General features: G+C 36.1%; 44 protein-coding genes and 1 riboswitch (1 of these 45 cut by a window edge). Of the genes, 19 read left to right on the top strand and 25 right to left on the bottom strand.

Features of this window, described 5'->3' with window-relative positions; genetic code table 11:
• The 5 genes from Q0972_RS01200 to Q0972_RS01180 all read left to right on the top strand — a co-directional run.
• Positions 1–305: the 3' end of an ABC transporter permease gene (locus Q0972_RS01200; RefSeq protein WP_299361544.1), read on the top strand. It extends 805 nt beyond the left edge of the window; the window shows 305 of its 1,110 coding nt (coding positions 806–1,110); its start codon lies beyond the left edge, outside the window; it ends in the stop codon at positions 303–305.
• Between the two features lie 52 nt (positions 306–357).
• A complete protein-coding gene (locus Q0972_RS01195) occupies positions 358–888 on the top strand; it encodes a hypothetical protein (RefSeq protein WP_299361541.1) in 531 nt (176 codons plus the stop codon).
• A gap of 26 nt (positions 889–914) precedes the next feature.
• Positions 915–1,748 carry a phospholipase A gene (locus Q0972_RS01190; protein WP_299361538.1) on the top strand — a complete coding sequence of 278 codons (834 nt, stop codon included), beginning with the start codon at positions 915–917 and terminating at the stop codon, positions 1,746–1,748.
• A 185-nt stretch (positions 1,749–1,933) separates the two neighbouring features.
• Entirely contained in the window at positions 1,934–4,285 is a 2,352-nt protein-coding gene (locus Q0972_RS01185) for a TonB-dependent receptor (RefSeq protein ID WP_299361659.1), read from the top strand.
• A 4-nt stretch (positions 4,286–4,289) separates the two neighbouring features.
• The gene (locus Q0972_RS01180; RefSeq protein WP_299361536.1) at positions 4,290–5,123 is read left to right on the top strand and encodes a DUF4249 family protein; all 834 of its coding nucleotides are present in this window, start codon (positions 4,290–4,292) and stop codon (positions 5,121–5,123) included.
• Positions 5,124–5,208: 85 nt separating this feature from the next.
• Here the strand turns inward: Q0972_RS01180 and Q0972_RS01175 are convergent, their stop codons facing one another.
• From Q0972_RS01175 to Q0972_RS01165, 3 genes are all read right to left on the bottom strand, one after another.
• The gene (locus Q0972_RS01175; RefSeq protein WP_299361533.1) at positions 5,209–6,216 is read right to left on the bottom strand and encodes an alpha/beta fold hydrolase; all 1,008 of its coding nucleotides are present in this window, start codon (positions 6,214–6,216) and stop codon (positions 5,209–5,211) included.
• A gap of 81 nt (positions 6,217–6,297) precedes the next feature.
• Complete coding sequence (locus tag Q0972_RS01170) at positions 6,298–7,596, bottom strand: O-acetylhomoserine aminocarboxypropyltransferase/cysteine synthase family protein (RefSeq protein WP_299361531.1); 1,299 nt, start codon at positions 7,594–7,596, stop codon at positions 6,298–6,300.
• 134 nt (positions 7,597–7,730) lie between these two features.
• A riboswitch (SAM riboswitch) is annotated at positions 7,731–7,855 on the bottom strand.
• Positions 7,856–8,005: 150 nt separating this feature from the next.
• Positions 8,006–9,556, bottom strand: coding sequence for a hypothetical protein (locus Q0972_RS01165; RefSeq protein ID WP_299361528.1), 1,551 nt, complete (start codon positions 9,554–9,556; stop codon positions 8,006–8,008).
• 143 nt (positions 9,557–9,699) lie between these two features.
• Here Q0972_RS01165 and Q0972_RS01160 point away from each other — a divergent pair, with 143 nt between their 5' ends.
• The 5 genes from Q0972_RS01160 to Q0972_RS01140 are packed head-to-tail and all read left to right on the top strand — an operon-like array spanning position 9,700 to position 16,572.
• Positions 9,700–10,875: a 2-isopropylmalate synthase gene (locus Q0972_RS01160; RefSeq protein ID WP_299361525.1), complete on the top strand. Its 1,176-nt coding sequence runs from the start codon at positions 9,700–9,702 to the stop codon at positions 10,873–10,875.
• Positions 10,876–12,261, top strand: coding sequence for a 3-isopropylmalate dehydratase large subunit (leuC, locus tag Q0972_RS01155; RefSeq protein ID WP_299361523.1), 1,386 nt, complete (start codon positions 10,876–10,878; stop codon positions 12,259–12,261). It begins immediately after the preceding gene.
• Positions 12,261–12,851: a 3-isopropylmalate dehydratase small subunit gene (leuD, locus tag Q0972_RS01150; RefSeq protein ID WP_299361521.1), complete on the top strand. Its 591-nt coding sequence runs from the start codon at positions 12,261–12,263 to the stop codon at positions 12,849–12,851. The genes leuC and leuD overlap by 1 nt, the downstream gene beginning before the upstream one ends.
• A 12-nt stretch (positions 12,852–12,863) precedes the next feature.
• Entirely contained in the window at positions 12,864–13,982 is a 1,119-nt protein-coding gene (gene leuB / locus Q0972_RS01145; protein ID WP_299361518.1) for a 3-isopropylmalate dehydrogenase, read from the top strand.
• 4 nt (positions 13,983–13,986) lie between these two features.
• Positions 13,987–16,572, top strand: coding sequence for a phosphoenolpyruvate carboxylase (locus Q0972_RS01140; protein WP_299361516.1), 2,586 nt, complete (start codon positions 13,987–13,989; stop codon positions 16,570–16,572).
• A 221-nt stretch (positions 16,573–16,793) separates the two neighbouring features.
• Here the strand turns inward: Q0972_RS01140 and Q0972_RS01135 are convergent, their stop codons facing one another.
• The 3 genes from Q0972_RS01135 to Q0972_RS01125 all read right to left on the bottom strand — a co-directional run bounded on the left by Q0972_RS01135 (position 16,794) and on the right by Q0972_RS01125 (position 19,198).
• The gene (locus Q0972_RS01135; RefSeq protein ID WP_299361514.1) at positions 16,794–18,038 is read right to left on the bottom strand and encodes an ammonium transporter; all 1,245 of its coding nucleotides are present in this window, start codon (positions 18,036–18,038) and stop codon (positions 16,794–16,796) included.
• Positions 18,039–18,043: 5 nt separating this feature from the next.
• The gene (locus Q0972_RS01130; protein WP_299361512.1) at positions 18,044–18,382 is read right to left on the bottom strand and encodes a P-II family nitrogen regulator; all 339 of its coding nucleotides are present in this window, start codon (positions 18,380–18,382) and stop codon (positions 18,044–18,046) included.
• A 72-nt stretch (positions 18,383–18,454) separates the two neighbouring features.
• On the bottom strand, positions 18,455–19,198 hold the full coding sequence (locus Q0972_RS01125) for a DUF6733 family protein (protein ID WP_299361510.1): 744 nt from the start codon (positions 19,196–19,198) through the stop codon (positions 18,455–18,457).
• 445 nt (positions 19,199–19,643) lie between these two features.
• On the opposite strand from Q0972_RS01125, the gene gltB reads away from it, so the two are divergent.
• Both gltB and Q0972_RS01115 read left to right on the top strand, forming a co-directional pair.
• Complete coding sequence (gltB, locus tag Q0972_RS01120; protein ID WP_299361507.1) at positions 19,644–24,143, top strand: glutamate synthase large subunit; 4,500 nt, start codon at positions 19,644–19,646, stop codon at positions 24,141–24,143.
• Between the two features lie 3 nt (positions 24,144–24,146).
• Positions 24,147–25,613 (top strand): glutamate synthase subunit beta, encoded by a 1,467-nt coding sequence (locus Q0972_RS01115; RefSeq protein ID WP_299361505.1) that lies wholly within the window; start codon positions 24,147–24,149, stop codon positions 25,611–25,613.
• A gap of 187 nt (positions 25,614–25,800) precedes the next feature.
• Here the strand turns inward: Q0972_RS01115 and proC are convergent, their stop codons facing one another.
• The 11 genes from proC to Q0972_RS01060 form a co-directional block, all read right to left on the bottom strand.
• The gene (proC, locus tag Q0972_RS01110; protein ID WP_299361503.1) at positions 25,801–26,598 is read right to left on the bottom strand and encodes a pyrroline-5-carboxylate reductase; all 798 of its coding nucleotides are present in this window, start codon (positions 26,596–26,598) and stop codon (positions 25,801–25,803) included.
• Between the two features lie 114 nt (positions 26,599–26,712).
• Positions 26,713–28,299 carry an NADP-dependent glyceraldehyde-3-phosphate dehydrogenase gene (locus Q0972_RS01105; RefSeq protein ID WP_299361500.1) on the bottom strand — a complete coding sequence of 529 codons (1,587 nt, stop codon included), beginning with the start codon at positions 28,297–28,299 and terminating at the stop codon, positions 26,713–26,715.
• A 12-nt stretch (positions 28,300–28,311) separates the two neighbouring features.
• Positions 28,312–29,610 carry a threonine synthase gene (thrC, locus tag Q0972_RS01100; RefSeq protein WP_299361497.1) on the bottom strand — a complete coding sequence of 433 codons (1,299 nt, stop codon included), beginning with the start codon at positions 29,608–29,610 and terminating at the stop codon, positions 28,312–28,314.
• On the bottom strand, positions 29,607–30,527 hold the full coding sequence (locus Q0972_RS01095) for a homoserine kinase (RefSeq protein ID WP_299361495.1): 921 nt from the start codon (positions 30,525–30,527) through the stop codon (positions 29,607–29,609). Before Q0972_RS01095 ends, thrC begins: the two co-directional genes overlap by 4 nt.
• A gap of 3 nt (positions 30,528–30,530) precedes the next feature.
• Complete coding sequence (thrA, locus tag Q0972_RS01090; protein WP_299361492.1) at positions 30,531–32,978, bottom strand: bifunctional aspartate kinase/homoserine dehydrogenase I; 2,448 nt, start codon at positions 32,976–32,978, stop codon at positions 30,531–30,533.
• 20 nt (positions 32,979–32,998) lie between these two features.
• Positions 32,999–34,267: a threonine ammonia-lyase gene (gene ilvA / locus Q0972_RS01085; protein ID WP_299361490.1), complete on the bottom strand. Its 1,269-nt coding sequence runs from the start codon at positions 34,265–34,267 to the stop codon at positions 32,999–33,001.
• A gap of 41 nt (positions 34,268–34,308) precedes the next feature.
• The gene (ilvC, locus tag Q0972_RS01080; RefSeq protein ID WP_299361487.1) at positions 34,309–35,808 is read right to left on the bottom strand and encodes a ketol-acid reductoisomerase; all 1,500 of its coding nucleotides are present in this window, start codon (positions 35,806–35,808) and stop codon (positions 34,309–34,311) included.
• A 13-nt stretch (positions 35,809–35,821) separates the two neighbouring features.
• Positions 35,822–36,352, bottom strand: a complete 531-nt coding sequence (gene ilvN, locus Q0972_RS01075; RefSeq protein WP_299361484.1) for an acetolactate synthase small subunit — start codon at positions 36,350–36,352, stop codon at positions 35,822–35,824.
• A 2-nt stretch (positions 36,353–36,354) separates the two neighbouring features.
• Entirely contained in the window at positions 36,355–38,091 is a 1,737-nt protein-coding gene (gene ilvB, locus Q0972_RS01070; RefSeq protein ID WP_299361482.1) for a biosynthetic-type acetolactate synthase large subunit, read from the bottom strand.
• A gap of 65 nt (positions 38,092–38,156) precedes the next feature.
• Positions 38,157–39,836 (bottom strand): dihydroxy-acid dehydratase, encoded by a 1,680-nt coding sequence (ilvD, locus tag Q0972_RS01065; RefSeq protein ID WP_299361480.1) that lies wholly within the window; start codon positions 39,834–39,836, stop codon positions 38,157–38,159.
• Positions 39,833–40,726: a branched-chain amino acid transaminase gene (locus Q0972_RS01060; RefSeq protein WP_299361478.1), complete on the bottom strand. Its 894-nt coding sequence runs from the start codon at positions 40,724–40,726 to the stop codon at positions 39,833–39,835. Before Q0972_RS01060 ends, ilvD begins: the two co-directional genes overlap by 4 nt.
• Positions 40,727–41,149: 423 nt before the next feature.
• Here Q0972_RS01060 and Q0972_RS01055 point away from each other — a divergent pair, with 423 nt between their 5' ends.
• Positions 41,150–42,670, top strand: coding sequence for a serine hydrolase (locus Q0972_RS01055; protein WP_299361475.1), 1,521 nt, complete (start codon positions 41,150–41,152; stop codon positions 42,668–42,670).
• A gap of 58 nt (positions 42,671–42,728) precedes the next feature.
• Here Q0972_RS01055 and Q0972_RS01050 read toward each other — a convergent pair whose 3' ends face one another.
• Positions 42,729–43,169 carry a hypothetical protein gene (locus Q0972_RS01050; protein WP_299361472.1) on the bottom strand — a complete coding sequence of 147 codons (441 nt, stop codon included), beginning with the start codon at positions 43,167–43,169 and terminating at the stop codon, positions 42,729–42,731.
• 282 nt (positions 43,170–43,451) lie between these two features.
• Here Q0972_RS01050 and Q0972_RS01045 point away from each other — a divergent pair, with 282 nt between their 5' ends.
• The 3 genes from Q0972_RS01045 (at position 43,452) to Q0972_RS01035 (ending at position 47,717) form a co-directional block, all read left to right on the top strand.
• Positions 43,452–44,561 (top strand): AraC family transcriptional regulator, encoded by a 1,110-nt coding sequence (locus tag Q0972_RS01045; protein ID WP_299361470.1) that lies wholly within the window; start codon positions 43,452–43,454, stop codon positions 44,559–44,561.
• Positions 44,562–44,635: 74 nt separating this feature from the next.
• Positions 44,636–46,327: a tetratricopeptide repeat protein gene (locus Q0972_RS01040; protein WP_299361468.1), complete on the top strand. Its 1,692-nt coding sequence runs from the start codon at positions 44,636–44,638 to the stop codon at positions 46,325–46,327.
• Between the two features lie 241 nt (positions 46,328–46,568).
• A complete protein-coding gene (locus tag Q0972_RS01035) occupies positions 46,569–47,717 on the top strand; it encodes a TlpA disulfide reductase family protein (RefSeq protein ID WP_299361465.1) in 1,149 nt (382 codons plus the stop codon).
• A gap of 148 nt (positions 47,718–47,865) precedes the next feature.
• Here the strand turns inward: Q0972_RS01035 and Q0972_RS01030 are convergent, their stop codons facing one another.
• Positions 47,866–49,755: a serine hydrolase gene (locus Q0972_RS01030; protein ID WP_299361462.1), complete on the bottom strand. Its 1,890-nt coding sequence runs from the start codon at positions 49,753–49,755 to the stop codon at positions 47,866–47,868.
• A 187-nt stretch (positions 49,756–49,942) separates the two neighbouring features.
• Here Q0972_RS01030 and Q0972_RS01025 point away from each other — a divergent pair, with 187 nt between their 5' ends.
• From Q0972_RS01025 to Q0972_RS01015, 3 genes are all read left to right on the top strand, one after another.
• On the top strand, positions 49,943–50,815 hold the full coding sequence (locus tag Q0972_RS01025; protein ID WP_299361459.1) for an AraC family transcriptional regulator: 873 nt from the start codon (positions 49,943–49,945) through the stop codon (positions 50,813–50,815).
• Between the two features lie 102 nt (positions 50,816–50,917).
• Positions 50,918–52,294, top strand: a complete 1,377-nt coding sequence (locus Q0972_RS01020) for a hypothetical protein (protein ID WP_299361456.1) — start codon at positions 50,918–50,920, stop codon at positions 52,292–52,294.
• Between the two features lie 21 nt (positions 52,295–52,315).
• On the top strand, positions 52,316–53,560 hold the full coding sequence (locus Q0972_RS01015; protein WP_299361453.1) for a DUF885 family protein: 1,245 nt from the start codon (positions 52,316–52,318) through the stop codon (positions 53,558–53,560).
• Between the two features lie 73 nt (positions 53,561–53,633).
• Here the strand turns inward: Q0972_RS01015 and Q0972_RS01010 are convergent, their stop codons facing one another.
• The 6 genes from Q0972_RS01010 to Q0972_RS00985 all read right to left on the bottom strand — a co-directional run bounded on the left by Q0972_RS01010 (position 53,634) and on the right by Q0972_RS00985 (position 57,293).
• The gene (locus tag Q0972_RS01010; protein ID WP_299361450.1) at positions 53,634–54,053 is read right to left on the bottom strand and encodes a contact-dependent growth inhibition system immunity protein; all 420 of its coding nucleotides are present in this window, start codon (positions 54,051–54,053) and stop codon (positions 53,634–53,636) included.
• Positions 54,050–55,018, bottom strand: a complete 969-nt coding sequence (locus Q0972_RS01005; RefSeq protein WP_299361447.1) for a HipA domain-containing protein — start codon at positions 55,016–55,018, stop codon at positions 54,050–54,052. Before Q0972_RS01005 ends, Q0972_RS01010 begins: the two co-directional genes overlap by 4 nt.
• Positions 55,011–55,343: a HipA N-terminal domain-containing protein gene (locus Q0972_RS01000; protein ID WP_299361444.1), complete on the bottom strand. Its 333-nt coding sequence runs from the start codon at positions 55,341–55,343 to the stop codon at positions 55,011–55,013. The genes Q0972_RS01005 and Q0972_RS01000 overlap by 8 nt, the downstream gene beginning before the upstream one ends.
• Complete coding sequence (locus Q0972_RS00995; RefSeq protein ID WP_299361443.1) at positions 55,330–55,551, bottom strand: helix-turn-helix transcriptional regulator; 222 nt, start codon at positions 55,549–55,551, stop codon at positions 55,330–55,332. The genes Q0972_RS01000 and Q0972_RS00995 overlap by 14 nt, the downstream gene beginning before the upstream one ends.
• A 312-nt stretch (positions 55,552–55,863) precedes the next feature.
• The gene (locus Q0972_RS00990) at positions 55,864–56,409 is read right to left on the bottom strand and encodes a GNAT family N-acetyltransferase (RefSeq protein WP_299361440.1); all 546 of its coding nucleotides are present in this window, start codon (positions 56,407–56,409) and stop codon (positions 55,864–55,866) included.
• A 56-nt stretch (positions 56,410–56,465) separates the two neighbouring features.
• Complete coding sequence (locus Q0972_RS00985) at positions 56,466–57,293, bottom strand: hypothetical protein (protein ID WP_299361438.1); 828 nt, start codon at positions 57,291–57,293, stop codon at positions 56,466–56,468.
• Between the last annotated feature and the right edge of the window lie 378 nt (positions 57,294–57,671).

The raw sequence follows: 57,671 nt of genomic DNA, 5'->3' as shown, positions 1-57,671 counted from the left end.
TTTTGGGGTTGGGATTGCTTATTTCAAACTTTGCCGATACGCAACAGCAAGCCATTTTTGTAGCGTTCTTTTTCGTTATCATTTTTGTTTTAATGTGTGGATTGTTTACACCAATAGATAGTATGCCCAAATGGGCCCAGAAGTTAACGATTCCCAATCCGTTGGCACACTTCATTTCAGTATCTAGAAAAGTTTTAATGAAAGGTAGCGGCTTTTGGGACATCCGATGGGAGTTTATCTATACCATTATTCTCGCAGTAGTTTTTAACACACTTGCTATTTGGAGCTATAGAAAACGGATATAAGAATATAATTGCTTAACTATTTGAAAATGAAACAACTTTTAATTAATATACCATGACACCAGTGTTAAAATCACTTATATCTATTGTTTTTTTAATAACTGCATTGGGCTCAATAGCCCAGACAATTACACTTGAAAAAGGAAGTCATAATTTTGGAATAGGACTTAATGGTGGTATTGTAATTGGAGATTTTGAAGATAGCTATTCTGGTAACATTGGTGTTGACCTGTTTTATCTCTATGGCTTCTCTAAGCGTTTTTATGCTGGAGCATCTACTGGATTTGCAAATTATTTTTTCGATGAATCGGCCATGCTAAGTGGTATTCAGGTAGAAACAGATGATTTGCAGTTTATGCCTATAGCGGTAAGTTTTCGTGTGTCACCATTCAAGAACTTTTTTGGTGGTACTGATATTGGTTATGCTATTGGGATTAATGATAGTAATGACGGTGGATTTTATATTTCACCTAGAGCAACTTATTTCATTAAAAAGAGAATCCCCATATTTCTAGGATACCGAAACATTAGTTTGGACAGTAATAGTTTGAGTAGTATTCAATTTGGAATAGGTTATACATTTTAAAAATGATCATTGCTGCACAAATTAAAATGATCAGGTATTTCATCATCACATTATTGGCATACTTGTTGGCTTCCAACATTGCTTTGGCACAGGATAGGATTACTCAACTAGATAGTACAAATTACAAAGCACTTATTAAAAGCTTGCCTGCTTTTACAATGTATGGTGATAATTATTTTGTTACTGGAACTTCATTAAATGAAGATATTTCTTCAGAAACAAGCGATGCCAAATTTGAAATAGGTTTTAAACAACGCCTAACTAATTTAGATTTACCCTGGGATATGTTTCCGTTTATTACCTACAGACAAAAATCATTTTGGGATATTTATCTGGAGTCTTTCCCGTTTCGCGAAACCAATTACAATCCAGCCTTAGGTTTGGCGAAGTTATTCGTAGATGATGAAGGAATTAAAGCTGGGCTTTGGCTTTCATTTGAACACGAATCCAATGGTAGAGATGAAGAAAACTCAAGAAGCTGGAATTACTTCTCGCTGCAATACTTTAAGCCCTTTGGCAGAAAATGGCAATTTAGGGCTAAGGGTTGGATTCCCGTTGGAAGTTTGGCAGACAATAGTGATATTATTTCCTATCGTGGCTATGTTGCTATTGGAGCTACGTATAACCCGTTTAGGAGTTTGTTTTTGGATATTGATATTCAGCCTGCCTATGATGACCAACTCACAGGTTTTGTAAAAGCTGGCATAAGTTTTAAAATCTCAAAAAACAGCAATCAGTTTTTATATATCCAATACTTTGGGGGGTACTCCGAGGATTTAATTGATTATAATCAAAGCGTTAGCAATTTGCGAATTGGGATTGCCTTTAAAGATCTTTTTGCGAATTTCTTGAACAATTGATGTCAAGGACAGATTGTGAAAATAAAACCAAAAAAACCTCATGCTATAGCATAACTGTCTTGGTAGATATAAATGCTACATTGGTAGATTGGTTTTTTAGGACATAGCACATAATATTATCTTAATTTAAAAAAAAGTCTATGATTTTGAAAATTGAAAGAAAAAATAAACTGAGTATCAATCTTATGGTATTTGCAGTGCTAAATTTCTCATGGAGCCTCGCTCAAGAAACATACACACTTAGTGGAAATGTAATAGATGAACTGACGGGTGAAACAGTTTTAGGAGCTAACATTCTGTTGCCTGACCTTTCAATCGGTGCTGTAACTAACGAATACGGATTTTATAGTATTACGCTACCCGCTGGAACCCACAAATTACTAATTAGTTTCTTAGGGTATCAAACAATTGAACAGGAGATAACCATAGATAAGGACACCAAACTGAATTTTAAAATGGTTGAGGAGTCCAGTCAACTAGATGCCGTAATCATTGAGCAAAACATTGAAAAAACTAGCATTCGAAAGCCTGAAATGAGTGTCGCAAAGCTTTCTTCCAAAACCATAAAGAATATTCCTGCTGTTCTGGGGGAACCCGATGTTATTCGTTCTATCCTATTACTGCCTGGTGTAAGTAATGCTGGGGAAGGTGCATCAGGATTTAATGTGCGTGGTGGTGGTGCAGACCAGAATTTGATTCTTTTAGACGAAGCTATCATCTTCAACACGTCCCATTTATTCGGATTCTTTTCGGTATTTAATACAGATGCAATCAAGGATTTGAAATTGTATAAAGGTGGCATTCCTGCACGCTATGGAGGTCGTTTATCATCTGTCTTAGATATCTACCAAAGGGAGGGGAACAATAAAGAGTTCAAAATGAATGGTGGTATTGGACTTATTTCAAGTAAACTCTTGCTAGAGGGGCCGATTAAAAAAGACAGAGGTTCATTTCTCGTAGCAGGTAGATCATCCTATGCGCACCTGTTTTTACAAGCTGCAGGCGAAGAAAACACCGCTTCGTTTTATGACTTAAATACTAAATTAAGTTATCGGTTAAACGAAAATAACAGTTTATACCTTTCAGGGTATTTTGGTCGTGATAACTTTCAACTTGGTGATAGTTTTGTCAACGAGTATGGAAATACCGTAGCAAACCTACGTTGGAATCATTTGTTTTCAGATAAACTATTTTCAAATTTATCCTTAATTTATTCCGACTATTATTATGGTTTAAACTTAGCAGTGAGAAGTTTTGAATGGGAATCTCATATCATCAACTTCAACCTAAAATACGATTTCAAGCATTACCTCTCAAATAATTTTAAACTGGACTATGGTATTAATAATATTTACTACCACTTTAAGCCAGGAGAGATAAGACCCGATAGTGAAGACTCAGGTATTAACCCAGAAGAATTTACCAATCAATACGCCAATGAGTTTGCGGCTTACATCGATGCAGAGCATAGACTGACTGATAAATTGACCGTCCGTTACGGTCTACGATGGAGCCATTTTACACGTTTGGGCCAAGATGAATTTAGGGTGTATGATAATAACAATCCTGTATTATTCAATGAAGAATTTCAGATATATGAAGGCGCAGAGCCTATTAGAGTGGATAGCTTTGACCGCAGTGAAAGCCTAGCGGACTTTAATAATTTTGAGCCGCGGGTTTCTCTATCCTATCTGCTCAATGATAATACATCGGTTAAAGCAAGTTACAACCGCATGACACAATACTTGCATTTGTTGTCTAATACTAATTCGCCCACACCATTAGATGTATGGACACCCAGTGGCCCTTATATAGAACCACAGCTGCTAGACCAGTATGCTATTGGGTTTTTTAAAGACTTTAAAGATGGTGACTACACCTTAGAAACCGAAGTGTTTTACAAAGACATCCAAAACCGAATTGACTACATTGACGGTGCCGATTTAATTGCTAATGAAGAAATTGAGCAAGTAATTCTTAACGGTGAGGCCAGAGCTTACGGTCTAGAGGTATTGTTCAGAAAGAATAGAGGGAAGTTTACCGGTTGGTTATCCTATACGCTGTCAAAGTCCGAACAGCGCACACCTGGCAGAAATGCTAATGAGCCAGGTATTAACAATGGCGAATGGTATAACTCGCTTTGGGATAGGCCGCACGATATCGCCGTAAATGGAACATATGAATTGAATGACCGTTGGACCTTTAATGGTAACTTTATATATCAAACAGGGATACCTACCAATTTACCTATTGGTCAAGTACAGCAATTGGGACTTACAGTTCCTATATATGGGAATAGAAATGAGAGCCGATTAACTGACTATCATCGCTTAGACCTTTCGGCAACCTATACGCCTCGTAAAAATAAGGATAGGCGTTGGCAGTCTGAGTGGGTCTTTGGATTCTACAACATTTACAATCGTATGAATGCGGCATCCTTTTCGTTTGAAGAAAATAGAGCAACAGGACAAAATGAAGCCATAAGAACATCGATTTTTGGTATTGTGCCCGCTATCAGTTACAATTTTAAATTTTAGAACAATGAAAAAACTTTTATATATTATATTAATGGGCTTTTTCATCATAGCCTGTGAAGACGTAATAGAACTTGAGACCCCAACTGGCGAGACCAGAATAAACATTGATGCACATTTTAGAGTGTTTACCCAAGAAGAACCTATCAGAGCTACAGGACGTGTTGTGTTAACGGAAACGGTCAATTTCTTTGACGATAATATACCAGCCGTAAGTAACGCCACAGTGACTATAACAGAACGCGAAAGCGGTACGATTTACCCATTTGTTGAAGCGACACCAGGTACAGGCATTTATGAAAGTACGGATCTTTTATTTCTCAATGACTTTGATGCAATGTTTGATTTACATGTCGAAGCAGATGGAGAGGTATATTCGGCATCCGCTCAACCCATTCGCTCTGCACCAATACTCGAAATACAGCAAGGCGACCTTGAAATTTTCGGTGAGGAAGACTTAGAACTCATCGTAACGATTTCTGATACCGCAGGAATTGAAAACTATTACCTATTTGACTTTGGTTTCAACCTTTATCAGCCTTTAGATGACCAGTTTTTTGATGGTAATGAATTTGAATTTTCTTTTCTCTATACCGAAGATGATGAGGTCAATCTACAACCAGGAGATGTTGTAACGGTAATAAATGATGGGGTGGATGAACAGTTTTTTACCTATATGGAATTATTGCTAGAACAGACAGATAGTGGTGGTTTTTTCAGCAGTCCTCCAACAACGGCCAGAGGTAACGTTATTAATCAAGCGAATCCAGATGCTTACCCTTTAGGGTATTTCAGGATTTCTGAAGCTTTTACACTTAATTACACCGTTCAGGAAGATTAATCATTCGAAATCTTATCTATGGCATTAGCTTTAACAAAAAAACCGATTCAAGCGAATCGGTTTTAACGATTAATAGCATATTAGTCTAAGCCACACATTTGGAAATGGTTTTAAAAGCATTGGCTTTGACTTTGAATATGGGTTTCAAGAACCTTGCTAATTGATCAAATTCTATTAAAAAAGCATCATGCCCATGAATCGACTTTATCTCATTAATAGTAACATTTTCTTTTACGCTTTTTAATTCCACATAAGCATTCCAGTTTTCTTCAGGCTTAAAGAACAAATCAGAATTAATGGTCACCAAGTGGATACACGATTTTATCTGTGAAGCAACCTCTAAAAATCCGCCTCGATCTTCACAAATGTCAATGGTCCTTAATATTTGATTCATCATTTTGTATGCCGGCAAACTAAAGCGATTGGTTAAGGTGTGACCATGATGATTCAACCAAGATTCTATATTAAACAGTGTCTCTTCTTTTTTTGTTCTATGAAACTTTTGTGTCAGTGATTCTGGTGTGCGATATAAAGTCATTGCATGCATTCTGGCATCAGCTAAAGGTGTACTTGAGTGATTTAATATGGCATCTTGAATATGACAATTGGCAATGAGCCAATCCGTAGATTTCCAATCCGTTGCGATAGGAATCAAATGTTGAATCAAGTTGGGGTTTAAAGCTGCCAATTCCCATGCAATACCACCACCAACAGAGCCGCCGATAGCCGCAAATAGGTTTTCAATCTCTAGTTCCTCTAAACCTAGTGCAAACAAATTAGCAATATCTCTGGCAGTAAAATCTCTATAATTTTCGATTAGATTTTCAGGGTTATTGTCATAGCCATTACCAGGAATATTAAATGCTAAAATGGTATATGCCTTGGTGTCTATACATTTGTTTTCACCAATTAAGTCATTCCACCAACCGTTCTCTCCAATGACATTAGAGTTTCCGGTAAGCGCATGAATGACCAGTACAATCGGTGCCTCTCCAAGCGATAAACCAAATACTTGATAAGACAATGAAATATCTGTTGTCTTACCGCTATTGGTTTTATAGTTTGAAATAGTGATATGTTTTAGTGCACTCATTTTTTATTTTTTTATTGTGAAGGGGTTAACAGATGCCTTAATAAAAAGGCATCTGCGCTAACTAAACAACACTAATAAAGGCTAATTCTGGAGTTCTTTTTGTTGTTTTACAACAGTAAAGGCTTCTTTTAGATCAGCTTTTAGGTCATCAATATTTTCAATGCCAACAGAAAGACGAATAAGGTCTTTTGTTACGCCAGTGCTTTCTTGTTCCTTGTCATTTAGTTGTTGATGCGTCGTACTTGCTGGATGAATGATTAGCGACTTTGTGTCTCCAATATTGGCCAATAATGAGAATAGCTTAGTGGTATCTGCAATAGTTTTTGCAGCTACATAGCCGCCATCAATACCAAAGGTTACAATACCGCTTTGACCATTTGGCAAATACTTATCAGCTAGGTGTTTATAAGCACTTGTTTCAAGACCAGGATAATTTACCCAATTCACTTCTGGTTGTTCTTGCAACCATTTAGCTAATTCAAGCGCATTTTCGCTATGCTTTTTAATGCGTAATTCTAAAGTTTCTAAACCTTGAATAATCTGAAAGGCATTAAAAGGACTTAAAGCGCCACCATAATCCCTTAGACCTTCAATTCTAACTTTAGCAATAAATGCTGCAGCTTCCAATGCTTCACTATAAACCAAACCATGGTAACCTGGTGATGGTTCGGTAAATTCTGGGAATTTTCCATTGGTCCAATCAAAAGTACCAGCATCAATAATAACACCACCTAATGCTGTTCCATTACCATTGATATACTTGGTTAAAGAATGAATAACAATATTGGCGCCATACTCAATGGGATTTAGTAAATAAGGTGTAGCCACAGTGTTGTCTACGATCAAAGGGACTTTGTAGGTTTTGGCCTCTTTTGAAATAGCTTCAATATCCAGAACATCTAATTTCGGGTTTCCTAGAGATTCGATAAAGAAAGCTCGGGTGTTTTCTTGAGCAGCCTTATTGAAATTCTCAGGATTTGAAGGGTCTACAAAAGTAGTCGTGATACCATGTCTAGGCAAGGTTACACTCAGCAAGTTGTACGTGCCTCCATACAAACTATTAGAGGCTACAATATGGTCGCCAGCTTTTAATAAGGTGAGTAATGATGTCGCGATTGCTGAGGTGCCAGATGCTGTAACTACTGCGGCAATTCCACCCTCTAAAGCCGCTAGTCGCTGCTCTAAGATATCATTCGTTGGGTTGTTGATTCTGGTATAAATATTACCAGTCTCTGCCAATGCAAAAAGATTAGCAGCATGATCGGAATCATTAAATACATAAGCCGTTGATTGATAAATAGGAACTGCTCTTGTTCCGCGATTGTTTTGAACATCGTGTCCTGCGTGCAACGCTTTCGTTGCAAATTTTTGTGTACTCATTTTTCTAGTTTTTTGAGTTAAAATAAATTAAACCAATCCCGATAACTATCGGGACAAATATGCCTCCTCTTAGAAGCGTACCTAATAGAAAAATGTTATAAGAATGTGCTAATTACAGATGGGTAATTAGTCTTTGGTTATCTATCCGAACTTGCAAAAAATGACCTGCGCATTCAAGTAGAATTTAGCACCTTCTCAGTAAATCTGAGGGTTGCTAAGGCTTCGTCGGGTCTATTCCCTCCACCTTTCTTGATAACATTTCAGTAAGTGTTTTGAACTTTGTCTTTACAAATATTGCATTACAAAAAATTAAAATCCAAATTTATTTTCAGTTTTATACTTTTTTTATGAAAATGAAAAACTAATGTTATAAAAAACACAAAATCATGAACATGAGGTCAAAGTTTGGTTAGTTTTTATTGCGATTTAGGTATTTATTCCTGATGATATTTGCCACTGATTTATTTTCAATTTTACTCTCTAACCACGAAATAATATCGAGGTAAAGGAAAGACCTGCGCTCATAAGGATGGTCTTCGTAAGTCTTGAGTCGCTCCACTAATTCTCGAAATGCATTTTTTAGATCATGAGGGTAGATATCTTGTAAACCGCGTATAAATTTTATCATTTCTTTTTGTACCTCATGCAAGTCATTCATCTTAATTAAAAACTTGTAGGTACTGCGTAAAAGTGCTTCGAGGTGGTAATCTAATCCAGCTTCATAATGAGCTACGAGATTTAAGACTCTTGAGAAGCAGAGTAAATCTTCGCGCATGGATAAGGATTTATTCGAAATGATTTTATCTAAATATTTTATGCAAGCTTTGTTATTACCAGACCCGAATTCTAAACTGGCAAATTTGTAGTAAAAGATGGCTTTATGATGTGGGTCTATGCGGTCTTCAAAGTCTAACAGCTCTTCTTCAATTTTTGGAATTAGAGCAAGACCTTCTTCAAAACTACCATCAATAAAGTGTTGGTTAATGCTGTGGAAATTGGTGTAGAGAAAAACCAACGTCGCCACATTTTCGTCTTTAATAAATTTTGGATGACTAACAGTTGTTTTGAAATCTTCTAGTTTTTCGACAAATTTCTCCTTGTTTCTCAGGAAAAATATGGACTCTAGTAAGTAGTTATTTCCTTTGAGAAAAAATACGGGATTAACATTAATCATCTTAGGGTACTGATAAAACAAGTCTACCCATTTTGAAGCATAACGGTAACTGTTCAAAAAATCTTGCAATAGCAAGTAATACCATAGATGTGCTTTGCAATACCACAGTTTTTCTCTGAATCCTAGTCTTTTACCTTTAATATCTGGAAGCCGGTCATTAAAATATTTGGTGACTTGCCTAGCCTCATCTTCATTTTTTACATAACCCGTTTTAAGAATGATGCTGTACAATTGAAGCGATAAATTAGATAGTTTGCTGGCTATAACATTTTGAGCACTTAAATCTCTAGCTTGTATGGCCAATTCGTCTGCTCTTGTGCTTATGCTTCGAGTAATATATTGTGATTCAATAATTTTTTCGAGCTCTACAATTTCAAAAGCCATGTTTTTTTCTTCATTCACAATGGCCAGTTCTTTGGCCTTATCGAGAATTTTCAGACTTTGTTTATATAAACCTTTGTGATATAAAATGGATGCAAAATCTAGTTGTTCTCTAATTTGTGAGCGTACATTTTGATGGGAGGGATTGAGTTTGAGGCTTATTAAGATTTGCTTGTATAAATGTGCTTTGACGTTAGCGAGTTGTTGTTTTTTTACAATTCCACTTTTTAAAATAGCAACCTCGTTATAGACTTTAGCTTTGTCCAAAAGATTGAATAAATTTAAAAACTTAGAATCCGTATTTACCCCTAATCGTCCCACGTAGAGTTTAAACTGGCGTTTCTCTGATTTCGTTAAAGATTTTACCAGTGAAAATAAGTTATCTTTTTGGCCTTTAGTTGTCAATGAAAAATAAGTGTATATAATTGAAAATCAAAATTATAACATGTAAATTTGGTTTTGAACATCGTAAAAACAAATCGTAGCTTTAATTATTGAGGATTTCAAGGTATAAATTCGTAAGACAATACTAATCTATATTTTGATAAATGGCAAATACCAATATTCAAATTTTTGATACAACCCTTCGCGACGGCGAGCAAGTGCCTGGCTGTAAGCTTAATACAGAACAGAAGGTTGTTATCGCAGAACAGTTAGATACACTTGGAGTAGATGTTATTGAAGCCGGTTTTCCAGTATCTAGTCCAGGTGACTTTAAATCGGTTGAAGCTATTTCAAAAATTGTTAAAAATGCCACGGTTTGTGGCTTAACACGATCGGTGGAGAATGATATTAAAGTTGCTGCAGATGCATTAAAACATGCGGTTAGACCAAGAATTCACACAGGAATTGGAACTTCGGATTCTCATATAGTACATAAATTTAAAACGACCAGGGAAGATATTTTAGATCGTGCCTTTGCAGCAGTAAAGTATGCAAAGTCTTTTGTAGAGGATGTTGAGTTTTATGCCGAAGACGCAGGTCGAACGGATAATGATTTTTTGGCGAGAGTCTGTGAAGTGGCTATTAAAGCTGGTGCTACAGTGTTAAATATACCAGATACCACGGGTTATTGCTTACCTAGCGAGTATGGTGCAAAAATGAAATACCTTAAAGAAAATGTAAAGGGTATTGAAAAAGCCATTTTATCTTGCCATTGCCATAATGATTTAGGTCTAGCAACCGCTAACTCTATTGAAGGTGTTATTAATGGAGCTAGACAGATAGAATGTACCATAAATGGAATTGGTGAGCGTGCTGGTAATACGGCTTTAGAAGAAGTAGTGATGGTGTTAAAGCAACATCCTTATCTTAATTTGGATACTAATATTAATACATCAATGCTTTATGGTACGAGCCAGTTAGTAAGCGATAGTATGGGTATTTATACGCAACCGAATAAAGCTATAGTGGGCGCAAACGCTTTTGCCCATAGTTCGGGGATTCACCAAGATGGTGTTATTAAAAATCGTGAAACTTACGAAATCATTGACCCTAAAGATGTTGGTGTAACCGATTCTGCGATTGTCCTAACAGCCAGAAGTGGTCGTGCAGCCTTGGCCTATAGAGCAAAAAAAGTAGGTTACGATTTAACCAAGTTGCAGTTAGATGAGGTTTATATAAACTTCTTGAGCTTTGCAGATCAAAAGAAAGAGATTGATGATAATGATATTCATCAAATTATTGAAACAAGTAAGGTTTACCAGCAAATTATTTCAGCTTAGATGAACAAAAAAACACTATTCGATAAGGTCTGGGATTCACATGTGGTTAGTAGTATTGAGAATGGGCCACAGATATTGTATATCGATAGGCACTTAATACACGAAGTTACAAGTCCGCAGGCTTTCAATGAATTGGAAAATCGCGGAATTCCTATTTTTAGACCCGATCAAATTATAGCAACAGCAGATCATAATACACCGACGCTCAATCAAGATCAGCCTATAAAGGATGCCTTATCCAGAAAACAGCTAGAGCAACTTTCAGAAAACTGTAAGAAAAACAACATTACACTATATGAGTTAGGCCATAAATATAATGGAATTGTGCACGTAATGGCACCAGAATTGGGAATCACCCAACCTGGAATTACCATGGTTTGTGGCGATAGTCATACGTCGACCCATGGTGCTTTTGGAGCCATTGCTTTTGGTATTGGCACAAGCCAGGTAGCTCAGGTTTTTGCCAGTCAATGCTTGCTGCTCAAAAAGCCTAAGAGTCTTAGGGTTACGGTAAATGGCAAGTTGAAAAATGGTGTGCTTCCAAAGGATGTGATTCTATATATTATATCAAAACTCGGCACCAACGCAGGTACAGGGTACTTTTGCGAATATGCAGGAAGTGTTTTTGAAGACATGAGTATGGAAGGTCGTATGACTGTATGCAACATGAGTATCGAAATGGGTGCTCGTGGTGGTATGATTGCGCCAGACCAGACCACTTTCGACTATATCAAAGGAAGAAAGTTTTCCCCAAAGGGCGAGGAGTTTGAAAAGAAAGTCAACTATTGGAAAACACTTCCAACGGATGAAGGAGCAGTGTTTGATAATGAATATACCTTTGATGCGGATGATATTGAGCCGATGATTACTTACGGAACAAATCCAGGTATGGGCATAAAAATAACCGAAACTATTCCTGAGGAAGATAATGCGTCGTTTAAAAAGTCATTAAACTACATGGATTTTAAGGCTGGAGAACGTTTAATCGATAAACCCATCAACTACGTATTCATTGGGAGTTGTACCAATTCTAGAATCGAAGATTTTAGAGTAGCGGCAAACTATATTAAAGGTAAGCAAAAGGCCGACAATGTTACGGCATGGTTGGTGCCAGGCAGTAAGCAAGTAGAGGCTCAAATTATTGAAGAAGGTCTTAAGGCTATTTTTGATGAAGCAGGTTTCGAATTACGTCAGCCAGGCTGTTCGGCTTGTTTAGCCATGAATGATGATAAAATCCCGCAAGGCGAGTATTGTGTTTCAACCTCTAACAGAAACTTTGAAGGTCGACAAGGACAAGGTGCTAGAACCATACTGGCTAGTCCTTTAGTGGCAGCAGCGACAGCAGTCGAAGGAAAAATTATTGACATCACAAAACATTTGAACTAATGGAAAAGTTCACCACATTAAGATCTACAGCTATTCCGTTGAATATTGAAAATGTTGATACGGATCAAATCATTCCTGCTCGTTTCTTAAAGGCAACCGATAAAAAAGGATTTGGGGGTAATGTATTCAGGGATTGGAGGTTTAATGAAGATGGGTCGGTCAATACGGATTTTGTTTTAAATAATTCCCAATTCTACGGAAGTATTTTAGTCGCTGGCAATAATTTTGGATGCGGTTCTAGTAGAGAACATGCGGCCTGGGCGATTATGGGTTATGGTTTTAAAGTTGTCGTGTCTAGTTTCTTTGCAGATATCTTCAAAGGAAATGCCTTAAATAATGGATTGCTCCCAGTACAAATATCAGAACAGTTTTTAAGTGACTTGTTTGACGAAATTGAGTCCAATCCACAGACGGTTGTAAAAGTAAATTTAGAAGATCAGGTCATTTCGGTTGAAGATAAAAACCTTTCAGAAAGATTTGAAATAGATGCTTACAAAAAAACTTGTTTAATTAATGGTTACGACGACATAGATTATCTAATTAATAATAAAGAATTAATTGAAGCTTTCGAAGCTCAAAAAACATACTAACTAAGAAGAGAAATGAAATTAAATATAGCAGTTTTACCAGGTGATGGCATTGGCCCAGAAGTTACTAACCAAGCCGTAAAAGCTTTAAAAGCTATTGCAACAGAATTCAATCATCACTTTACGTTTACTAAGGCCGATGTGGGGGCGATCGCTATCGACAATCATAATGATCCTTTACCGGAAGCAACTTTAGATATTTGCAAGTCTAGTGATGCCATTTTATTTGGTGCTATCGGGCACCCCAAATACGATAATAATCCTTCGGCTAAAGTAAGACCAGAACAAGGCTTACTTAAACTGAGAAAAGAACTGGGCTTGTTTGCAAATATTAGACCAGTAAAAGCTTATCAAACCTTGTTGGATAAATCGCCATTAAAAAAACATATTATTGAAGGTACCGACATCAGTATCTACAGAGAACTGACGGGCGGTATTTATTTTGGTGAAAAACAGTTAAGTGATGACGGTAATGTGGCATCAGATCTATGTACGTATTCCCGAGAAGAAATAGAGCGTATTGCCCATTTAGCTTTTAAGGCTGCTGAAAATAGAGACCATAAGGTGACTTTGGTTGATAAAGCTAATGTACTTGAAAGTTCAAGGTTATGGCGACGCGTGGTTACCGAAATGTCAAGTCAGTATCCAGATGTAGAACTGGACTTTTTGTTTGTTGACAATGCGGCCATGCAAATGATACTCAACCCTAAGCAATTTGATGTCATTCTAACAGAAAATATGTTTGGTGACATCATAAGTGATGAAGCCAGTGTTATTGGAGGTTCGATAGGGCTATTAGCATCGGCTTCAGTAGGTGAAAAATATGCCATGTTCGAGCCGATTCATGGGTCGTATCCTCAAGCCACAGGAAAAGGTATTGCCAATCCAATCGCGTCTATACTTTCAGCAACCATGTTATTAGAGCATTTTGAATTGTTCAGCGAAGCCGAATTGTTGAGGCTAGCTGTGGAGAAGTCTTTAAAGTTGGATATATCCACACCAGATGTTAACACCAAATACGATAATGTCACCACATCGAGAGTAGGTGAATTTATCGAGGATTTTATTTACAACCCAAAGGATAAAAACATTAATTTTACTAATATCCATTTGGGACAATCCACAATTATTTAAATCCATGCCAGCAGAGCCAAAATTAAAACGTTTTAACCAAAATGTTTTATCAAAATATAGGATATACAATAGTATATTTATGACCTTGCCGTTTGATGCATTGTCTAAAACGGCTGCTTTGTTGCCTCTTTTTTATGATACCTGTAAGGATGGTTTTGAGAATCAGCAAGATCCGACAACAATAGTTAATACTTTTTTTGAAAAATATCAGGCAAGACGATTAGAGCAAAGTCAAATTAATTTGCTGTTTCGTTTCATTCAATATATAGAACGACAAGTGGTATTGTTCGATGCTGTTGAGGATGCTGCATTTCCTGTAGTTAATAATATGGAGGGAATAGGTACTCTAAGGAGTTTAAAAGAAAGTGCCCAGGCAGAAAACAAAAAGGAGTTGTTGAAAGAGTATCTAGAAGCATTTAAAGTTAGAATCGTCCTAACGGCCCATCCGACACAATTTTATCCTGGAACTGTATTGGGGATTATTACTGATCTAGCCGAAGCCATTAAGGTAGGTAACTTAAATGAAATCAATACCTTGTTGGGGCAATTGGGAAAGACACCATTTTTTAAAGATAAAAAGCCAACACCTTATGATGAGGCTGTAAATCTTATGTGGTACTTAAAAAATGTATTTTATCATTCTTTCGGGGGCATTTACGACTATATACAACAGAATATATTTGATGATCAAGAGATAGATAATTCTCTAATCAATGTCGGATTCTGGCCAGGAGGCGATAGGGATGGCAATCCGTTTGTAACACCACAAATCACACTCGACGTCGCCAGAAAACTCAAAGAGTCAGTCATCAAGTGCTACATTAAAGATGTAAAGTATCTCAGAAGAAGGCTGACGTTTAGAGGCATTAGGGAGCGCATTATTGATATCAATCACAGATTGGTCAACACCTTGTTACATAAAGAAGAATCGAGTAGAATTTCTTTGGTGGAACTAAAGAAAGAGTTAGAAACTATAAGAAATATACTCATCGATCAGCATCAATCCCTTTTTGTAGATAAGGTGACCACTTTTATTAATAGAATTACATTGTTTGGCTATCATTTTGCAAGTTTGGATATAAGACAGGATAGTCGTGTCCATGATGCTATGTTTAGGGCATTAGTACGTGAATTGATTGAAAATGGAAGTGATAAGTTCCCCAAAGATTTTTTCGATCTACCTGCTAAGCAACAATTGAAGCATTTGTCCGAGGTAAGTGGTGTCATCGAGGAGGTGGAATTTAAGGATGAATTGGCCATCAATATTGTGAAGACGATTAGGGCTATGAAAACCATACAAGATGAGAATGGTGAAATCGCTTGTAATCGCTATATCATTAGTAACAACCAAACCACCTTAAATGTTCTTCAGTTATTTGCCATGTTAAAAGTGATTGCCTTTGGTGATGACTTAACTGTAGATGTGGTGCCGTTATTCGAAACAGTAACAGATCTAGAGGCTTCTCCAAGTGTTATGGAGGAACTTTACACCAATCCAAATTACCGTAAGCATTTAGAAAAACGAGGCGACAGACAGACCATTATGCTTGGTTTTAGCGATGGAACTAAAGATGGAGGTTATCTTATGGCGAACTGGGGGATTTTCAGGGCGAAAGAAGCCTTAACCGAGTTATCTCGAAAGTACGATATTGATGTCATATTTTTTGATGGTAGAGGTGGACCGCCTGCACGTGGGGGAGGTAAAACACATAAATTCTATGCGTCGCTGGGTCCAACAGTGGAAGACAAAGAAATACAGTTGACCATTCAAGGGCAGACAATCAGTTCAAACTTTGGGACCATAGAATCGTCTCAATACAATATGGAGCAACTGATAAGTTCAGGTATTTCAAACCGGCTTAATGACAATACGTTAGAAATGCATGAAGACGATAAAGACGTCATGGATAACTTGGCGAATTTAAGTTATGAAGCTTATGTTAGTTTTAAAAAGCATCCTAAGTTTTTATCGTATCTAGAGCATATGAGTACGCTGAAGTATTACGCTAAGACCAACATAGGCAGTAGACCATCTAAGCGAGGTAAATCTGACGGATTGGTATTTGCGGATTTAAGAGCCATTCCTTTTGTAGGATCATGGAGTCAATTGAAACAAAATGTCCCTGGATTTTATGGAGTCGGAACAGCATTAAAATATTATGAAGACAAAGATGAGTTTGAAAAAGTTCAGCACTTGTATCAGACATCCCGATTCTTCAGGGCTTTAATTGCCAATAGTATGATGTCCTTGTCTAAATCATTTTTCAATCTAACACGATATATGTCAGAGGACCCAGATTATGGTGAATTCTGGACCACCATTTATACAGAATATGAGACGACGAAGCGACTTATTCTTAAACTCACGGGCTTCAAAGAGCTTATGGAAGATGAGTTGGTTTCAAAAGCTTCAATTGCTGTTAGGGAGTCTATTGTGTTGCCACTATTAACCATACAGCAGTATGCCTTAAAAAAGATTCAGGAATTAGAAAAAGCTGAAGTTAGGGATGAGGAAAAGATCAGGGTTTTTGAGAAAATGGTCACTAGATCGTTATTCGGAAATATTAATGCAAGTCGAAATTCTGCTTAGTAAATACGCATTGCTTAACCGTATCTAACGTGTCACTTCGAGTGAAATTTTCTTGTTTTCGATACATCCTGACGTTTACCGTCAGGACACTCTAACTGACAAAAATTTCTTATTCATTATTTATGTTGATCAATTGTAAGTAATAAAAAAACCTCTGAAGTAAATTTCAGAGGTTTTTTCTAACAATTAAATTTATACAATTAATTCAAACTTATTAAATGTTAGTGTTCATTCATTCTAAAGTCTGGATAAGCATCCATACCATGCTCATAGCCATCTAGTCCTTCCAGTTCTTCGCGTTCAGAAACTCTAATTCCAACTGTTTTCTTCAGTGTGAAAATAATGATGAATGAAGAAACGATACAAATAGCAGCATAAGAGGCTACACCTAGAAGCTGACTTAGAAATTGTGCGCCACTAGCTAGGTTTCCAAAAATACCTACCGCTAAGGTTCCCCAGATACCACAAACGAGATGTACAGCAATGGCTCCAACTGGGTCATCTAATTTAAGTCGATCAATTAAAGAGACTGCAAATACAATTAAGGCGCCAGCTACGCCTCCAATAATTATGGCATCTGTTGGGCTCATTTGATCCGCTCCAGCAGTAATACCAACTAGTCCTCCTAATATGCCATTAAGAAACATCGTTAAGTCTAGGTTTTTATACCTTATAGTCGAAACTAAAGCCGAAACAACACCTCCTGCAGCGGCTGCCAAACATGTAGTGACTAAAGCTAAAGACGTCAGTTCTGGATCTGCAGATAAAACAGAACCGCCATTAAATCCAAACCAACCTAGCCAAAGTATAAGCACACCTGCTGTAGCTATAGGAATGTTGTGCCCGGGGATAGCCTGTATTTTTCCATCTTTGAACTTGCCAATTCTAGAACCTAATAAGCATACGGCGATCACCGCAGCCCATCCGCCAACTGAATGTACTAATGTCGACCCTGCAAAATCATAAAATGGTGTGTCAAGGGTTTGTAAAAAACCACCGCCCCACTTCCATGAACCTGCAATAGGATAAATCAATCCGACGTAAAGAATTGTAAATATCATGAAGGGACCAATTTTTATACGCTCTGCAACGGCACCTGAAACAATGGTAGCAGCGGTTGCAGCAAACATGCCTTGAAACAAAAAATCTGTCCAATAGGTATAACCACCATCAGCATATGCGGTTCCATCGGCGTTAGTAAATGAATTTTGCATATCACCAAGCCCAATACCCAAATCAGGAATGGCCAAAAAACCATTAAACTCTCCGGGATACATTAGGTTAAACCCTACCAAGTAATAGAGTAGTAAGCCTACCGTAATGATAAATATATTTTTAAATAGAATGTTAATCGTGTTCTTCTGACGTGTTAGGCCAATTTCTAATAGGGCAAAACCTAAATGCATAAAGAATACGAGGGCTGTACAGATCATCATCCATACATTATTTGTTGTGAGTAATTCCATAGCGTTTATCTTAATGTTTGTCCACCTTTTTCTTTAGTTCTTATTCGGTAAACTTCTTTAATCTCTGAGACAAATATTTTTCCATCACCTACGTTGCCTGTACCAGCTGAATCTAGTATAGCTTTGATGGTAACATCTTCAAAATCATCGTTTACCACAATGGATAAATAACGTCTTTGAATGTCACTGGTACTATAGGTAACACCTCTATATACATGGCCTTCTTTTTCATTACCAAGACCTGTGACGTCCCAATAAGAGAAAAAGTTTACGCCAACATCATGCAGCGCATTTTTAACATCAGAGAACTTTGATTTTCTAATTATTGCTTCGATTTTTTTCATAGATGATAATTTTAATAAGTTGAAGTTTGTACATTTTGTTTTGAGTTAAAAAATATACAAACTTCAATCCTATTAGAGGGTAATAAAAAATGCTAGTTTATAGAATCCATTTGGTGCAAAACGATCATCCTCATCGGCTAAATTGCTGCCAAATGAAAGTCTAAGTCCTGCATTTCCTTTTTGAAATTGTAAATAAGGGCCTAACCAAACATAACCATCTGCACGGTCTAAATCACCACCGCCATTCACTTCCCCGCCAGACAAGTAAAGCTCTTCAAAATGAGCTCCAAAAGAGAAAAATGAGGCCACCTTATAGCCAACATTAGCCCAATAATGAACATAATTATTGGTCGCTTCAGGTGTTTCTGTATTTAACTCTGTGTTATCGCTCAAGGCAGCATAATAACCGAAATAGAATTGACCTTCAAATTTATCGGAATCAAAATTAACGGTTAAGTTAGGAACTATACCGTCTCCAACAATCCCCTCCTGAGCAGCACCGCTAGATAGTAAGCTTCCGAAGGTGAAACCAATTTGTGGGTTAATGTCAAAGTCACCTACAGTCTTATTGTAACCGATTCCAAATTCAGTCCATTGGCCCCAGGCACTACCTGTTCCTGCTCCCCATTGAATACCATAGGCCGTAAGCGCATCTGTTTCGCTCAAAGCATAACCAAATGTCATCATAGGATTAAGTCCAAAAAAAGCATCGTGGTTAATGCTAAGTCCAACGCTTAGTTTTTCGTCTTCGGTTGCTTCTTGAGCAGATAAACCCATTGCTACTAAAAGCATAAAAAGTGTAAATCTTTTTTTCATAATTCTTTGTGTTTAAAAAGTTAGTTAGTAGCCAAAACTATTTTATTTTATTTAATGCCCCTAAAAAAATAGGGTTATAAGTGTTATTTTTATTAATATTATATTTTATACCCTAAAAAATTTAGGGTTAATATATTTTTAAGTCTTTTTTTAAAAAATCAATAATTCAAAAATTAAATATTTATCAAGATTTTGGCTTTTATTTTAAATTATTGTCAGAAAAAACACATTTTCGAAAACGTTTTCGTAATATTTTATATTTTTTATTAGAAATATTTTTATTGAGTTTTTTTATAATTTATCGTCTTTTTATTGATGATTTTTCAGTATAAACGAGCATAATTATCGATTTGAAAAAAGTGATTTGCCTTTTTTTCTAATAGAATTCTTGGGTATATATTAGTCATATAATAAGGATTGAAAAACCCTCAAAATTTTAGGAATTATGCTGAAGAAACAAGGTCTTTATTTACCAGAGTTTGAACATGATAATTGCGGTGCAGGATTTATTTGTAGTTTAACTGGACAACGTTCTAATGATATTATTCACAAAGCACTCGAAATTTTAGTGAAATTAGAACATCGAGGTGCTGTTAGTGCCGATGGTGTTACCGGAGATGGCGCAGGGATTTTAATCGATATTCCACACAACTTTTTTAAGATATTTTGCGAATTCGATTTGCCAAAGTCTGGCCAATATGCTGTGAGTAATGTGTTCTTACCAAGAAAGAAGAACCAGCGCGACTATTGTATTAATGTTTTTGAAACTGAAATCAAGAATCAAGGCTTACAGCTCATCGGTTGGCGGGATGTGCCCGTTAATAGCGATGTCTTAGGAGAAATTGCCAAAAGCTCAGAACCTTTTGTGAAGCAGATATTTATTGGAAAGTCTAATGCAAAACAATCAGATAGAGATTTCAATCTAAAGCTATTTGCTGCACGAAAAATAGCAGAGCATACTATATATAATTCAAGATTATCAGAATCGCATTTTTTTTACTTGCCGAGTCTTTCAACCAAGGTCATCATATTTAAAGGGTTGCTAAAGCCTGAACATATTAATGAATACTATCTTGATTTATTCAATTCCGCTTTAGATACGCGACTAGCTTTGGTGCATCAGCGTTTTTCTACCAATACGTTCCCAACATGGGATTTGGCACAACCTTTCAGGTATATATGCCATAATGGTGAGATTAACACACTTAGAGGTAATGTATCACGAATGTTTTCCCGTGAGGAAATCATAAAAAGTGAAGTCTTTGGCAATGATATCAAGAAGATTCTTCCAACGGTATTAAAAGGAAAATCCGATTCGGCGACCTTAGATATGGTGGTTGAATTGTTGCTAATGACAGGACGTTCATTACCAGAAGCCATGATGATGTTGGTACCAGAAGCTTGGGAGAAAAATCCAAACATGTCTGACGCCAAACATGCCTTTTATGAATATAATTCTTGTGTGATGGAACCTTGGGACGGTCCGGCTTCCATTCCGTTTACGGATGGTAATTATATAGGTGCGGTTTTAGATAGAAACGGATTGCGCCCATCGCGTTATACGGTGACCAAGAACGGAAATGTTATTATGTCTTCAGAAACTGGAGTCGTTGATATAAAGCCTGAAAACGTTGAGTATCATGGTCGTTTGGAGCCGGGAAAGATGTTTTTGGTAGATATGAATGAAGGACGAATTGTTAATGATGAAGAAATAAAGGAAAAAATAGCCTCCAAGTATCCCTACAGAAAGTGGCTCAACGACAATTTAATCCATCTTAAAAATATTTCAGCCAAGAAAGGGCCCATCTTATATGACGAAATCGATCTGAAAAAAAGAGAGATTGTTTTTGGATATACACAAGAAGATTTAAATATTATTATAAGACCAATGGCCCAATTGGGAAAAGAACCTATTGGGTCTATGGGAAGCGATACACCAATAGCTGTGCTGTCAGAGCGACCGCAGTTGGTCTATAACTATTTTAAGCAACTATTTGCCCAGGTTACCAATCCACCTTTGGATGGTATTCGCGAAGAACTAATCACCGATATTAGTTTAACCTTAGGAAGTGATGTCAATCTCTTTGATATCAATGCGGATCATTGTAAAAAGTTGAAAATTCAAAATCCTGTCATCTCAAAGCACGATTTGGATAAAATTAGAAATTATGATACTAATCCAGATTTTAAGGTGACTTCAATATCGATGTTATATGAAGTCAACAGGGGATTGAATGAATTAGAAGTGGCACTAGATAATTTGGTGACTAAGGCTTCAAAAGCAGTAGATCAAGGCACCAATATTATTATACTTTCAGATCGCTATGTGGATGAAAAACACGCGCCAATTCCTGCGTTATTAGCCTGTTCGTATGTGAATCATTCGTTGCACAAATTGGGTAAACGCTCCCAAGTAAGTATTATTATAGAGTCTGCAGAACCTCGAGAAGTTCATCATTTTGCACTACTTTTTGGTTTTGGGGCAAGTGCTGTTAACCCATATATCGTTAATGAAATTGTTCAAGAGCAGATTCATACGAATGATGTGACTGACTTAGAATATCTAACGGCAATTAAAAACTACAACAAGGCTATAGGGAAAGGTATTTTGAAGGTGATGAACAAGATCGGGATTTCAACCTTAAACTCATACAGAGCGTCACAATTGTTTGAGTGTATTGGGATCAATACCGTTACGGTCGAAAAGTACTTCCCAAATACACCAACCCGTATTCAAGGTATTGGTTTAAGAGAAATTGAGCAAGAAATCGTAAAACGCCATAGAAAAGCATTTCAGGTTAATGATACCAATGTAGATATTGAAATTGGAGGCGATTACAGATGGCGACGCGGACAAGAAAAACATATGTTTAATCCATTAACAATAGCTAAACTTCAAGAAGCGGTGCGTACTAACAAAGTCTCAACCTATAAGGAATATTCTAAATTGGTGAATGATCAATCCAAGAATTTAATGACCATTAGAGGCTTATTTGAATTCGATCAATTCGATCCAATACCTCTTGAAGAAGTAGAGTCTTGGACCGAAATTGTAAAGCGATTTAAAACAGGAGCCATGTCTTACGGTTCTATTAGTAAGGAAGCTCATGAAAATTTAGCGATTGCCATGAATAGAATTGGAGGCAAATCCAATTCGGGTGAAGGTGGTGAAGATCAAGAACGTTTTTATAAAAGTTCGCAAGGTGATTGGCGAAATTCAGCCATTAAGCAAATTGCTTCGGGGCGCTTTGGTGTCACATCCAATTATTTAACCAATGCCAATGAAATTCAAATCAAAATAGCACAAGGCGCAAAACCAGGTGAAGGAGGTCAATTACCGGGACCAAAAGTGAATCGCGAAATTGCCAAAACACGAAATTCAACTCCTTATGTAGGTTTAATTTCGCCACCACCACATCACGATATTTATTCTATTGAAGATTTATCGCAGCTTATTTATGATGCTAAATCAGCTAATAGAGAAGCACGAATTAATGTGAAATTAGTCTCCGAAGTTGGTGTCGGCACCGTTGCAGCAGGAGTTGCAAAAGCTAAGGCTGATGTGATACTCATTTCAGGTTTTGATGGCGGAACAGGTGCATCTCCATTAACCTCGTTGCGTCATGCCGGTTTACCTTGGGAGTTGGGTGTTGCCGAAGCCCAACAAACCTTAGTTATGAACGATTTGCGAAACCGTGTAGTTTTAGAGTGTGATGGTCAGTTAAAAACAGGGCGTGATGTGGCGATAGCATGTTTGTTAGGCGCTGAGGAGTTTGGATTTGCCACAGCACCTTTGGTCGCTTCAGGTTGTATCATGATGCGTGCTTGTCATTTAAATACTTGTCCAGTAGGTATTGCTACCCAAAACCCGGAATTGCGTAAAAAATTCAAAGGAAAACCAGAGCACGTAGTAAACTATATGTACTTTGTAGCGCAAGAGTTACGCGAAATTATGGCTAAACTCGGCTTTAGAACTGTAAATGAAATGGTGGGTCAAGTACATAAACTCAATCGTAATAAAGCCATAGAACATTACAAAGCTTCGGGTATAGATTTAGCGCCAATTCTTCATAAAGTTGAGGTAGCCGACGATGTGAAATTGTATAATACAGTGCAACAAGAGCATAATTTGGAAACTCATTTAGATTTTCAAATTATTAGCAAAGCACATCAGGCACTCTTCAGAAGACAACGCACGCATTTAGATTTGCCCATTACCAATATCGATAGAGCTGTGGGTGCGATTGTGAGCAACGAAATTTCTAAAATTTATGGAGCAAAAGGACTGCCAGAAGATACGATAAACATTGATTTTAACGGTTCGGCAGGGCAAAGCTTTGGCGCGTTTACCACTAAAGGTGTCAGTATGACAGTACATGGCAATACCAACGATTATTTGGGTAAGGGACTCTCAGGTGGAAAGCTAATTATTAAAGTACCTGCCACAAGTACCATCGTGCCCGAAGACAATATCATTACGGGTAACGTAACCCTTTATGGTGCTACTAGCGGTGAAGTTTACATCAATGGAAAAGCGGGCGAACGCTTCTGCGTTAGAAACTCAGGGGCGAAAGCGGTCGTAGAAGGTATTGGCGACCATGGCTGCGAGTATATGACAGGTGGTATTGCGGTGATTTTAGGACGTGTTGGTCGAAACTTTGGAGCAGGTATGAGCGGTGGTATCGCTTATGTTCTAGATGTTGAAGATACCTTTAAGTCCTTGTGTAACTTGGCCGATTTAAATATTGATCTAATTGCCTCTAAAGAAGATGAGAAACAGTTAAAGGAGTTGATAGAAAGTCATTATATAGCGACCACGAGTCCATTGGCGAAGCGCATTTTAACTGATTGGGATAATTATCTTTCGAAGATTAAAAAAGTGCTTCCAGAAGAGTACAGACAGGCCTTATTGCGACTAGAACAAGAACAATTAGAAACAGCTTAAGTCATGGGAAAGATAACAGGGTTTTTAGAATTTGAGCGGCAGAACGAAAGCTATATAGCACCAAAAAAGCGCATTAAAAACTATAAAGAGTTTACAATTCCATTAGAGGAAAGAAAACTGAAAGAACAAGGCGCACGTTGCATGGATTGCGGTATTCCCTTTTGTCATAGTGGCTGTCCACTTGGGAATTTCATTCCTGACTTTAATGATAAAGTCTACAAAGGCAAATGGAAGGAAGCAGCAGAAATTCTTCATAAAACTAATAACTTCCCTGAGTTTACTGGGCGTTTATGTCCTGCACCATGTGAGGAAGCCTGTGTCTTAGGTATTAATGAAGATCCAGTAACTATTGAAAACATTGAGAAAAATATTGTAGAAACCGCTTTTAAAGAAGGTTGGATTACAGCCCAACCACCAAAAGTAAGAACCGCTAAAAAAGTAGCTGTTGTTGGTTCTGGGCCAGCAGGATTGGCAACGGCACAGCAACTCAATAGGGCGGGTCATACCGTAACAGTTTTCGAGCGTGATGAAAAAATAGGTGGCTTATTACGTTACGGCATTCCGGATTTTAAAATGGAAAAGTATGTCATTGATAGACGACTTAAAGTATTAGAAGCAGAAGGTATCACTTTTAAAACCAATGCCCATGTTGGTGTTAATGTCGATGCTCATGAGCTTAAAGAAGAATACGATGCCATTGTGCTTTGTGGCGGAGCCACTGTAAGACGGCATATTCCTATTCCTGGAGCAGAGCTAAAAGGTGTAGTGCAGGCCATGGATTTCTTGAAGTTAAACAATCAATATGTGGATGGTTTAGTGGATTTTGAAGCTATCATTTCAGCAAAGGATAAGCATGTTATTGTGATTGGTGGAGGTGATACAGGTAGTGATTGCATAGGGACTTCTAATCGTCATGGCGCTAAATCGTTGACTAATTTTGAAATTTTAGATAAGCCTAATGTAGGGCGACCAGCGCATCAACCATGGCCGTATTGGCCTATGAAGTTGAGAACGAGTTCTTCACATCAAGAAGGTGTAGAGCGTTTTTTTAGTATTTCGACTAAGGAATTTTTAGGTGATGGAAAAGGCAATCTCAAAGGTCTAAAAACGGTCGAAGTGGAATGGTTATTTAAGAAAGGGGAGCGTCCTCAACTTAAGGAAATTAAAGGTACTGAAAAAGAGTGGGAGTGCGACTTGGCCTTATTGGCTTTGGGTTTTACAGGCTCTGAAATAACTTTGGCTGAGCAATTTGGTTTGGAAATGGATTTTAGAACTAACATCCAAGCCTCAACAAAAGACTATGCGACTAATGTACCTGGCATTTTTGTGGCTGGTGATATGCGCCGCGGGCAATCGCTCATAGTTTGGGCTATTTCCGAAGGTCGCCAAGCTGCACATTATGTGGATGCTTACTTAATGGGCGAATCTCATTTGCCATTAAAAGACGATAGTGATCTGCCACGAGCATAAACAAACCTGCTGAACAACTACTAGAGTCTATCTAAGGGTCAGGGCTATTAAATCTAGTAGATTGCGAAAAGCACCTGAAAGGGTGCTTTTTTTTAAGCCCAGCCATTATATTATTCCAAAACTAAATTTTTCATACTCCCAGTATGTAGGTGTACATGGTTTTAGATTTGAAAAGCTATCGATTCGCTTAAGATAACTTCTTAATGCCTTCAATCTTATTGTAGGAAGCTACCATGCCGCGGATTAAAGAAGAACTTAAACCTTGATGCTCCATTTCATTTAGTCCTTCGATTGTGCATCCTTTAGGGGTAGTGACTTTATCGATTTCTTGTTCTGGGTGATTGTTGGTGCTTATTAATAAATTAGCAGCGCCTTCAGCAGTATGCATAGCTAGTTTTTGTGCTTCTTTAGCATCAAATCCTAATTGAATAGCGGCTTGCGTACTCGCTCTAATCATGCGCATCCAAAAGGCTATACCACTGGCACAAACTACAGTGGCGGCTTGCATTTGTTTTTCTGGAATAACTAGGGTTGTACCTAGCTGGTTGAAGATTTTTATAGCATCATTGATTTTCAATTCCGATTTTTCATTATTACAAATACAGGTCATTGACTTGCCAACGGCAATGGCCGTATTGGGCATAGCGCGAATAATAGCGTGTTGATGGCCTATGATGTTTTCTATTTTTTCAATTGAAAAACCTGTTATGGTCGAAATTAGTGTATGGTTTTGCGTAAAATGGTTTTTATGATGCTCTAGTATATCTGTAAAATGATTAGGTTGTACAGCGAAAATGATAATATCTGAATGCTGTATGGCTAATGCATTATTGCTTGTAATTACAACGGATGTGTTAGATTCTAAATCTTTTAATTTTGAGGTGTCCCTTTTTGTTAGATATAAAGAAGTTATACTATTACTAGACAGTAAACCTTTCGCAATAGATAAGCCTAAATTTCCAACTCCAATAATTGCTATTTTCATCTGTTAATATTAATTGTTTTCCAAAGGTTAGATAGAACACCTATTGTCTTTTTTGTTGAGAGTTTAAAAGCTGATAGTGGGTGTTTCATATAAGTTGAAATTATGGTTAAAACGCTATAAAATATAATCTGTGCTCACAAAGTTAGACGCCTTAGAAGCAAGTAAATCCTCCAGAATGGCATTATTGTACGCATTATCCTTAGAAGCAACAAATGTTCTTATGGAAAACGAACGTAACGCGTCATGTACGCTTAGAGTAGCTACTGCTGAATCTTTTCGTCCTGTAAATGGATATACATCTGGTCCTCTCTGGCAAGAGCTATTAAGATTCACGCGACAAACCAAATTAACGAGCGTATCGATTAAAGGCGCTAAGGTCTTAGTGTCTTTTCCAAACAAACTCACCTGCTGTCCATAGTTAGATTCTGCCATGTCATCTAAAGGTTCCTCGATATCGGAGAAAGGAATTATCGGAATTACAGGGCCAAATTGCTCTTCCTCGTACACGCGCATATCCTTAGTAACTGGGAATAGTACCGCAGGGAAAATATAGTTTTCTGTTGTTTCTCCTCCTTTAGAATTGATGATTTTTGCGCCTTTGTCTGTGGCATCATCAATTAATTCTTGAATATATGCTGGCTTGTCTGGTTCTGGTAATGGTGTTAATTTGGCACCCTCATCCCAAGGATTCCCGAATTTAAGGGCATCGATGGCCTCTGAAAAACGTATGTTGAATTCATCCACAATATCTTCATGGACGTACAATACTTTTAGCGCTGTACAGCGTTGCCCATTGAATGATGTCGTTCCGGCTATACATTCACTTATAGCCAAGTCTAAATCGGCATCCTTTAAAACAATGGCTGGATTTTTGGCTTCTAGCCCTAAAACCATTCTTAATCGGTTGCTTTTTGGATGGTGGTCCTGTAAGGCATTGGCCGATTTACTATTGCCTATTAACGCTAATACATCAACACGTCCATCTTGCATAATGGGGGTGGCTACGGTTCGTCCTCTTCCATAAAGAATATTTACGACGCCTTTTGGAAAGCTATTTTGAAAGGCTTCCAATAATGGCGAAAGCAATAAAACTCCAAACTTTGCAGGCTTAAATATCGTTGTATTTCCCATCATCAAGGCAGGAATCAACAAAGCAAACGTTTCATTTAAAGGGTAATTATAAGGTCCTAAACACAATACGACACCAAGTGGTCCTCTTCTAATATGGGCATGCACACCACTTTGTTTATGAAATTTTGCACTATTGCGATCTAATTGTTTGTAATCTTCAATAGTATCGTAGATGTACTCAACAGTTCTGTCGAATTCTTTTTGGGAGTCAGGGAGGTTTTTACCAATTTCCCACATCAAAAGTTTTACAACTTCATCACGTTTGGTTTTCATCTGCTCAACAAACTTTTCCATACAAGCTACTCGATCTGAGACTTTCATGGTTGGCCATAAGCCTTGTCCTTTGTCGTAAGCTTTATAAGCCGCATCCAAAGCGAGTAAAGCTTCTTTTTCTGTTAAGGTCGGTATGGTACCCAGTAGTGTGGGTTTGTAATCTTCAGTAGAAGAAATGGTAGAATATACTTCTGATGTTGCACCGTTCCACTCTATTAATTCACCATCGAGTAAATAGGTGGATTGATGTGTTAATGTTTTAATTTGAAATTCTTGAGGGATCTCATTATGTTTCATAATAAGTTGTTTTTATTTGAGCAATTGTTGTTTTAGCTGCTCATAATTCGAAATTAAAATACGTTTCTTTTCAAGATGCAATATAGACTCAATTTGAGTTGGTATAGGCATTTTATCTGCAATGGCTTTTGGCATCACTGGTAAAAATTTGATGGGATGCGCTGTTTCTAAGAATACCCCTTGGGCATGATTATTTGCAGTTAAATAGTCTTTCAATGCCATATAGCCAATAGCGCCATGCGGATCAGCTACATAATTATAAGTATCATTTAAATAATTGATAGCGTCTATAGTTTCTGAATCTGAGTAACTGCTACCCGATAAATTCTTCTTCAAAATATCAAAATCATGATTGTGCAATTCTTCGATACGTATAAAATTACTAGGCGCACCTACATCCATAGCATTAGAAATCGTTGGTACAGATGATTTGGTTGTGTATTTTCCAGTTTTTAAATATTCTGGGACTACATTATTGGCATTGGTGCCTGTTATAAAGTGGTCTATAGGTAAGCCTAGTTTTTGGGCCATCATCCCAGCACAAATATTTCCGTAGTTGCCACTTGGTACAGAGAACACTAGTTTTTTGCCTTTATGTTTTAAAGCCTTGTAAGCAATAAAGTAATAGAACATTTGTGGTAACCACCTTGCGATATTGATTGAATTTGCCGAGGTCAACGTACGTTTTCCTTTAAAATCTTCATCTAAAAAGGCTTGTTTTACCATAGCTTGGCAATCATCAAAAGCGCCTTGGACTTCAAAAGCGGTGATATTTTGACCAAGCGTTGTTAATTGCTTTTCTTGTATATCACTTACTTTTCCGCTTGGATATAAAATAACCACTTCTACACCTTTAACGCCTAAAAATCCGTTTGCAACAGCTCCTCCTGTGTCACCAGAGGTCGCTACCAATACGGTAACATCGTCTGTATTATTTTTTTTCTTGTTGAAATACCCTAAGCACCTGGCCATAAATCGTGCGCCAACATCTTTAAAGGCCATAGTTGGTCCATGATAAAGTTCAAGGGCAGCAATATTGTTTTCTAATTCAACAATTGGAAAATCGAAACTCAACACATTCTTAAGAATGGCTTTTAAATCGGATTCTGGAATGTCTTCGCCAACAAATTGTTTAATGGCTTCGAAAGCAATAGTCACATAATCTAAGGTTTCAATAGCCTCATAAAAAGCATCCGGAAGTTTATGAATTTCCTTCGGAAAGTATAAACCTTTGTCAGGTGCTAAGCCTCTTACAACTGCTTCCTGAAATGATACTTCTGGCGCATTATGACTTAAACTAAAGTATTTCATATCACATGTACTCCTTTTTTACTTATACGCGATACATATATATTATAGGCAATTCCTGATGCGTCGTAAACACCATCCATTGCCTCAGCAACTTGCTTGGCCGCAAACATGCCCTTGTTTAAAGCAAATATTGAAGGCCCGGAGCCTGAAATACCTATACCTAAGGCACCAGCATTTAAGGCTGCTTTTTTAACTTCATTAAAATGAGGAATGAGCAGTTTGCGTTTAGGCTCGGCAACATAATCGATTAGGGAATTGCCTATTAAATCAAAATCACTGGCATACAATCCGCTAATGAGTCCACCCACATTTGCCCATTGTGCTATTGCCGTTTTTAGAGAAATGGTTTCTGGGACCACTTTTCGAGCGTCTTCGGTTTTTATTTCAATTTGAGGATGAATAATAGTGGCTACCAATTCTGATGGTGTAGGAATAGAGACAATATCTAAAGGGTCGTAACTTCTAACCAAAATAAAACCTCCATAAATACAAGCGGCAACATTATCTGCAATAGCCGAGCCGCAAGCTGCGACTTCACCTTGCATAGCGAATTTAGTCAACTGAAGATTATTGTATTTTGAACTTAAAAGTTGATTAACGGCATACGCAGTACCTGCTGCACTCGCGGCACTACTGCCTAATCCACTGCCTGGCATAAAATTCTTGTAGATTTTTATATCAAGACCAAAATCTGCATTACTGTCTTTGAGCATTAGTTTTGCCACAACACCTACCACATTTTTATCCGCTTCAAAAGGGAGGTTGGCACCGTGTATTTCAATTATACTAACGGTTTTGGTATCGGTTTTTGTAAAAACCATATCGTCTCCCAATTCGCTTAGCGCAAAACCCATTGCATCATAACCACAAGATACATTGGCTACTGTTGCTGGTGCAAAGACTTTAATTTGGTTCATATATTAGTTTTTCCCTAAGGTAATAATATCTGCAAACAATCCCGATGCCGTAACTTCGGCACCTGCGCCAGCGCCTTTAACGATCAATGGCTGTTCAGGATAACGATTGGTATAGAACAGTACGATATTATCTTTACCTTTTAAATTATAAAATGGGTGATCTTTGTCTACTTCTCTTAAACCTACTTTGGCTGTTCCATTGTTAAATTCGGCGACATACTTCAGTTGGCAATTGTTTTGCTTTGCAGAAGTATACAATTTTTCAAAATGTGAAGCATCTGTTTTTAAGGTCTCGTAGAAATCCGAAACAGAATTTGCTTTAAGGCTTTCTTCGGGTAAAAATGATTTGTTATCTATATCCTCCAAATCGATTTTAAACCCAGCTTCTCTCGCAAGAATTAAAATTTTTCGGGCTACATCTACGCCGCTGAGATCAATTCTAGGATCAGGTTCGGTGTAACCTTCTTCCTGTGCTTGTTTAACAATATCATGAAAGCTCGTTTTGTCATTAAAATTATTAAAAACAAAATTTAAACTACCCGACAACACAGCTTGTATGGATATGACTTCATCCCCCGAATTGATTAAATTATTTAAGGTATTAATCACTGGTAATCCAGCGCCTACGTTGGTTTCGAATAGGAAAGAAGCACTATACTTTTTAGCTAACTCTTTCAATGCTTTATATGAGCTGTATGAAGAGGAGCATGCGATTTTATTACAGGCTATAACTGAGATACTCTCTTTAAAATAATCGGCATAGGTATTGGCAACTTCTGTATTTGCCGTGATATCAATAAAAATACTATTACTTAGGTTGAGGTTTTTAACCGTTTCAAAAAAAGATTCGTGTGTTCTATCGATACCAGCTTCAATTTCCGATTTCCAATCCTTAAGATCAATGCCTTCTGTATTAAACACCATTTTTCTAGAATTGCTAATACCCACAACCCTGATGTTTAATAAAAGATGCTCCCTTAAGTAGACTTGCTGTTTTTTGATTTGCTCTAGCAAGATGCCACCGACATTTCCCAATCCAACAATAAACAGATTTAAACTCTTTATTTGTTTTTCAAAAAACACACTGTGAAGCGAAACCAATGCTTTTTTAATGTCTTTATGGGCGATAACAGCTGAAATATTTCGCTCTGAAGCACCTTGTGCTATGGCTCTAACATTGACATTATTCTGCCCTAAAGCTCTAAACATTCGGCCGCTAATACCTTGATGGTTTTTCATATTATCACCAACCACGGCTACTATGGCTAAATCTACTTCTACCAATAAAGGTTTGATTTTTTTTAGTGAAATCTCATAAGCAAACTCTTCATCTACTACCTGTTTTGCTTTTTTGGCATCGTCACTAAAAACACCTACGCAAATGGAGTGTTCTGATGATGCCTGCGTAATGAGAACTACATTGATTTGATTAATAGATAGTACAGAAAATAAACGTTTTGAGAATCCGGGAATACCGATCATACCATTGCCTTCTAGCGTAAGCAAAGCAATACTTTCAACATGACTAATCCCTTTTACAGGACCATTGTTGCGCTTAGGCTGTTTTGAAATAAGAGTGCCTTTGGCCTCGGGCTCAAAGGTGTTTTTTATAAGTATCGGGATTCTTTTGTAAAGCGTAGGTTGTACCGTAGGTGGATATAATACTTTAGCACCAAAATGTGAGAGCTCCATAGCTTCCTGATAGGATATTTCTTCAATTGGAAATGCTTGTCGTACCAATTTTGGATTAGCGGTAAACATGCCGCTAACATCTGTCCAAATCTCCAGAACGGTTGCATCCACTGCCGCAGCGATTAAAGCCGCTGTATAATCAGACCCTCCTCTTCCCAAAGTGGTTGTGTCATTAGTATCACTTTTAGACACAAAACCGGGAAGTAGTGTTATTTTTTCTGCCGATGCATCGAAATAATCTTTAATGTTTTTATTAGTGATTTCAACCTTTACATTGGCTTGTGTATGATTGGAATCGGTGATGATCAAAGTTCTGCTGTCTTTTAAAGCCGAAGACGCTTCGTGCTCTTTTAAAGCTTCAGAAATAATATATGAAGACAATAGTTCGCCGTAGCTTAAGATTTTATCCTTCGTCTTGTCTGAGAACTCATTGATTAAATAGATGCCCTGAAGAAGATCGAATAATGCTTTTAATTGATCTTTTACCTTTAGGATAACGATCTCACTTTTCTTTTTAGGGAGTAAAAGCTCCACAGTTTTGATATGTCTTGCTTTTATCGATTCAAAGGTGTCGACATAATCCAGTTCCTTCTGAGTAGCTTGCTCACCTGCTTTCAGTAATTGGTCGGTTATGCCGCCAAAAGCAGAGACCACAACAGCAATCCTTTCTTTTTGAGCTTCGTTTTTAACGATATTAATGACCTTGGTTATGTTTTCTGCATTGGCAACCGATGTGCCACCAAACTTAAGTACTTTCACTTAATTTAATTTTTTAACAATTATATTAAAAATTGAAACAAATCTGGCTTATCGTTGAGGTAATCTCCAAAAAAGTTATTAAGCTTCATTTTTGTGATCAGGGGTTGTAAATCATCAGGTGATTTTAGTTGTAATCCAACCACAGCAACATCATTTTCACGATTTACTTTTTTGGTATATTCAAAATGTGTAATATCGTCTTCAGGACCTAAAATGGTGGTTACAAATTCGCGCAACGCACCTGCACGCTGGGGAAATTTTATAATGAAATAATGCTTAAGCTTTGCATAGAGTAGGGCTCGCTCCTTAATTTCGGCAGTTCTGGTAATATCATTGTTGCTTCCGCTAATGACGCAAACAACATTTTTGCCTTGTATTTGTTCGTGGTATTGTTCTAGGGCCGAAAGACTTAAGGCTCCAGCAGGTTCTATTACTATCGCATCTTTGTTATATAAATCTAAAATGGTTTGACATATTTTACCTTCATCAACCACTACGACATCGGCTAAAATATCTTTGCAAATCGCAAAATTTAAATTGCCGACACGTTTTACAGCAGCACCATCAACAAAGTTCTCAATAGACTTAAGCGTTATATTTCTGTTATTTTGAATGGATGTCGACATAGAAGGCGCACCTTGAGGTTCCACACCAATAATTTTTGTTTCAGGTGAAAGCATTTGGAAAACACTAGATAATCCTGCAGATAATCCACCACCCCCAACCGGAACAAAAACGTAATCGATTTGTTCTTCCTTTGCTTGATTAAGAATTTCTAACCCAACAGTTGCTTGGCCCTCAATAACTTTTTCATCATTAAAGGGATGGATAAACGTCTTGTTAAGGCTTTCACATTCTTCCATAGCTGCATGGTAAGCGTCATCGAAAGTGTCACCGACCAAAACCACATCTATGTAGTCTTCACCGAACATTTTAACCTGCTCTATTTTTTGATTTGGTGTTGGGGAAGGCATAAAAACTGTACCTTTTATTTTTAAAAGTCTGCACGACATAGCAACCCCTTGCGCATGATTACCAGCACTAGCGCATACAATTTCGTTTTCAACCTGTGATGGGTTCAAGGACGATATCTTATTGTAAGCACCTCTTATTTTATAAGATCGTACCACTTGCAAATCTTCTCTTTTGAAATAAATGTTTGCACTAAAATGTTTAGAATAACGGGCATTTTTAACCAAAGGTGTCACCGAAGCGATACCTTTTAATTTTTTTGCCGCAACTTTAACAGCTTCAAGTGTAGGTTTATATGTGGTAGTTGTATGACCCATGAGGTTGAATTCATTTTTGAACTCTTAAGGTTGTTAATTGTTTATACCAATACAGAATCTTGGACGTTAGCTTTCTTAATGGTTTTCATGGCTGTCATAGCCGCACGCAAACGTTGGCCTACTGTTTCAATAGGATGATTTCTTATAGCATCGTTTATGGCAATAAGTTCTACATTATCAACACCATTGGATGTCGCATATGGTTTACCAATGACAGAAGTATCAATAGTCTCCATAAAATCTTTTAATAGAGGCTTGCATGCATGATCGAATAAATAACAACCATATTCTGCTGTATCAGAAATCACACGGTTCATTTCAAATAGTTTTTTTCTGGCAATGGTATTGGCGATTAATGGTAGTTCATGCAGGGATTCATAATAAGCAGAGTCTTCTATGATGCCAGCACTCACCATGGTTTCAAAGGCCAATTCAACACCAGATTTTACAAAAGCGACCAATAGTACACCATGATCAAAGTATTCTTGCTCAATGATGTGATCTGTAGTTAATTCTGTTTTTTCAAACGCCGTTTCACCGGTAGCTGCTCTCCAAGTGAGAAGATTAACATCGTCATTGGCCCAATCTTCCATCATCGTTTTTGAAAAATGACCAGAGATAATATCATCCATATGTTTTTCAAAAAGGGGACGCATAATGCCTTTTAATTCTTCAGACAGTTCAAAGGCTTTAATTTTTGCAGGATTTGAAAGTCTGTCCATCATATTGGTAATACCACCATGCTTTAAGGCTTCGGTAATGGTTTCCCAACCAAACTGAATTAATTTCGCAGCGTAACCCGGTTCTATACCTTCTTCAACCATTTTATCAAAAGACAAAATAGCACCAGTTTGCAATAAACCACACAAAATAGTTTGCTCTCCCATTAAGTCGGACTTGACTTCTGCAATGAATGAGGATTCTAAAACACCAGCTCTATGTCCTCCAGTCGCCACAGCATAGGCTTTAGCTTGTTCCCAACCTTTGCCTTCAGGATCATTTTCAGGGTGAACTGCTGTAAGCGTTGGTACCCCAAAACCACGTTTGTACTCTTCACGGACTTCAGTGCCTGGACATTTAGGAGCCACCATAATCACGGTGATGTCATTACGGATTTTCATGCCTTCTTCAACAATATTAAAACCGTGTGAGTAACTCAGAGTAGCTCCCTTTTTCATTAAGGGCATTACCGCCTTAATCACGTTGGTATGTTGCTTGTCTGGTGTTAGGTTTAACACTAAATCTGCATCTGGGATTAATTCATCATAGGTGCCCACCGTAAATCCATTTGAGGTTGCATTTTTGTAAGACGCTCTCTGTTCATCAATGGCTTTCTGACGTAAGGCATAAGAAATATCTAATCCAGAATCTCTCATATTTAATCCTTGGTTAAGGCCTTGAGCACCACAACCTACAATAACAATTTTCTTTCCTTTTAATGCCTTTACACCATCTTCAAATTCTGAAGCTTCCATAAATCGACATTTCCCCAATTGTTCTAACTGTTCTCTTAATGATAATGTGTTGAAATAATTTGACATTTCCGTTTTATTTTTAGTGTTGAAATGCTTCAAGCATTTGTGATATTTTCATTTCGCTTTTAGTAACGGCAATACGTCCAGAACGCACAAATTGCATGATGCCGAATGCACTGAGTTCCCTATGTAAGAGATCGATTTCTTGTTTTCTCCCTGATTTTTCAAGTACAAAGAACTCCTTATTTACGGTAACGATTCTTGCATTACTTTCTTTAATGATGTTTTGAATCTGACGTTCTTCGAACAACAAATCAGATTTAATTTTAAATATGGCCGAAATTTGATAAATAGTCTCTTCATCTGTATGATAGTAGGCCTTAATTACTTCGACTTGTCGTTCTAGTTGACCGATGATTTTCTTCATCTGGTCTTCAGTAATATCTACTACCAAAGTAAACCTCGATACACCTTCAATTTCAGATCGTGAGGTATTTAAACTTTCTATATTGATATGTCTGCGCTGGAAAATTGCAGAAATCCTATTCAATAATCCGATATTGTTTTCAGTATAAATAGATACTGTAAAATGTTTGATATCTTTTTCCATAACTACTCTAATCTTATATCTGAAACTGATGCTCCTGATGGTATCATCGGAAACACATTATCTTCTTTTTCAACACATACTTCCAAGAAATAAGGTTCTTTACTTGCTATCATTTCTTCGACAGCACTCGCTAGCTCCTCACGTTTTGTGACACGCTTGGCATTTAGATGGTAGCCTTTGGCGATGGCTACAAAATCTGGGTTGGTCATTTCGGTTGATGCGTAGCGTTTATCAAAAAATAACTGTTGCCACTGTCTAACCATACCCAAGAAATCATTATTAAGCACTACGACTTTTACTGCAGCTTTTTGCTGGCAAATAGTGCCCAGCTCCTGAATCGTCATTTGATAGCCACCATCACCACAAATGGAGATGACTTCGCGTTCTGGTGCTGCCATTTTTGCACCAATTGCCGCAGGTAGGCCAAATCCCATCGTGCCCAATCCCCCTGAAGTAATATTGCTTTTTGTGGTATTGAATTCGGCATAGCGACAAGCAATCATTTGATGTTGTCCAACATCGCTCACAATGGCAGCTTCACCTTTAGTTTGCTTATTTATCTCTTTTAAGACTTCACCCATGGTTAAACCTTCTTTGGTTGGGTGTATATCGTTTTTAATGACTTTCTCAAACTCTATTTTATAAAGATCTTTGAACTTTTGATGCCATTCATGGTGCGAATTCGCGTTCAACAATGGCAACAGATCTTTCAAACTTTGTTTGGCATCACCTAAAACAGCAACATCCGTTTTTACGTTTTTATCTACTTCGGCTGGGTCGATTTCAAAATGAATCACTTTAGCTTGCTTAGCATAGGTGGTGAGGTTTCCAGTAACACGGTCATCGAATCGCATTCCAATGGCAATTAAAACATCACATTCATTAGTTAACACATTAGGTGCGTAATTACCGTGCATACCCACCATGCCAACATTTAAGGGATGGGCCGTCGGAATGGCAGAAGCACCTAAAATGGTCCAAGCTGATGGAATACCTGCCTTTTCAATAACGGCTTTAAATTCTTCTTCTGCTTTGCCAAGAATAACACCCTGTCCCCAAACCACTAAGGGCTTTTTTGCTTTGTTGATGAGTTCTGCTGCTTTTTTTAAAGACGTGATATCCGTTTCTGGAACAGGTTTGTAACTTCTGATACCATTACATTTTTTATATTTAAAATCGAATTCCTCAAACTGTGCATCCTTAGTAATATCAATAAGTACTGGCCCTGGTCTACCACTTTTGGCGATGTAAAAAGCCTTGGCCATAACTTCTGGAATTTCCGAAGCTTCAGTAATTTGATGATTCCATTTTGTAATAGGTGTGGAAATGCCAACGATATCTGTCTCCTGAAAAGCGTCACTGCCCAATAGATGGGATGGTACCTGGCCAGTGATACAAACCATAGGTGTAGAGTCTATCTGCGCATCAGCAATACCAGTAATTAAGTTGGTGGCTCCAGGGCCAGAAGTGGCCATAGCGACACCGACATCACCTGAAATTCTAGCATAACCCTGAGCGGCATGCGTTGCACCTTGCTCGTGTCTGGTAAGGACATGGTGGATTTTACCTTGATATTTGTAAAGCTCGTCATAGACAGGCATAATTGCGCCACCTGGATAGCCGTAAAGTACTTTTACGCCTTCTTCGAGTAAACATCTTACAATAGCCTCGCTTCCTGAGATGCGCTCTTTAGTTGCTGTACTTTTAATTGGATTTTGTATGGTTTGAGTTTCTTTCATCTCACTTATGTTTTGATATCCTTCGACTGACTCAGGATGACATTGTGCTAATAGTTGTGTGTGTTTTAAAATTCATCTGTAACACAGCCTTTGGATGCTGAGGATACTGTTTTTGCATACTTATATAAAACACCACGTTCAAATTTTAAATCTGGTGCTTTCCAGTTTTGACGTCTTTTTTGCAATTCTTCTTCAGAAACTTCAACAGAAATAGTATTGGTTTCGGCATCAATGGTAATGATATCACCATCTTCTACGAAAGCTATAGTTCCACCTTCTTGTGCTTCTGGTGTAATATGCCCAACAACAAAACCATGTGTTCCTCCAGAGAACCTTCCATCTGTAATTAGTGCCACATCTTTACCCAATCCGGCTCCCATTATGGCAGCTGTTGGCTTAAGCATTTCTGGCATCCCTGGTCCGCCTTTAGGGCCTTCATAGCGTATAACGATCACATCGCCCTTTTCTACCTTTCCATCTCTTATACCATCATTTGCGGCGTATTCTCCTTCAAAAACCTTGGCTTTCCCTTTAAAGCTTAGCCCTTCTTTCCCTGTAATTTTAGCCACACTTCCTTCTGTTGCTAAGTTGCCATATAGCATTCTTAAATGTCCTGAAATTTTGATTGGTTTTTCAATAGGTTTTATCACATTCTGACCTTCGGTTAAATCTTCGACATCCAATAAATTTTCAGCTAAAGTCTTCCCTGTTACGGTAAGACAATCGCCATGAAGTAAACCTTTTTTAAGAAGGTATTTAAGAACCGCAGGGATACCGCCAATGGCATGCACATCTTCCATAAGGTATTTTCCGCTAGGTTTTAAGTCCGCTAGAAATGGCGTATTGTTGCTTATATCTTGAAAATCCTTAAGTGTAAAATCGATTTGTGCTGCTCTAGCGATCGCTAAAAAGTGAAGGACTGCGTTTGTAGAACCTCCTAGGATAGTCACTAATCGGATAGCGTTTTCTAGTGATTTCCTTGTTATAATATCTGAAGGTTTAATGTCTTTTTCGAGTAAAGTACGCATGGCTTCACCAGCACGGATGGATTCTTGTTTTTTCTCATCGCTTAATGCTGGATTGGAGGAATTGAATGGCAATGCCATACCTAAGGCTTCTATTGAGGATGCCATGGTGTTAGCGGTGTACATACCACCACATGCACCGGCTCCGGGACAAGCTTTTTCTACAATATTTTGATATTCGCTTTCGGTCATGGTTCCTGCGACTTTACTTCCCCAAGCTTCAAAAGCCGAAACAACATCTAATTTTTTTCCATTATGACAGCCAGAGTCTATCGTGCCACCATATACTAAAATGGATGGACGGTTCAAACGGATCATAGCTAACAGTGCACCTGGCATGTTTTTATCGCAGCCTACCACAGTCACTAAGCCGTCATAACTCATAGCTTGTACAACGGTTTCCATGGAATCTGCGATGATATCACGAGATGGTAGGGAATAGCGCATTCCTGGTGTTCCCATCGAAATACCGTCGCTTACTCCAATAGTATTAAAAATTAGGCCTACGATATCTTCATTTTGTGTGCCTTCTTTTACCAATTTGGCTAAATCGTTAAGGTGCATATTACAAGGATTGCCTTCATAACCTGTACTGGCTATTCCCACAATTGGCTTACTAAAATCCTCCTTGGTTAGCCCAATGGCATGTAACATAGCTCGTGCTGCGGGTTGTGTAGGGTCTTGGGTAACCGTTTTGCTATATTTGTTTAATTGACTCATACGGCTTTTGAAAAATTTGTTAGACGTTCGCTTAGAACTTCTTGTTTGTATAGATGCATTAACTTATAACCTAAAGTACTTTCCCAAGGTTTTGGAAAGTTGTAGTCATCTATTGATTTCAGGCCTACAACTTCTGCTGCTGTACCTGTAAAAAAGGCATTGTCTGCTTGCTTCATTTCATTGAGTGAAAAGTGCTTTTCTTCAACACAAATTCCAACTTCTTTGCAAAGTTCTATAATTGTACTACGCGTGATTCCTGGCATTATGTGTCCTTTAGGCGGTGTATATAACTTACCGTCTTTTTCTATAAATACATTTGCTCCAGAACATTCGGCTACATTGTTATTCATATCCAATAGTATAGCTTCGTCATAGCCTGATGCATTAGCTTCATTTCTTGCCAAAATAGAATTGATATAATGCCCTGTGACTTTAGCATCTACAAAACAAGACTTAGGATTAGGCCTTTGAAATGACGATGTCCTTACCTTTAAGAGTTTATCTCCCATTAGTTTTCCCCATTCCCAACATTGTATAATTAAACTTGATTCTGTGGGAGAACCCAAGCCCATATTAGCACCTGTAGTTATTATTGGCCTTATATAAGCATCCTGGAAATTATTAAGCTCTAATAGTTTATGCGTAATATCGATAAGCTCTTCAATAGAATATTCAAAAGGGATATTCATAACTTCAGTTCCATATTGCAAACGCTTATAGTGTGCTTCAGCCTTAAAGATTTTTGTACCTGTTTTTGTTTTATAAGATCTTATCCCTTCGAACACACCATTTCCATAATGAAGGGTTTGACTGTATATATCACCCGTCGCGCATTTTGGATGTATATATTCACCGTTATGGTATATGATGCTATTATCGTTGTAGTACATAGTAATTGTAAGTTATGTACAACCGAAAATAATTTATTGATATAGGTTATTGACTTCAACTTTTACAAGCAGCTTAAAATCAATTGTAATAAAAATAATTTAAAATAATGATAATCAGCACTATAGGTTGTTTTAAATACAATACCCAAAGTGTGTTTTTTATTTGGTAAAGGCTGTTTTGGGTATTTTTTTGAAAATGTTATTGGTTACTTAATTGTAAAGTCCATGTGTTATAAATCCATGGGCGACTGTAAGAGTGCAATTCCTTTTTTGGAAAAGCATTAAAGTACAATCCGAATTCTGAATTGAACTCAATTCAGCTGGATTATATTAAAATTTCAAAGTTTTTTTAGACTTAAGCAATATTTGACCTATTGACAATCATATTTAGTTTTTCTTTATGTCTTATTAAATCTGATATAAATGAAAAAAGAAGTCTTGTTGCAATTAATCATGGTTTTATTTGTAGGTCTAAGTCCATGTCAAGAAAACCAAATGGAGAAAATTGATCGAATTAACGATCTTTTGTCCGAACTTAACGAAAGGGAAATGTTTAATGGAGGATTTATGATTGGAACAGAACGTAAAATATTATATAATGAAGTCTTCGGAAAATCTGATGCTGTTTTACAACAAAACCTAGAAGTTTCGGCTAAATTTGGAATAGCTTCTGTTAATAAAACTTTGACTGCGACCTTAATCATGAAAATGATTGAATTAGAATATTTGTCGCTTGATTCTAAATTAATCGATTTCTTTCCTAATTTGCCTTATTCGGATATCACTGTCGATCACTTATTAACTCATACTTCGGGCATTCCCTTTTATTATGATCATTTAATAAAAAATAATTGGGACAAATCAAATCAATTGACCAATGACAAACTATTCTCTTTATACGAAAAGATTAAGCCAAAGCAAGAGTTTCCAGCAGGTACAAAATTCTCTTATAGTAATGCGGGCTATATGTTCTTGGCAGGAATTGCCGAGAAAGCTTCGAATAAAACATACGATGAATTATTGGAAGAACACCTATTTAAACCCTTAGACATGCAGAATACGTCTCGTCTCATTAATATTGACGATAAGGATTTGTCTTTGGCCAAAGGCCATAAATTGTCGATAAAAAAGGGAGATTATGTGCCATTAAAATACCATGAAGATTATAATTCATTTCTTGATGCCTACTTTAGAGACAGAAAAGGCGCAGGAGGTCTAAATTCAACGATGTTAGATTTATGGAAATTTGGAGTTGCTATTAAAGGAAGTAAAATTCTTAGTTCCGAGCTAACTAAAAAGATGCTAACTCCAACTAAAACTAGTAATGGTAAACTACACCCATACTCAAAGGGATGGCAATTAGAACGTACAAATGGTAAGAAGAATATTGGCCATAGAGGCGGATCTGAAGGTGAGAATTGTTTTTTTAGGATTGCTCTTGATGAGGATTTTACTTACTTTCTCGTTTCAAATTACAGCACTCCTTATCTCAGTCAAATTAACGAACAGATTAAGAGCATTTTAAAAGGGGAATCGGTAAAGAGAATAAAAAAGTCTGGTGTTGAACAATTAACCAAAAATTACACCGCAAAGAGTTTTGATGCCTTAAGTGATATGGCGAATAAAATGAGGAAGCAGAAAGAGGAGTTCTATTTTACATTGAGTGAGTTCAATAGCGTAGCATGGCCATTTTGGTTAAAAGAAGATTATGACACCGCATTTGACTTCTTAAATCTGGCAACAATTGCTATGCCAAATAATGCCGGTGCTTGGGAAGTTTTGGCAGAGGCGTATATGGAAAGGGGAATGAATGAGAAAGCCATTAAGTATTACTTATTGACCATAAAGATATTAAACGAGGATGACTCAAAAAAAGGGAAGAAATGGGTGAAAGAATGGATTGTTGAGATGAATGAAAAAATAGAAAATCTCAAAAAATCCTAACACTAAACTTTTTTTAATTTCCTAAATAAAAATGATTATATGTAGAACAATTAATACGTTACTCATTTTTTCTTCTAGTACAAGCTAATGCCCCCAATCCTAATCCACGACTCAAGTATTGAGGCTGTTTGGGGTGAGTATCAATTTCAACCACTAATATTTCGGTTGGGTTTATTGATCTATCGGTTATTCTCCTGTCTGTTTTAATTAGATTAACAATTAGTTTAGTGGGTTTTGTTTCGACGACTTCATAGATTCGACTGTTAAGGGGGCCAAACTCGGTAACAATGTGTTTGTAAAATTTTATGTGTTCTTTTAAATTCAATTTATCTTGTAATGATGGATGATATGTGCTTTTTATAAAGGTGCTAATGGCCTCATCTGTACCTGAGTTATGGGTATTGATGAATTTATTAAGCAACTCAAGTTGATGGTTGGTCTGGCAAAACAAAATAATTGTGTTTAAAGAAAATAGTACTAAGAAAACATGCTTTTTCATTTTGATAAAATTTTGGGATTATAGATTAAAGACGTATTTCTGAAAAAGATGTTGCAAAGCATGTGTTTTTGCAAATGATCTTATAAGAAAGGAGATAAAAGAGGATGTTGTTTAAGGATAAAACAGTATGTTGTTTAAGGTTGAACAGATATGGATTAGAAGCTAAGAAACAGATTTGTCCAAATTCGACTTTAAAAGAAGAATATATGATTTATGATGATGGTCTCAATTTTAGATTTTATATTGTTGTAGTTTTATTGAGATTTATAGGTTAAAGTAAAAATGGATAGTTATATAGATTTTGTTCTTTTCCTAGGGCTAGCCCAAGGTTTTTTTTTGATCATAACTATTCTGTTTGCGAATAAAAAGAGTAATACGCATAATTATTATTTGATACTCCTTATTGTATTATTTGCCATTGTGCTGATTCATCAAATATTAAACCGAAAGTCCTGGTTTGTAATCGATAATTTCTTATTCTATTTCTCATTTTCTACACCTTTATTAATCGGTCCCGTTCTGTACTTTTACATTAAAGGATTACTTTTTAAAACTAGCTTGCAAAAGATCGATTTACTTCATTATGTCCCATTTCTGGTCGTAATCATTTATTTTATTTTACGCGATTTGTTTGGCATTAGTCACCTTGATTCTCAAGAGTCTAAAGATGAAACACCTATTTATGTAAGTGTTATAGGGTCATTTAAGATCATTCATCTTATCACATACTCTATTTACCTTACAGTTCTATTGAATAAATATAACCGTACAAAGACGCAAAGTAGAGAACAAAAGTCCGTTTTGAATTGGTTAAGAGTGTTTATGTTGCTTTTTCTAACAGTATTATTTTTAGGTGTTTTTGTCTTCGTCTTAGGACACTTAGACATTGATTATCCGCCTATATTAGATGACAATTTACCAACTTTGGGACTTGTGTTTGTTTTCTATTTTATTGCATTTATGAGTATTAAAAACTCCGATATTTTTCATATACGAGGTATTCGTAAAAAATATCAAGACTCTAATCTCGATTACACTACCAAAGATATCTACTTAGATAAGATCAAAAATGAAATTGAGAAAAACAAAATCTACCTTAATAGTGAATTAAAGCTTCAAGAATTCGCGGACACCATAAATATATCGTCTAATTATCTTTCTCAAATTATTAACGAGCATTATAACCTTACCTTTAGGGAGTTCCTCAATTCGTATAGAGTTAAAGAAGTTCAATCGAGACTTATTGACCCAAGTTATCGCAATCAAACCATTCTTTCAATCGCTTTTGATGCTGGTTTTAATAGTAAAGCTGTATTCAATAGAGCTTTCAAAAAATTTACTGATATCACACCAAAGCAGTATCAAAAAAAGTATGCATCATTAGATCATTAATTGGTCTTTAAATATCTTTCAAGACGACTCTTTCTTCTTTGTGTCTTTTTTTTACATCATAAAATCCAAGACATATGAAAAAAAAGTATCTCCGCGTATCACTTCGGATAGTATTAATAATCTTTGCACTGTCATTTAAGACAAATGCTCAATCCATAGAAGATCTAGTTAAAGCTAATCAGGCCTATAATGGTCAAAAATGGCAAGATGCCTTATCTGAATATCAGAAAATTACCATCGCTAATCCTTACAATGGCGAATATTGGTTTCAACTGGGGAGGATTCAGTATAATTTAAAAAACTACAATGCATCTAATATTGCCTATGAAAATGCTATAGAAACTGGATATGATTTATCTACATCAGCGTACAATATGGCCTGTAATTATTCTTTACTTAATGAAAGAAAAAAAGCGATTTCTTGGTTGAATTTTGCCGTAAAGAATGGGCTTAGAGGACGAGAGGAATTGCTATCTGAAGACACTGATCTTGATAATATAAGAGCAGAGGAGGGTTTTCAGAGGTTAATGAGCCCTTTTATTCCCAGTGATATATCTAGGGAAGAAGGATGGAGTACTGATTTAACGTATTTAAAGAGAAAGTTTGAAATAACACATTACGATCTATTCTCTCTAATTGATAAAGCCGACTGGGAAAATTCGTTTGATAATTTAAAGAGAAATGTGGACCATTTAGAAAACTTTGAAATCATTGTGCGTCTTATGGAGATTGTGGCCTCAATTGGTGCAGGCCATTCTTATGTTATTCCCCCTTTTTCGGGAATTAATCAATTTAATCAGCTCCCAGTTGAATTTTACAGATTTAATGATGGTATTTATATTAAATCCGCCTTAGATCAATATTCAGACATGGTAGGAAATAAAATAATATCCATAAATAATAAACCAATAGAGGAGATACTTAAAAAAGTGAAGCGTGTCTCTAATCCCGAAAACATAATTATCTCTGATTGGACGGCTTTATTCTATTTAACATTACCAGAGGTTTTAAAGTACTACGGTTTCACTGACAATATAGATAACCTCGAAATAACATTTGAAAACAATCAGGGTCAAATAGTATCAAAAAATATATCTAGTCAGCCCTTCAATCCACAGATTGTAATGTCAAAATCTGTTTTAGCGGGATGGACTTCAATGTTAGATGCTTCTGATAATGGACCAATGTATTTGAAAAACACCAATAAAAAGTTCTGGTTTCAGCAAATTCAAGATTCAAAAGTCCTTTATGCACAGGTTAATGAAATTAGAAACGGAGGCAATAAAACTTTAAAACAGTTTGGTAAGGAGATAACAGATTACATAAGTACCAACGACATCTCTGCTTTTATTTTGGATTTAAGATTGAATAATGGAGGTAATGGATTATTAAACAGAGATTTCTTGACACAAATTATTAAGTGTGAAAAAATAAACCAAAGGGGTAAATTCTTTACGATAATTGGTAGAAAAACATTCTCTGCAGCAATGTTACTTGCCACTCAATTAGATGAGTACACTGAAACCGTATTTATTGGCGAGCCTACTGGAGGAAGCCCAAATATGATTGGTGATGATAATCAAATTGTTTTGCCTTATTCTGGTCTAATTACTTCGGCTTCTTCGAAATATTGGCAGAGCCATATTAGTTATGATACAAGAAATTGGATCGCTCCTGAAATTTTAACGTCATTAAGTTCAAATCAATACAGGTCTGGTCAAGATCCTTGTGTAGAAACCATTCTAGACATAGTTAGTGGTCAATAAGATTTAGCCATGGTTGGGTTTGAATCATTTTTTTCAGGGATTTTGGTTGTGTTCATATTCATTCCTTTTTAAGGATTGGTAAGATTTACCTCCTTAAAGCTTACAGAAGAATTCCAATCTTAACATTAAAGTATAAGATGTAATTGAGTTCCCGATTTTTGTTCATTCCTATGGGTAAATAAGCAATTTTTGAATTGGGTTGGACTTTTAATAACAGTATATTTTCCAAAACTCTTAAACTATGAAAGCGCTATACGTATTATTGGCTTTATTATTGGTTAATTATGCCCACTGTCAAGAGGTTAGAGGGAAAACCCTAACTTTTTCTAATGCCTTAAGTTTTACTAGCGAAGCCGATAGCATTAAGTTCTACAAATCTTATGAGTTTATGAGTCCAGATGTTCTAAGAATGTATATGGCGCCAGTTTCGGTAAAATTTCATATTAAGAAGGACTCCATATTGATCTGCAAATACTTAGAAAAGAAAACTGAGTTAACTTCAATGTATCTTATTACAGCAGATAGTGTAAAAGAAATTAATGCTGTTACTGGAAGAATCAAAGAATTAAATAGTTCATCTAATCACACATCCTATTCAGATTTTGATTCATATACCAGAATAAAAAATGAAGATACTGTTATTGCGAATAATACATCTTTAGCATGGATTTCGAAGGCCAGCCACGGATGGAATAAAATATGGCTTGTAGATACTCCCAGAGGATTAGAATATCCAAGGAACACAGGTTTTTTAATTAATAAATACGCAGGCTTTTTGTTTAAGGACAATATAGTGAATAAGCAAATTCGATATATAAAAGATGGCAGAATTATTACTAGTGAATTGGTAGTTATGGAACCATTGAAAGAGCAAGACTTCAATAAGGTTATAAAAAGACATACAATTGTAGATATCAAAACCAAATATGCGCCAATAGAGCAGAATATAGACTATGATAGCAATGCTATTAAGATCGGAGAGAAAATACCAAATCTTTATTTCCGAAACGTATTTGATGACAATATTAACTCAATATACAACTCTAACAAGAACACTAAATTTTTAATTATCGAATTCTGGGGAACTTGGTGTGTACCCTGCATGGAAGCCACGGAAAAAATCAAGACTTTAAAGAAGGGCTATTCTAAAGATCATTTGAATATCATTTCATTAAATGCTCATGATCGAAATATTGAAAAACTTAAGGGGGTAATTAAGAAGAAAAGCATGAATTGGAATCATGGTTATGCAACCAAGAAAATTCTGTCTATACTTAATAGTGGTGGCTCTTACCCTCGAGCAATAGTGGTAGATTCAGAAAATAACATACTTTTTAAGGGTAATCCATTAACTGATTTTGAAAAGATTAAAGCGATAATTTCAAATTAAGTTTTTAGCAGTTTGTTCTATTTACGGTTAGTCCGTCTTAATAGTTAAACAAGTTAAAAAAATGTATTGCCATATTGTTTTATTAAACACCTGGTTTTTTTTGATAAAGAAACAAACAATGTATTATCAAGGACAGTTTCTGGGAGTTTTATCGTTCTATAACGACGAGGTAAAAATTGGGATTAATATCGATACTATTCCAACGTTCTAACCCACCTTTTTTTGCATAGCTGGTAGATTTTTTATTGTCGTAAGAGACTCTCGGAAATGCATCGCGTGGCTTTTCAACGGACTTGTTCTTATCGATCCATTCTACACCGATAAAGTATTCTTTATTTTTATCTATGGATAAATTAAATTCTGATAGATCGAATTCTAGCCATCCTTTTTTAATGTTGGATTTTTGAATAACCGAGCTAGTCAATAAATCCTTTCCTGGCTGTTGTTTGTTAGATTCTAATATTCTGGCACGCAGTATAAAATCTTGGTTTAATTTATTTCCCTGAACATGAACAACCAGTTTTTCGATCTTGCCGTTCTTTTTGGCGGTTATCATTTTTGTTAAAGAAGCCCCTGGGATTTTACTGCCAATATAAGCGCCTTGTGGGATAAGCGCTAATGAAGAATTTCCATTCTTAAATCTTTTTGGTTTTTTGGTAGAAATAAAAACAGTAGATAGTGTCTCAACATCCTCATTCAATACGACCTTTATTTCTGTATTTAAATTTTCCTTTATTTTAACTTCGGTATTTTTGTGACCTAAAGCCGAAATGGTAAGAATCTGATCTAAATATTTTTCTGGAATCTCAATTGAGAAATGACCATTTTCGTCTGAAGATGTACCAAAATATTTATCAATAATTCCAATGTTGACATAGGGAATAGGTTGATTATTGGAATCTAGAATAATTCCTTCGATATAACTTGATGAGTTTTCTTTTATTTCTTCTTCTGGTAAAGTTTGTTGCATTAACATATCCATTATGCCAAGAACTACAGTTTCGGAAGCAGGAGAATCAAAATTTGATAGAACAACAACATTCAGGCCCGAAGGCCCATGATAGCCAACAATTGTGCTCACCCCAGGAGAAGCCCCATTAAAATCAAAAACAATGGATTCCTTGTTGATTTCGTCAGACTCAAAATTACTTGTCATCAGGGACAAAGCTTTTTCGTCAATAAAATCCCCATTAAAAACAGCATTCATTAAGTTGCTCATATCTCTAACGGTAGAATAGCCACCTCCATCCGAGGCTCCTCTTTGTGACAAATCGGAGGCAGGTGGTAATGGTGTTCCTTCCGAATTAAAGACAATACCTGTAGCATATGAATTATCCCTTTGATTCTTATATGGGTGTCCAGAATTGTGCATGGACAAGGGTTGGAATACATTATTCTCTACATGAGAATAATAATCTGTCCCAGTAACTTGCTCAATAATTGAACCCAAAATAATATAACCCTCATTACTATAATTATATTGGGTGCCAGGGTCAAATAGTAGTTCTGTTTCTTTAATAAACGTCATATATTCATTAATCTCATCTAACGTTTTCTGCATTTTCAAGAATTGGGGATTATCCCAATAATGACCAAACCCAGAAGTGTGCGATAATAGTTGGTGTATTGTAATTTCCTTAGCTCTAGGGTCATTAAATTCAAAATTAAAATCACTAAGCTTATCGTTATAATTGATTTTGCCTTTTTCAATCAACTGAATGATTGATAGAATAGTGAACAGCTTTCCTACTGAAGCCAGTGAAAACTTAGTTTCTGGTGTGTTTTCAAAATCATTTTTTATGGAGTTATATCCAACACACTTCTCGATGATTTTATTTGAATGGCCATCGCTGAGAATGATACAGCCAGAGAATTTGTTTTGTTCGGATAATGATTCAACGAGGTCTTGAATCGATTTTTCCAAAGAGTTATTATTCTGGGCACTACAAACAAAAAAAATTGAAAAAATTAGGGTTATAGATAATGATAAGACAGATTTTCTATTGTTTAGTTGAAGAAGGGAGCTTGTTGATTTCATAATCTTTTATTTATAGTGCAAATTATATTCAGTCGATATAATTTTACATGACAATTATTGCTAATTATACAATTATCTTCATTTGTTTTTTATAGATACTTCAGTATTTCTAATGTAGAATTAAAATATTTCGTCTCAATTGTAACCTTTCCGAAAAAAAAAGAGTCAATATGAAAAGCTTAAAATCATGGAAGAAGTAGATATTGAAAAGATCCGAAAGCTGAATTGTGCTGGTAACCATTTGATTACATCAAGACTTCGGGAGATCTTTTTTTCGGTAGATAACTCAACCTATTCCATAAAAATTCCAATAGATGGAGAGGAAAGGTATAAGGTTGATAATTATTCATACAAGGTGAAACCCGGAGAATTTTTAATTGTAAATCAGAATCAATCCGTAGAATTGGCGATCCGATCAAAAAAAGACATTATAGGAAAATGTATCTATCTAGACAGATGCTTGGTTAATGAGATTTATAATGATATTACAAAAAAGAATTACTTTAAGGAATCGATAGATCGGCTTGAGCTCAATCTATATCATGGAAAATATACAATGAAGAGCGACTCCCTATCAAAAACCCTTGCGCAAATTGTTAGTCGAGATGTGATTCCAAATGAAGAGATGTATTTTGAACTGGCTTTCGAATTGATAAAACATCAAATAGGGGTCAATGAAACCATGAATTCTTTGAGTGTTACCAAAGCCTCTACCAAACAAGAACTACATTCCAGGTTAATTTCCGCAAAAGCTTATATGAACGACAATTTTACGGGCGATATCAATATAGAGATGATTAGCGAAAACGCAAACATTTCAAAATTTCATTTAATTAGAACATTCAAAACAGTCTATGGTAAAACCCCATATAATTATTTAACAAGTTTGAGATTGAATAAAGCTGTGGATTTAATCAACATCGATAAAATGTCACTTGATGAAGTTGCAGTTGCCTCTGGATTTGGAGATCGTCGGAATTTAACAAGAAACTTCAAAAAGAATCTGGGATACAATTTTTCAACGGTTTTAAACCAAAAGGCTCTTAAGCAATTCAGTTGATAGTGTTTTTTATTGCGTATAAACTAAAATTAGCAATTTTTGAAAGGTTATACTTCTTCTAAATCATCAACTTAACAACTTCATTTTACAAGACCATCAGACATGAAGTATTATTTATTCTTTTTTGCAATTGCAATTTTTAACCTTAACCTAAATTCTCAGGAACTTCAAAGGAGGCCAAACTTAGGCTTAAGCATTAAACCGCTTACTGAGCAAATATCTAAACAACTGAATTATACCGGAAGCGCAAAAGCATATGTAAAGAGAGTAATTCCCGGTGCATCTGGAGAGAATTTAAAATTTCTTGAGAATGACATTCTAATCGAAATTGGTGGAGTTCGTGTTGTTAAAGGTTTTTATAATCAAGTTAAATCCAAATATAGAGCCGGAGACGAAATAAGTGCCAAAGTGTTTAGAGATGGAAAAGTCGTAGAGTTAAAGGGCGTATTGACGGCTACTCCAAAAGAGACATCCGAATATGCCGACATAATTTATGATAGTGTCGATTTTGAAGGAAAACTAAGAAGTATATTATATCTCCCTAAGAAGAGAACAAACAAGAATTTACCCGTTATTTTTTATGTGCAAGGCTTTAGTTGTGCTTCAATGGAACAGGTTAATCAGTTTAATAATAGCTCGGTTCATCAACTTATAAATGGTTTTGTACAAAAAGGATATGCAGTATACAGGGTTGAGAAACTTGGCATGGGTGATTCAAAGAATAACCTCACGTGTACTGAAGTAGATGTTAATACTGAAATAAACGGTTTTAGGGAAGCATTGAAGCGCTTAAAAAAAACAGAGCACATCAATAATGAAGAAATCTATATTTGGGGGCACTCTCTTGGAGCATCACACGCTCCTTTTATTGCCAGGGATATAGGCGTTAAAGGAATAATAGGCTATGGCTTTGTTGCTAAATCTTGGCATGATTACCTGATCGATATCATTACCCTTCAATTACCGCTACTTGAAGATTTAACCTATGGCGATGTACAAGGAAAAATGGATGACTTTCGAATGCCCTTACATGAACTTTTTTATAGTGATGATGCCTTAGAAGACATTATAAGTCGTTATCCAAAAGAGGATATGGATTTTTTGTTTAGTGTGTTTTCTTATGATGGTAAATATTTGCTAGGGAGGTCCCCCGTTTTTTTACGCTCTTTAAATAAATTGAACTTAGTAAAAGAGTTTCAGGATATTAAGACACCCACACTTTCCTTGTATGGAGAATCTGATCTTGCTGCAATTGGAGGTGAAATGGCAGTAAAGACGATTGCCGATGCCATAAACCAAGTTTCTCCAGGAAATGGTTATTATAAATTAATTCCATTAACAAACCACCATCTATCAAAGGTGGGATCCATTGAGGACAATGTAAAAGTATTGAACGAAAAAAAATCATGGCAAAACGCTAAGATAAATTTTAACAAGGATATTATTGAGATAACTCACAATTGGATTTTGAGTTTGTAAATAATATAGTCTTGTGCTATTATGGAGAATAAGGTCTGCGTTACAGTATTTGCTTTGTTGGTTTTGTTTATTTACTGTAAACCAACGAGTCAATCGTTTGATGAATTATGTCAGGAATTTATAGAAGGATATAAATCTCTAGACATCCCAAGTGCAGGACTAAGTTTTGTGAGTAATTTAAACAATATAAAAGACCAAAATAGTTTAAATGCACAAACAGACTTCTTCAACAAATTTAGAGAAAAACTCCTTCTAATTGACACCTCGTTGTTAAGGGATGATCAGAAATTGGATTTTCAACTACTTAATTACGAAGTTCAGCTAAATCTAGAGCGATTGTCTCTAGAGACGCAATGGGAAAGACTTCCGATTAAAGATTCCACATCAATATATCATATTCCAAATGGTCCAGAATGGTATAAGTATTTTCTTAAAAAGTGGGTAGATATGGATGCAAAGCCAGGAGATATCTTCATCTTTGGCGAAAAAGAAATAACAAGAGTTAAAAAAAACCTTCAAAGAATTAGACAGAGTCAGACTAATCGGCCATTTTTCGATGATAGCCTTAATTTAGTTGAGAATTCAGTTCTAATAAAAAAAGCTTTTATGGGAATGGGTAGCCAAATAGATAGCATTATCGCCGGTAAATTCCCCTATCTAGATTCTATCCCAGGCCTTACAATAAGTAAAAATGAACAAGCCTCATTGATGCATGTCCCAGCTTATTATAACAGGAATGTCTTCTATTATAATGGTATTACTTATGGGCAAATGACCAATATGTTTGTTCATGAAGCTTCTCCAGGACATCATTATCAGATGAATGTTACCAAAATGCTGAATAGATCACCTGTGCAAGAACTGTTTTGGTATCCTTGTTTTATAGAAGGCTGGGCGACTTATATTGAAGATTTACTCATTGAATTTGGGGCTTATACATCACCTATTCAAGAGTACGGAAAGTGGGAGTGGGACTTAATAAGATCCGTAAGAATGTGTATTGATGTTGGTGTGAATTATTACGGCTGGTCAGATGAGAAGGCCTTAGAGTTTTGGCAAAAACATATTGAAGGAAAAGACGATATAGGCCATAGGGAGATTAACAGAATAAAGCGTTGGCCAGCGCAATCCATTACTTATAAATATGGCTCACAAAAAATAAAACAAATTCTTAGTTCTAGTAAAAAGCAAAAAGGGTTTAACTATTTAGATTTTCATAAAAGGATTTTGGATAAGGGCGATATACCGTTAAAACTCTTAAACTAAGGTTTGGTAAGAATTCTACTCAAGTTGATTTGGCAGAATAATCTTTTTGTTTTTATCACTTTAATGGCATTACTTATAGGCATTGTTGTGCACTGGTTTTTATTTTTTCATTAATTCGATCAGATTTCTTTTCTCCAAGTTCAGTTTTTATAAGCTCGGAATTCCGTTTTATCAAGTTTTGGAAAGTCTGAAATTCTACTGGTTTTTCATTCCAAAACTCAGTCGGTAAGTCTAAAACAGCTTCTAATAAATCACCTTCATAAAGGTCACCTTCCGCCAAAATATTCAATTCCAGTTTTTCGATAGCGATTTCGGCCAGATATTCAATTCCGATTTTTTGAGAAATTAGAAGTCGTAATTGTTCGGTTGTTAAGTTCTTAATTGAAATTTTTCTGTATTTGTGACAGTTAATTACAAGATTAGATGGAAATATAATTTCATCTTTCCAATAATCGTTTTCTAATTGTTCTATTGATTTTGAATTAGTTTTCATTTCAATTTTTTTTCAAATTCTAATTGCTCAAATTTTCTATCTATCAAATTCCGATAGTTTTCTTTAAATTCGTCTGTTAAAAAACTTGAATCGATTAAGCCATACCATTTGCTCCGTTGTTTTTGAAATTTATTAAAAACATTTTCAATTGATTTTTCGTTCATTCCGCTTGTCTTCATGGCAATGAAGAAATCCTGTCTTTTCAATCTCTTCTTCTTACCGTTGAGATTAAGGGCTAATTCTTCATCATCACCTTCTACCACAAGTTCGGAGGCTACTAAATCGTAAGCAGGACAGAGGTTATAGTTCAATGACACATCCTTTAATAATGAGAAGTTTTTAAGGTGCATGTCATTGTTTCCGGTTAAAAAACAGAATAGGACCAGTTCATAGAAATTTACAACATCAAATCCTGGATTGGCGGAAAATGCTTTTATGGTTTTTGCAATTTGTTCATAAGACCCTTTGTATTTGTGCTCGGTTAGGCGTTCGGTTAACTGGCACATGTCTTCCATATGGAGTTTTCTGTCTTTAGGTCTATCGATTCGTTTTGTGATATAGGCTAATTGTCCCGACTTTAATCTAATAAGCGAGTGTTCTACAGTTTTTATTTTTGATGACGCTGCCAATTGCATGGTTAAATCCTCAATTTCTGGGAGTTGCTCATACAGTTGTGTTTGAGGTTTTAATATAAATTTACCCCAAAGGCCAACGATAGTAAATCGCTCTGTTGCCGAGTTTCCAGTCATTTTTTTTCTATTTAATGAGAGCTTTGGTTGTACACCAGTTACGGTTCTTTGGCTTTTAACAACCCGTTCGGCTAGCATTAGCATTTCATCTTGCGTATAATCTAATAGTGGTGGCGTGTTTTTGCCAAAAAATTTTCGACTACAGGCTTTATGAAATCCATACGTTTTGAATTCATCATCATTTATTTCCTTATAGCAATACAAACATTTAACCATTATCTTCAGATTCAATAGGTTCAACGGAGACAGCTCCGATACAATCTTTACAGGTCACTAATAAAATACTCATTCTGTCCCTTAGGTTTAATTTCCAATTCTTTTCTGCGATGTCCAATAACCACCCTTCTGGGATTAAACCGTCGAAAAAGGGAAATAAAATTTTACTCGAATACTTGTTTTGACTAATTGGGAGTGTTAGACTTATAGGTTCTGGATTTTCCATATCTAAATAGTCTGCTTCATATGTGTAATGAAATCCGTCTTCATCTTCTATGAGCGTTCCAGCCCAATTATCGTGCATATAGATTTTAGCTTTCTTCATTTCCTCTGTTTATTGGTATAGGTCCTAATTCATATCCAAAAAGACTTAGCACTTGGTTTATTTTATCCATTTTTAGGGTTTGTTTTCCTTTTTCAAGTTCCCTTATGAACCTTATACCGACACCGGATTTTTCGGACATTTCCTTTTGTGTCATTTTTAATGACTTCCTTTTTGTGCGAACGAATTCATTTAATTTTAATTGTTCCATATTATACCCTTTCGGGTACAAATATATGAAATCTTATTAATAATACACCCTTTCGGGTATAATTTATATAATTAAGCTGAATAATATACCCGTTCGGGTATAAAATAGATATTTTAATGGAGAAAACGCCCTTTCGGGTATAATAATTCTCAAAATAAAACTCAACTAGTAATGGGTTGTAATAGTTTTGGTTAGAGTTTATGTAGAATTGTCCATAGGATGATTCTATTAGAAATCAGTATTTAAAAGTAGGAATAGTTCGTTCTATTAACCAGCAAAGCTGCATGAAATTATAAACCTTATTGAGCTCTGTTATTTTCCACTTTGTTTTTTCGTTATTCCATAAAGAATTAGGTCGTGGTATTCCGTTTTCTTCAAAATGTGCGCTTTCAATTCGCCCTCTTTGGTCATTCCGCTGTTTTGCATCACCTTTCCAGATGCTGGGTTTTTTGCTAAATGTGATGATGTAAGCTTATTTAGTTTAAGTGCGTTAAATCCAAATTCAATCATTGCCTTTGTCGCTTCTGTAGCTATACCTTTGCGCCAAAATGGTTCTGCAATCCAATATCCAATTTCAGCACGATTAAACCTTTTTTCTACAGTCAGGCCAATTCCTCCAACAAATTTATTTTCATTTTTTAATCGGATTGCAAAAATGTAATTTGTTCCAGATTTCAATCCTTGGTGTGCAAGATTAATCCAATAAATTGCATCTTTCTCAGAATAGGGATGTGGAAGATTTAGTGTATAGTCTGATATGTTTTTATTAGAAGCGTATTTTACTATGTCTTCGATATATTCTGATTTTAATTCGCTTAGAATTAGTCTTTCCGTTTCAATCTGTGGTAATTGGTTCATCTATTCCGAATGATTGTTTTAATTGGCGTAACAGTCTTGGCTATAAACAGTAGTAATTATTTATAGCCATTATAGCCAGTAGTTTTTATTTTATTTAGTTCTATTCCATTCCAGCGATAATATATTGTGTCTCTCGCAATTTCTGTAGCTTCCTCAGGTATTTCAAGTGTTCCAGAATATTCTCGCTTGATTTCTACAATCAGTTCATTTATGGGGGGTATATTGAATTCTTTAGTATAGTCAAAGGTGTTTAGCTCACCAGAATAATAATTGAAAATCCCATTAACGTTACCATCCGCAACCAATAATGTTTTTCCGCTTTCAAATTTTAAGGGGAAATATATTGTTGAATTTGAAGTCTCACCTGAATATGAAAAAGTAATCGTTTTTAAATTTCCTTCATTGTCAACCGAAATAAATGTAGTTGTACTAGTTCCAGGACAAGACTGTCTAAAATCGTGATATCTTACTACGCCTTTGCAAAATGTAAGTCCATTGTAATTAAGCCATTCAATATTGTACCCGTGATTTCTATTCAATTCCATTGAGTCCATCACTATACTATTGTCTTTGTCATTAAAACTTAATATTTGGTATTTGTATTTGTTTGGTTTTTCTCCAAACAAAATATTGTTTTTCAGCTTTTTTATAGCTAAGCCTTTTTCAAAAAGGTATCCTTTTTGACCATTATTAACTATCTCATACCAATTTTCTTTTGCTTTGTTGATTGTTGCAGTTTTCCCATCTCGTTCAATATCTTTTGGTTTATATGAACGTACTATTGGTTTCCAGCTTTCTACTGCTAAGTTAGGAGGTAATGAATCAATAACTTTACTCTCTGTTGATGGACTACAATAAACGTAGGTTTGATTTTGAAATGTCAATAGATCTTTTCTTTTTCTGGAAATTTCTAATAACTCTAGGTTGATAGTATCACACTCTGTAATTAGATATAGAGAGTCAACGAACTCTTTGTTGAGTTGCTTCACTTTAATAGATTCAACTACTTTGTCTTTTGTGTAGTTAGACGTTTTATTTTGTTTGACATTATTGCAACTGAAGCATAAAACAATCAATATGTAAAAGTGTATTCTCAATGTTATGTTAAATTAATGGCAACGGGTTGTATCTTAACAAAGATACCTGTTATTGCTTAAAATTTTGGGTATAACATAAGTTTCTCGTTCTCTTTTTCGTTAAACTTTTGGTTGTAAAACGGTATCCAGAAGATTGCCTTTCAGTTTTCTTAACCTTTGACTTCA

The sequence above is a fragment of the Winogradskyella sp. genome (genome assembly GCF_028282165.1).
Classification (GTDB): Bacteria; Bacteroidota; Bacteroidia; order Flavobacteriales; family Flavobacteriaceae; genus Winogradskyella.
The sequence above is the reverse complement of the archived record's forward strand: the minus strand, read 5'-3'. Positions and strand labels throughout refer to the sequence as shown.

Bases quoted from the DNA above. Each gene is read 5' to 3' on its own strand.
- Q0972_RS01195 (WP_299361541.1), top strand. From the start codon at position 358: ATGACACCAGTGTTAAAATCACTTATATCTATTGTTTTTTTAATAACT.
- Q0972_RS01190 (WP_299361538.1), top strand. From the start codon at position 915: ATGATCAGGTATTTCATCATCACATTATTGGCATACTTGTTGGCTTCC.
- Q0972_RS01185 (WP_299361659.1), top strand. From the start codon at position 1,934: ATGGTATTTGCAGTGCTAAATTTCTCATGGAGCCTCGCTCAAGAAACA.
- Q0972_RS01180 (WP_299361536.1), top strand. From the start codon at position 4,290: ATGAAAAAACTTTTATATATTATATTAATGGGCTTTTTCATCATAGCC.
- Q0972_RS01175 (WP_299361533.1), bottom strand. From the start codon at position 6,216: ATGAGTGCACTAAAACATATCACTATTTCAAACTATAAAACCAATAGC.
- Q0972_RS01170 (WP_299361531.1), bottom strand. From the start codon at position 7,596: ATGAGTACACAAAAATTTGCAACGAAAGCGTTGCACGCAGGACACGAT.
- Q0972_RS01160 (WP_299361525.1), top strand. From the start codon at position 9,700: ATGGCAAATACCAATATTCAAATTTTTGATACAACCCTTCGCGACGGC.
- leuC (WP_299361523.1), top strand. From the start codon at position 10,876: ATGAACAAAAAAACACTATTCGATAAGGTCTGGGATTCACATGTGGTT.
- leuD (WP_299361521.1), top strand. From the start codon at position 12,261: ATGGAAAAGTTCACCACATTAAGATCTACAGCTATTCCGTTGAATATT.
- leuB (WP_299361518.1), top strand. From the start codon at position 12,864: ATGAAATTAAATATAGCAGTTTTACCAGGTGATGGCATTGGCCCAGAA.
- Q0972_RS01140 (WP_299361516.1), top strand. From the start codon at position 13,987: ATGCCAGCAGAGCCAAAATTAAAACGTTTTAACCAAAATGTTTTATCA.
- Q0972_RS01135 (WP_299361514.1), bottom strand. From the start codon at position 18,038: ATGGAATTACTCACAACAAATAATGTATGGATGATGATCTGTACAGCC.
- Q0972_RS01130 (WP_299361512.1), bottom strand. From the start codon at position 18,382: ATGAAAAAAATCGAAGCAATAATTAGAAAATCAAAGTTCTCTGATGTT.
- Q0972_RS01125 (WP_299361510.1), bottom strand. From the start codon at position 19,198: ATGAAAAAAAGATTTACACTTTTTATGCTTTTAGTAGCAATGGGTTTA.
- gltB (WP_299361507.1), top strand. From the start codon at position 19,644: ATGCTGAAGAAACAAGGTCTTTATTTACCAGAGTTTGAACATGATAAT.
- Q0972_RS01115 (WP_299361505.1), top strand. From the start codon at position 24,147: ATGGGAAAGATAACAGGGTTTTTAGAATTTGAGCGGCAGAACGAAAGC.
- proC (WP_299361503.1), bottom strand. From the start codon at position 26,598: ATGAAAATAGCAATTATTGGAGTTGGAAATTTAGGCTTATCTATTGCG.
- Q0972_RS01105 (WP_299361500.1), bottom strand. From the start codon at position 28,299: ATGAAACATAATGAGATCCCTCAAGAATTTCAAATTAAAACATTAACA.
- thrC (WP_299361497.1), bottom strand. From the start codon at position 29,610: ATGAAATACTTTAGTTTAAGTCATAATGCGCCAGAAGTATCATTTCAG.
- Q0972_RS01095 (WP_299361495.1), bottom strand. From the start codon at position 30,527: ATGAACCAAATTAAAGTCTTTGCACCAGCAACAGTAGCCAATGTATCT.
- ilvA (WP_299361490.1), bottom strand. From the start codon at position 34,267: ATGGGTCATACAACTACCACATATAAACCTACACTTGAAGCTGTTAAA.
- ilvC (WP_299361487.1), bottom strand. From the start codon at position 35,808: ATGTCAAATTATTTCAACACATTATCATTAAGAGAACAGTTAGAACAA.
- ilvN (WP_299361484.1), bottom strand. From the start codon at position 36,352: ATGGAAAAAGATATCAAACATTTTACAGTATCTATTTATACTGAAAAC.
- ilvB (WP_299361482.1), bottom strand. From the start codon at position 38,091: ATGAAAGAAACTCAAACCATACAAAATCCAATTAAAAGTACAGCAACT.
- ilvD (WP_299361480.1), bottom strand. From the start codon at position 39,836: ATGAGTCAATTAAACAAATATAGCAAAACGGTTACCCAAGACCCTACA.
- Q0972_RS01060 (WP_299361478.1), bottom strand. From the start codon at position 40,726: ATGTACTACAACGATAATAGCATCATATACCATAACGGTGAATATATA.
- Q0972_RS01055 (WP_299361475.1), top strand. From the start codon at position 41,150: ATGAAAAAAGAAGTCTTGTTGCAATTAATCATGGTTTTATTTGTAGGT.
- Q0972_RS01050 (WP_299361472.1), bottom strand. From the start codon at position 43,169: ATGAAAAAGCATGTTTTCTTAGTACTATTTTCTTTAAACACAATTATT.
- Q0972_RS01045 (WP_299361470.1), top strand. From the start codon at position 43,452: ATGGATAGTTATATAGATTTTGTTCTTTTCCTAGGGCTAGCCCAAGGT.
- Q0972_RS01040 (WP_299361468.1), top strand. From the start codon at position 44,636: ATGAAAAAAAAGTATCTCCGCGTATCACTTCGGATAGTATTAATAATC.
- Q0972_RS01035 (WP_299361465.1), top strand. From the start codon at position 46,569: ATGAAAGCGCTATACGTATTATTGGCTTTATTATTGGTTAATTATGCC.
- Q0972_RS01030 (WP_299361462.1), bottom strand. From the start codon at position 49,755: ATGAAATCAACAAGCTCCCTTCTTCAACTAAACAATAGAAAATCTGTC.
- Q0972_RS01025 (WP_299361459.1), top strand. From the start codon at position 49,943: ATGGAAGAAGTAGATATTGAAAAGATCCGAAAGCTGAATTGTGCTGGT.
- Q0972_RS01020 (WP_299361456.1), top strand. From the start codon at position 50,918: ATGAAGTATTATTTATTCTTTTTTGCAATTGCAATTTTTAACCTTAAC.
- Q0972_RS01015 (WP_299361453.1), top strand. From the start codon at position 52,316: ATGGAGAATAAGGTCTGCGTTACAGTATTTGCTTTGTTGGTTTTGTTT.
- Q0972_RS01010 (WP_299361450.1), bottom strand. From the start codon at position 54,053: ATGAAAACTAATTCAAAATCAATAGAACAATTAGAAAACGATTATTGG.
- Q0972_RS01005 (WP_299361447.1), bottom strand. From the start codon at position 55,018: ATGGTTAAATGTTTGTATTGCTATAAGGAAATAAATGATGATGAATTC.
- Q0972_RS01000 (WP_299361444.1), bottom strand. From the start codon at position 55,343: ATGAAGAAAGCTAAAATCTATATGCACGATAATTGGGCTGGAACGCTC.
- Q0972_RS00995 (WP_299361443.1), bottom strand. From the start codon at position 55,551: ATGGAACAATTAAAATTAAATGAATTCGTTCGCACAAAAAGGAAGTCA.
- Q0972_RS00990 (WP_299361440.1), bottom strand. From the start codon at position 56,409: ATGAACCAATTACCACAGATTGAAACGGAAAGACTAATTCTAAGCGAA.